Annotated in this window: 47 protein-coding genes; 26 read left to right on the top strand and 21 right to left on the bottom strand. The window is 34.9% G+C overall.

What is annotated here, in order from left to right:
• Nucleotides 1-193 precede the first annotated feature (193 nt).
• The 4 genes from HOG71_03520 to HOG71_03505 all read right to left on the bottom strand — a co-directional run bounded on the left by HOG71_03520 (nucleotide 194) and on the right by HOG71_03505 (nucleotide 5,096).
• On the bottom strand, nucleotides 194-1,426 hold the full coding sequence (locus tag HOG71_03520) for a spore maturation protein (protein ID MBT5989901.1): 1,233 nt from the start codon (nucleotides 1,424-1,426) through the stop codon (nucleotides 194-196).
• 186 nt (nucleotides 1,427-1,612) lie between these two features.
• Nucleotides 1,613-2,248, bottom strand: coding sequence for a DUF3943 domain-containing protein (locus HOG71_03515; GenBank protein MBT5989900.1), 636 nt, complete (start codon nucleotides 2,246-2,248; stop codon nucleotides 1,613-1,615).
• Between the two features lie 121 nt (nucleotides 2,249-2,369).
• Complete coding sequence (locus tag HOG71_03510) at nucleotides 2,370-2,822, bottom strand: hypothetical protein (protein MBT5989899.1); 453 nt, start codon at nucleotides 2,820-2,822, stop codon at nucleotides 2,370-2,372.
• A gap of 120 nt (nucleotides 2,823-2,942) precedes the next feature.
• A complete protein-coding gene (locus tag HOG71_03505; GenBank protein ID MBT5989898.1) occupies nucleotides 2,943-5,096 on the bottom strand; it encodes an aldehyde:ferredoxin oxidoreductase in 2,154 nt (717 codons plus the stop codon).
• A 548-nt stretch (nucleotides 5,097-5,644) separates the two neighbouring features.
• Between HOG71_03505 and HOG71_03500 the strand changes: the two genes are divergently transcribed.
• The 6 genes from HOG71_03500 (at nucleotide 5,645) to HOG71_03475 (ending at nucleotide 11,575) form a co-directional block, all read left to right on the top strand.
• Complete coding sequence (locus HOG71_03500; GenBank protein MBT5989897.1) at nucleotides 5,645-6,832, top strand: hypothetical protein; 1,188 nt, start codon at nucleotides 5,645-5,647, stop codon at nucleotides 6,830-6,832.
• Nucleotides 6,833-6,834: 2 nt separating this feature from the next.
• Nucleotides 6,835-7,332, top strand: a complete 498-nt coding sequence (locus tag HOG71_03495; GenBank protein MBT5989896.1) for an FMN-binding protein — start codon at nucleotides 6,835-6,837, stop codon at nucleotides 7,330-7,332.
• A 33-nt stretch (nucleotides 7,333-7,365) separates the two neighbouring features.
• Nucleotides 7,366-7,947: a sulfur carrier protein ThiS adenylyltransferase ThiF gene (gene thiF, locus HOG71_03490; protein ID MBT5989895.1), complete on the top strand. Its 582-nt coding sequence runs from the start codon at nucleotides 7,366-7,368 to the stop codon at nucleotides 7,945-7,947.
• 1 nt (nucleotide 7,948) lies between these two features.
• The gene (thiS, locus tag HOG71_03485) at nucleotides 7,949-8,152 is read left to right on the top strand and encodes a sulfur carrier protein ThiS (protein ID MBT5989894.1); all 204 of its coding nucleotides are present in this window, start codon (nucleotides 7,949-7,951) and stop codon (nucleotides 8,150-8,152) included.
• Nucleotides 8,153-8,422: 270 nt separating this feature from the next.
• On the top strand, nucleotides 8,423-10,969 hold the full coding sequence (locus HOG71_03480; GenBank protein MBT5989893.1) for a phosphoenolpyruvate carboxylase: 2,547 nt from the start codon (nucleotides 8,423-8,425) through the stop codon (nucleotides 10,967-10,969).
• Nucleotides 10,970-11,131: 162 nt separating this feature from the next.
• On the top strand, nucleotides 11,132-11,575 hold the full coding sequence (locus HOG71_03475; protein MBT5989892.1) for a VOC family protein: 444 nt from the start codon (nucleotides 11,132-11,134) through the stop codon (nucleotides 11,573-11,575).
• A gap of 254 nt (nucleotides 11,576-11,829) precedes the next feature.
• Here HOG71_03475 and HOG71_03470 read toward each other — a convergent pair whose 3' ends face one another.
• The gene (locus HOG71_03470; protein MBT5989891.1) at nucleotides 11,830-12,297 is read right to left on the bottom strand and encodes an ATPase P; all 468 of its coding nucleotides are present in this window, start codon (nucleotides 12,295-12,297) and stop codon (nucleotides 11,830-11,832) included.
• Nucleotides 12,298-12,309: 12 nt separating this feature from the next.
• Nucleotides 12,310-13,893, bottom strand: coding sequence for a glycosyl hydrolase (locus tag HOG71_03465; protein MBT5989890.1), 1,584 nt, complete (start codon nucleotides 13,891-13,893; stop codon nucleotides 12,310-12,312).
• Between the two features lie 155 nt (nucleotides 13,894-14,048).
• Between HOG71_03465 and HOG71_03460 the strand changes: the two genes are divergently transcribed.
• On the top strand, nucleotides 14,049-17,276 hold the full coding sequence (locus HOG71_03460; GenBank protein MBT5989889.1) for a protease: 3,228 nt from the start codon (nucleotides 14,049-14,051) through the stop codon (nucleotides 17,274-17,276).
• Nucleotides 17,277-17,868: 592 nt separating this feature from the next.
• Here HOG71_03460 and HOG71_03455 read toward each other — a convergent pair.
• From HOG71_03455 to HOG71_03430, 6 genes are all read right to left on the bottom strand, one after another.
• Nucleotides 17,869-20,049 carry a T9SS type A sorting domain-containing protein gene (locus tag HOG71_03455; GenBank protein ID MBT5989888.1) on the bottom strand — a complete coding sequence of 727 codons (2,181 nt, stop codon included), beginning with the start codon at nucleotides 20,047-20,049 and terminating at the stop codon, nucleotides 17,869-17,871.
• Between the two features lie 184 nt (nucleotides 20,050-20,233).
• Nucleotides 20,234-21,007 (bottom strand): TIGR02757 family protein, encoded by a 774-nt coding sequence (locus HOG71_03450; GenBank protein MBT5989887.1) that lies wholly within the window; start codon nucleotides 21,005-21,007, stop codon nucleotides 20,234-20,236.
• Between the two features lie 78 nt (nucleotides 21,008-21,085).
• Nucleotides 21,086-22,276, bottom strand: a complete 1,191-nt coding sequence (locus HOG71_03445; GenBank protein ID MBT5989886.1) for a phosphoglycerate kinase — start codon at nucleotides 22,274-22,276, stop codon at nucleotides 21,086-21,088.
• Between the two features lie 81 nt (nucleotides 22,277-22,357).
• Entirely contained in the window at nucleotides 22,358-23,773 is a 1,416-nt protein-coding gene (locus HOG71_03440) for a sugar transferase (GenBank protein MBT5989885.1), read from the bottom strand.
• Complete coding sequence (locus HOG71_03435; protein ID MBT5989884.1) at nucleotides 23,766-24,638, bottom strand: hypothetical protein; 873 nt, start codon at nucleotides 24,636-24,638, stop codon at nucleotides 23,766-23,768. The genes HOG71_03440 and HOG71_03435 overlap by 8 nt, the downstream gene beginning before the upstream one ends.
• Nucleotides 24,635-25,624: a Gfo/Idh/MocA family oxidoreductase gene (locus HOG71_03430; GenBank protein ID MBT5989883.1), complete on the bottom strand. Its 990-nt coding sequence runs from the start codon at nucleotides 25,622-25,624 to the stop codon at nucleotides 24,635-24,637. The genes HOG71_03435 and HOG71_03430 overlap by 4 nt, the downstream gene beginning before the upstream one ends.
• 107 nt (nucleotides 25,625-25,731) lie before the next feature.
• Here HOG71_03430 and HOG71_03425 point away from each other — a divergent pair, with 107 nt between their 5' ends.
• From HOG71_03425 to HOG71_03410, 4 genes are all read left to right on the top strand, one after another.
• Entirely contained in the window at nucleotides 25,732-26,469 is a 738-nt protein-coding gene (locus tag HOG71_03425; protein MBT5989882.1) for a biotin--[acetyl-CoA-carboxylase] ligase, read from the top strand.
• A gap of 77 nt (nucleotides 26,470-26,546) precedes the next feature.
• Nucleotides 26,547-27,812, top strand: coding sequence for an imidazolonepropionase (locus tag HOG71_03420; GenBank protein MBT5989881.1), 1,266 nt, complete (start codon nucleotides 26,547-26,549; stop codon nucleotides 27,810-27,812).
• A 3-nt stretch (nucleotides 27,813-27,815) separates the two neighbouring features.
• Nucleotides 27,816-29,504: a glutamate formimidoyltransferase gene (ftcD, locus tag HOG71_03415; protein MBT5989880.1), complete on the top strand. Its 1,689-nt coding sequence runs from the start codon at nucleotides 27,816-27,818 to the stop codon at nucleotides 29,502-29,504.
• A gap of 93 nt (nucleotides 29,505-29,597) precedes the next feature.
• Entirely contained in the window at nucleotides 29,598-30,071 is a 474-nt protein-coding gene (locus HOG71_03410; protein MBT5989879.1) for a helix-turn-helix domain containing protein, read from the top strand.
• Nucleotides 30,072-30,085: 14 nt separating this feature from the next.
• On the opposite strand, the gene HOG71_03405 is transcribed toward HOG71_03410, so the two are convergent.
• Together HOG71_03405 and HOG71_03400 are read right to left on the bottom strand one after the other, a co-directional pair.
• Entirely contained in the window at nucleotides 30,086-31,129 is a 1,044-nt protein-coding gene (locus HOG71_03405) for a potassium channel protein (protein ID MBT5989878.1), read from the bottom strand.
• A gap of 90 nt (nucleotides 31,130-31,219) precedes the next feature.
• Nucleotides 31,220-31,492: an HU family DNA-binding protein gene (locus HOG71_03400; GenBank protein ID MBT5989877.1), complete on the bottom strand. Its 273-nt coding sequence runs from the start codon at nucleotides 31,490-31,492 to the stop codon at nucleotides 31,220-31,222.
• Nucleotides 31,493-31,725: 233 nt separating this feature from the next.
• Between HOG71_03400 and HOG71_03395 the strand changes: the two genes are divergently transcribed.
• The 5 genes from HOG71_03395 (at nucleotide 31,726) to HOG71_03375 (ending at nucleotide 37,781) form a co-directional block, all read left to right on the top strand.
• A complete protein-coding gene (locus HOG71_03395; protein ID MBT5989876.1) occupies nucleotides 31,726-33,900 on the top strand; it encodes a S46 family peptidase in 2,175 nt (724 codons plus the stop codon).
• A gap of 87 nt (nucleotides 33,901-33,987) precedes the next feature.
• Entirely contained in the window at nucleotides 33,988-35,040 is a 1,053-nt protein-coding gene (gene aroB / locus HOG71_03390) for a 3-dehydroquinate synthase (GenBank protein MBT5989875.1), read from the top strand.
• Nucleotides 35,037-36,272 carry a 3-phosphoshikimate 1-carboxyvinyltransferase gene (gene aroA, locus HOG71_03385; GenBank protein ID MBT5989874.1) on the top strand — a complete coding sequence of 412 codons (1,236 nt, stop codon included), beginning with the start codon at nucleotides 35,037-35,039 and terminating at the stop codon, nucleotides 36,270-36,272. The genes aroB and aroA overlap by 4 nt, the downstream gene beginning before the upstream one ends.
• Nucleotides 36,272-37,360, top strand: a complete 1,089-nt coding sequence (gene aroC / locus HOG71_03380) for a chorismate synthase (protein MBT5989873.1) — start codon at nucleotides 36,272-36,274, stop codon at nucleotides 37,358-37,360. The genes aroA and aroC overlap by 1 nt, the downstream gene beginning before the upstream one ends.
• Before the next feature lie 31 nt (nucleotides 37,361-37,391).
• Complete coding sequence (locus tag HOG71_03375) at nucleotides 37,392-37,781, top strand: DUF2061 domain-containing protein (protein ID MBT5989872.1); 390 nt, start codon at nucleotides 37,392-37,394, stop codon at nucleotides 37,779-37,781.
• A gap of 3 nt (nucleotides 37,782-37,784) precedes the next feature.
• On the opposite strand, the gene HOG71_03370 is transcribed toward HOG71_03375, so the two are convergent.
• Nucleotides 37,785-38,330, bottom strand: a complete 546-nt coding sequence (locus HOG71_03370; protein ID MBT5989871.1) for a hypothetical protein — start codon at nucleotides 38,328-38,330, stop codon at nucleotides 37,785-37,787.
• A gap of 165 nt (nucleotides 38,331-38,495) precedes the next feature.
• On the opposite strand from HOG71_03370, the gene HOG71_03365 reads away from it, so the two are divergent.
• Nucleotides 38,496-39,182 (top strand): DUF4412 domain-containing protein, encoded by a 687-nt coding sequence (locus tag HOG71_03365; GenBank protein MBT5989870.1) that lies wholly within the window; start codon nucleotides 38,496-38,498, stop codon nucleotides 39,180-39,182.
• Between the two features lie 6 nt (nucleotides 39,183-39,188).
• Nucleotides 39,189-40,850, top strand: coding sequence for a S8 family serine peptidase (locus tag HOG71_03360; protein MBT5989869.1), 1,662 nt, complete (start codon nucleotides 39,189-39,191; stop codon nucleotides 40,848-40,850).
• 2 nt (nucleotides 40,851-40,852) lie between these two features.
• Here the strand turns inward: HOG71_03360 and ung are convergent, their stop codons facing one another.
• Both ung and holA read right to left on the bottom strand, forming a co-directional pair.
• Nucleotides 40,853-41,563, bottom strand: coding sequence for a uracil-DNA glycosylase (gene ung / locus HOG71_03355; GenBank protein MBT5989868.1), 711 nt, complete (start codon nucleotides 41,561-41,563; stop codon nucleotides 40,853-40,855).
• 3 nt (nucleotides 41,564-41,566) lie between these two features.
• Nucleotides 41,567-42,574 (bottom strand): DNA polymerase III subunit delta, encoded by a 1,008-nt coding sequence (gene holA, locus HOG71_03350; protein MBT5989867.1) that lies wholly within the window; start codon nucleotides 42,572-42,574, stop codon nucleotides 41,567-41,569.
• A 30-nt stretch (nucleotides 42,575-42,604) separates the two neighbouring features.
• On the opposite strand from holA, the gene HOG71_03345 reads away from it, so the two are divergent.
• Complete coding sequence (locus HOG71_03345; GenBank protein MBT5989866.1) at nucleotides 42,605-43,084, top strand: type I restriction enzyme HsdR N-terminal domain-containing protein; 480 nt, start codon at nucleotides 42,605-42,607, stop codon at nucleotides 43,082-43,084.
• Here HOG71_03345 and HOG71_03340 read toward each other — a convergent pair.
• Nucleotides 43,070-43,483 carry an IPExxxVDY family protein gene (locus tag HOG71_03340; protein ID MBT5989865.1) on the bottom strand — a complete coding sequence of 138 codons (414 nt, stop codon included), beginning with the start codon at nucleotides 43,481-43,483 and terminating at the stop codon, nucleotides 43,070-43,072. The two genes, HOG71_03345 and HOG71_03340, sit on opposite strands and share 15 nt — an antisense overlap.
• A gap of 105 nt (nucleotides 43,484-43,588) precedes the next feature.
• Between HOG71_03340 and HOG71_03335 the strand changes: the two genes are divergently transcribed.
• The 3 genes from HOG71_03335 to rnc all read left to right on the top strand — a co-directional run bounded on the left by HOG71_03335 (nucleotide 43,589) and on the right by rnc (nucleotide 45,822).
• Nucleotides 43,589-43,825 (top strand): acyl carrier protein, encoded by a 237-nt coding sequence (locus HOG71_03335; GenBank protein ID MBT5989864.1) that lies wholly within the window; start codon nucleotides 43,589-43,591, stop codon nucleotides 43,823-43,825.
• A gap of 15 nt (nucleotides 43,826-43,840) precedes the next feature.
• Nucleotides 43,841-45,094 (top strand): beta-ketoacyl-ACP synthase II, encoded by a 1,254-nt coding sequence (gene fabF, locus HOG71_03330; protein ID MBT5989863.1) that lies wholly within the window; start codon nucleotides 43,841-43,843, stop codon nucleotides 45,092-45,094.
• Between the two features lie 80 nt (nucleotides 45,095-45,174).
• Nucleotides 45,175-45,822 (top strand): ribonuclease III, encoded by a 648-nt coding sequence (gene rnc / locus HOG71_03325; protein MBT5989862.1) that lies wholly within the window; start codon nucleotides 45,175-45,177, stop codon nucleotides 45,820-45,822.
• Here the strand turns inward: rnc and HOG71_03320 are convergent.
• Nucleotides 45,812-46,774, bottom strand: coding sequence for an MBL fold metallo-hydrolase (locus HOG71_03320; GenBank protein MBT5989861.1), 963 nt, complete (start codon nucleotides 46,772-46,774; stop codon nucleotides 45,812-45,814). The two genes, rnc and HOG71_03320, sit on opposite strands and share 11 nt — an antisense overlap.
• A 234-nt stretch (nucleotides 46,775-47,008) precedes the next feature.
• Between HOG71_03320 and HOG71_03315 the strand changes: the two genes are divergently transcribed.
• The 3 genes from HOG71_03315 to HOG71_03305 are packed head-to-tail and all read left to right on the top strand — an operon-like array spanning nucleotide 47,009 to nucleotide 48,384.
• The gene (locus HOG71_03315; GenBank protein MBT5989860.1) at nucleotides 47,009-47,260 is read left to right on the top strand and encodes a hypothetical protein; all 252 of its coding nucleotides are present in this window, start codon (nucleotides 47,009-47,011) and stop codon (nucleotides 47,258-47,260) included.
• A 3-nt stretch (nucleotides 47,261-47,263) separates the two neighbouring features.
• On the top strand, nucleotides 47,264-47,875 hold the full coding sequence (locus tag HOG71_03310) for a nicotinamide mononucleotide transporter (protein ID MBT5989859.1): 612 nt from the start codon (nucleotides 47,264-47,266) through the stop codon (nucleotides 47,873-47,875).
• Nucleotides 47,872-48,384: an ATP-binding protein gene (locus tag HOG71_03305; protein MBT5989858.1), complete on the top strand. Its 513-nt coding sequence runs from the start codon at nucleotides 47,872-47,874 to the stop codon at nucleotides 48,382-48,384. Before HOG71_03310 ends, HOG71_03305 begins: the two co-directional genes overlap by 4 nt.
• A gap of 113 nt (nucleotides 48,385-48,497) precedes the next feature.
• Here the strand turns inward: HOG71_03305 and HOG71_03300 are convergent, their stop codons facing one another.
• Nucleotides 48,498-48,911, bottom strand: coding sequence for a DUF1761 domain-containing protein (locus tag HOG71_03300; protein ID MBT5989857.1), 414 nt, complete (start codon nucleotides 48,909-48,911; stop codon nucleotides 48,498-48,500).
• A 282-nt stretch (nucleotides 48,912-49,193) separates the two neighbouring features.
• On the opposite strand from HOG71_03300, the gene HOG71_03295 reads away from it, so the two are divergent.
• The gene (locus HOG71_03295) at nucleotides 49,194-50,285 is read left to right on the top strand and encodes a T9SS type A sorting domain-containing protein (protein MBT5989856.1); all 1,092 of its coding nucleotides are present in this window, start codon (nucleotides 49,194-49,196) and stop codon (nucleotides 50,283-50,285) included.
• Nucleotides 50,286-50,702: 417 nt separating this feature from the next.
• Here the strand turns inward: HOG71_03295 and HOG71_03290 are convergent.
• The coding region (locus HOG71_03290) for a hypothetical protein (protein MBT5989855.1) at nucleotides 50,703-51,396 on the bottom strand (694 nt) is incomplete at its 5' end.

Below are 51,396 nucleotides of genomic sequence, written 5' to 3'. Positions count from 1 at the left end.
TTTTTAAATCGACAAATGGTGCTCAGACTTTCGCAATAAACAGGTCAATTATTGATACAATCATCAAGTCTAGAAACAATGTTCTTGAGGGCTTAAATTGCCTTGCTACATATATCCCTGATTAGTTACGATAAATGTTTAATTATTTACAGGCAATTTTGTTAAATCAAATTTTGTGCAATTAAAAAGAATCTTAGTGAAAGAATAGGTAGGCAATAAAAATAGCTGCTATAATTCCAACAAAATCTGCGAAAAGTGCACAACCTAAGGTATGACGTGTTCGTTTAATATTCACAGCACCATAATAAACCGCCAAAACATAAAATGTTGTTTCAGTCGACCCCTGAAATACCCCTGAAAGTTTTGCTGGAAAAGAATCAGCTCCAAAAGTGCGCATTGTTTCAACCATCATCCCACGTGCTCCACTACCACTTAATGGTTTCATGAATGCTGTTGGCAGTGCATCAACAAAATCAGTATTGATATTAAAAAGAGAGAAAAAATGTTTGAAGCCATCCATGATAAAATCTAAAGCACCAGATGCCCGAAAAACACCGATAGCTACCAACATGGCAACTAAAAAAGGAATGATTTTTATTGCAACACTAAAACCTTCTTTAGCCCCTTCAATAAAATTATCATAGATATTAATTTTATTCCTTATTCCCAATAATATGAAGGTTATGATTATTGAAAATAGTATTAGGTTTCCTGCAACTGTTGATATTTTCCCAACTGCTTCGGGTTGTAATGTGCTAAAATACCAAATTAAAGCTGTAATAATTACTATGGCGCTTCCGAGATAGGTAACAACTACTTTATTGAATAAATTAATTCGCTGAACGACTGAAACGGCAATCAAGCCTGCCATGCTTGAAAAAAAAGTAGCTAATAAAATGGGCAGAAAAACATCAGATGGATTAGCGGCACCATTTGCCGCCCGTAATGCCATAATACTGACTGGTATGATAGTTAATCCAGAAGTATTCAGCACCAGAAATAATATTTGCGCATTTGAAGCGGTGTCTGATGAAGGATTAATTTCCTGAAGCTCTTTCATAGCCTTTAGGCCAAGTGGTGTAGCAGCATTGTCCAAACCAAGCATGTTCGCTGAAATATTCATAATCATCGATCCGATTGAAGGATGATTTTTTGGAATTTCAGGAAATAGTTTTGAAAACAAAGGATTAAATACACGTGCAATACCTTTTACAGCTCCACCTTTTTCTCCAATACGCATAATACCCAGCCATAAAGCCATAATACCAATCAAATAAATGGATATTTTGACACTGGCTTCGGCCATTTCAAAAGTACTATTGACCAAATTTGGAAATACATCCAGATCACCAAGAAAAATTAGCCGGAGGAGCGCAACAACAAATGCAATCAAAAAAAATGCAATCCAAATATAATTTAATACCATTTGTTATGCTTGATAGATTTTAAGCTTGAATCAAATATACATGATTTTTTTTTCGTTTGAAATTACCTGCAGGCAAATGAAAAAAAATCATGTAAAAGCGAAGCGATTCCGACTGAGAATATAAATTTTGTATTTTACTTTGAACAAAATTTATGTTTTTACAGGAGAAATTTAACAAAAGAATACTTATCGAATCATTTTGTTATACCGAAATCGATTTCGTGCTACTTCATAAGGATCAATTATTGTCAAAATAATTTTCTCCGTTACGCTTAGGTATTTTTGACCCAATATCTTCTTTTCAATAAAAAAGATGGCTTCTCCTAATATGGCTCCTGTAAGAGGTGTAATGATTAAATCGTTGGCACTTGGTCGTTGAATAGCACTGGCGATTAGGTATTCATACAAGGTGGAATTAAGGCCGGAAACTAGTAAGCCAGACAATGGTGAACCTCCTCGATTACGCCATGCAAGATAGGTGAGAGAGCCCATATACGGGTGTACTAAATAATTAAAAGACCAATGATCCTCATCCCACTTTGGTGGTAGAGTAAATGTTCGTTCAATACTTTGCCAACTATATTTACTAGACCAATCCTCGGTTTTGTGTGTTCTTAAAACTAAATAGGCATGTCCAGCAATACTTGAAGAAAGCATGACCAAATTGGTGTAAGCAAAACGGGCTAATACAGGCAAACTATCTTGATTAAGCAATCGACATGAATGCCCGAACCTTTTAGAATCAAAATTCCTATCAAAATTTAGATGTGAATGTAATGCTGAATTAAAATCTTGCTTTGAAAAAGCGGAGTAAGCTTGCATTTTTTGAGCATGCAAATCAGTAAAGGAAAAAAGGAATAGACCTAGTAGGATGCAAGAAATACGCATAAAATAAGAAACCGGATACAAATTGCATCCGGTTTAGTTTTGAGGTTAATAAAAACTATTGAACATAAATATTATATGCTTCATTTGTGCTTAAGTCAGATGATAATGTGAGTGATTGTCTATCAATACCATCATCCAAGTCTAATGCACATGTGTTTGGAGGAATATCACCTTCATTATGTGCATACAACAGAACATAGTTGTAACCTGTGTTTTTTAATGAAACACTAATAGCTTTTTCAGAACCTGTTAATGTGTAATAGTCTAATACTGTGTTTCCATTAACAATTAAACTGACGATATCGCCATCAACGTCACCAGAATCCCATGCATAAAAAGTAACATCTTGGGAGCTAACATACACAGTACCTGCAACTGTTACATCGCGACCATCATATGTATCAGGTACATTGGGGTCAACATTCACTGAATAATTCAGATAATTGCCAAAACAAGAACTCAGGGTAAGTGCCATTACCAAAATAGTAATACTAAGTAGGTTTTTCATATACGAATTTTTAATTTTATGCAAGTTAGTAAATAATGTTAAAAAAATGAAAAAACAAAGATTAAGATATTGTTTAAAAAAAAGCCACCTTTTTAGATGGCTTTTAATCTTAGTTTTAAACTATTGATGTGGAGCAACCAGTTCAATAAGCTCTGGGAAATCCATTCCCAACTCTTTAAGATGCTCAATTTTCGGAACACCATTGTTAGTCCATCCTCTACGTTTGTATACGGCATCTAAAAGCTGCTCATATTGACTCTCACGATATTTACGTGTATGATCCATCTTTTCTTGTAAGCTTAAACCTTCTGGATCAATTCCAATAATATCTTTCAGCTGACCATCATAACGATCTTGTCTGCTTAAATATTCTTCTTCAGTAACAGGACCTGCTGCTCTATATGGTTGAGCATCAAATTCCCTGGTACCATAACCTCTTCTTAAGTTGAATACTCTTTGGAAGTTATATACGCGTTCTGATTGACGAATCATTTCTTCTTTATCGAATTCTAATCCTGTAACTGCTTTGTAAATTGTTACGTAATTATCTACGTGCTCTGGAACTTTTGCTGGTTCATCAGTTTCTGCATTTCCTGCAGGCTCAACATCATTCCATGGTAATTTACACAAACCAACCAAGCCGAACCATGTACGGAACATTGGGAAGTAATGTAAAGCTTCTGCTTTATCTGCGAATGTTGGAATTTGGTTATTAACCATATCCATAAAAATTAACCAAGCTTCATCGTGCTGTGGACCTTTGTTTGTTAAAGCATATCCACCTTGCTGTGCTAGAGATTCTTTAGAAACATATTGTGAATACTCAAGTCCTTTATTTTCCATAGCAATGTCAAACAAGAATTTTGGATCGCCCCAACCTTTCTCACCAAACATGAGTTTCATTGCACGAACACCTAAACCTGCAGTTACACCAAATCCTTCACCTTTTGCTAACATATGAAGTAATTCCATAGCTGTATCAGCATTGCCAAAGTTCAATTTGAGTCCACCTGTTCTTTCATCATTTAAGATTCCTTCTTCGTAACATTCCATGACAAAACCTAAGATAGTTCCCCAGGTTATTGTGCAAATACCATATGTGTCGCAATAAAAATTAGCTTCAATGGTAAAATCAGGATTGAAAATACCTGCACATGAACCTAATGATGCTGCTGTTTCGTATTCTGGTCCATCTACAATCACTCTATCACCAGCATATGGACCTGTTCTGAGTAAATAATTATCAACTCCTTTAGCACACGACATATTACAACCAATCCAGCAACCATCAGGAATACCTTGTGTAAAGAACTTCTTATAAACTTCTGAATGAACTTTTTCTGCATCTGGATGACTACCAAACCTAAAGTTATTGGTAGGGAAAAGGTCATAATCATTCATAACATTGGTCAGGTGAGCAGTACCTTTTGTTCTCATTTCGGCCTGATCATCATCAAATTCGCGCATTTCTGCATTGAATTTCTTACCTTTTTCCATGATGGGTTTCAAGTCAACTACATTGTTTAGGTTTCCTTTTACTCCATCAATTTTAGCAACAATAGCCTTGATTTTTTTATCACGGAAAACAGTTCCAATACCACCACGACCAGCTTGCTTTAAACGAACCAACTTTCGTTTTGGATCATAGAAACTGAAATTAAGCATTCCAATTAAGGAATGATCAGCTGCTGTACCGGCAGAAACTACTGCTACATTCTTTTTGTCTTTATCATCATTGGCATACATCTCTGTAAGCTGTTCAGCTAAAACATGACTATCAATTGCTTCAGCAGGAGCTTCTTCAATACGAATTGTTTCAGTTGTTTTGTCAATGACAATGATAATTTCTCTATCTGCTTTGCCTTGAATTTCAACGGCATCAAACCCACAGAATTTTGAGAAAGGGCCGAAAAATCCACCCACATTACTATCCATAACTGAATTAGTTTGTGGTGAAATACTGACAACCAAAGATTTACCAGTTCCACTATATTGTGTTATACCACAAATTGGTCCTCCTGCAATGATGATTTCATTTTCAGGATCATTCCACTTTGTATCTGGTTTTGTGGCATCCCATAGCATTTTTAAACCATATCCTCTACCACCGATGAATTTTTCCTTCATCATTGGGGAAACCTTTTTTTCTTCAATCCGGTTGTCATCCAAATTGATATAGAGAGTTCGGTCATTATATCCCTTATCAATAGGAGCCCATTTATAGCTTACCTCTTTTAAGAGCGTGCGTTGTTTTTTCAATTCAGCTACGTTCATTGTTTACATGTTTTAAAGTCGTTCATCTATTATTCACAAATGTATAAATTTTGTTAAATCATGCTAGACAATTTTGTTTTTTTTGCAATATGTAAGTCATTGCATATCGGTAATTTATAGAAACTCTAGTTTTACTAAGATTAATTTGTTGCTGTTCAGCCAACTTATATAAAATGAATAACGAATAAAAGAACATTTGAATAACGATTTAGGAAGTAGGTTTAGATTATATAACAATTTCAGAACTACTGAAAGTCATTCGCTCTTTCATTGTATCTTATTTTACTTCGTTATTCTATTGTTCATTTGTTCAAATGTTCTATTGTTGAGTCCAGTCCGAAAGGATAATAAATGACCTTCTAATACAAGATAAAATGCTTTCGGGGATGAATACATTATTCAAATAATGAGGTGAACAGTAATTATTAATTACTAGTAAAAACATTCAGGATTAGCAGTACTTAAATTACTTCAATTTTTTCTTGTTTATGAGTTTTGTTTTTATTTAGATTTGCCCTGTATTAAAAAACAGTCTAAATAATATTAAGATGAAAAGAGTAGTAGCCATTTCATTGATTTTGTTTTCAGGGATGCTTTATGCGCAAACAGATGAAGACAAGAATAATGAGTATAAAAACGCAAGTTCAGTAATGTTGGATAAGGAAGATAAACTAACCATAGGAGGATACGGACAGGTGGATTACAATCAGAAATTGTCTGGTGATGAAATGAATAATGGGAAATTGGATGTACATCGTTTAGTCATTTTATTTGGTTATAAGTTCAATGAAAGAACCAGTTTTGTAACAGAACTTGAATTTGAACATGTTTCAGAAGTGTATGTGGAGCAAGCGTTTTTGAATTATAAAATAAATGATTATTTGAATTTCAGATCAGGCTTATTATTAATTCCAATGGGAATAATCAATGAGTATCACGAACCCAATACATTTAATGGAGTGGAAAGACCAAATTTAGATAGCAGAATAGCTCCAACAACATGGAGGGAAATTGGAGCTGGTTTTAGCGGGAAAATACAATCTGCAAATATTAAATATCAAGCTTATGTTGTTAATGGGTTTAATGGATATGATGGAAGTGCAAAATTTTCTGGATCGGGAGGTTTAAGAAGCGGAAGGCAAAAAGCTGCAGAATCCTATATTTCTTCACCAAATTATACATCAAAAGTAGAGTTTTATGGAATTAGAGGATTGAATCTTGGTTTATCAGGCTACTTTGGAAACTCACAATCAACTTTATATCAGGGTGTTGACAAATCAGATGCAAATGAAATTTCAATAGCTGATTCTTCAGTTATCGGATTGTCGATGTTTGGTTTTGATGCACGCTATAAAACAGGTGGTTTTATGGTCAGAGGACAATACTATTTGGGTAATATTTCAAATAGTGTGCAGTACAATGAGTTTACAGGAAGCGATGTTGGAGCGTCCTTACAAGGATATTATATTGAATTAGGTTATGATGTATTACGTCATTTTGATAAATGCAAAACTGAACTGATTCCTTTTGTACGCTATGAAAATTACAATACACAGAACTCAGTTTCAGGCATAACAAGTATTGATTTGTCCAATGATCGTACTGAATATACTTTTGGTTTAGGATGGAAAGTGGCTGATGGTGCCATGATAAAGGCTGATTTGCAGCTTTTTGGGAATGAATCAAATGCTAATTTTACAAAACAATTTAATGCAGGAATCGCTGTAGGATTTTAATAATGAAGATCTCAATAATAGCTATCTTATTCTCCTTATTGTTTTTAACGAATGGGGAAAATATTAAACTAAGCAAATCGTCACTCAAAAAGATTGATAAACTGTTAGCTGAACAATTTGAAGGAGAAGCTATCTCATATCTTTATTTTAAATCTTTTGATTCAACAAAAGACCTGTATTCAATTCTTTCAAATGGAAACAACATAGCCTTTTTGGTTGTATCAAGTGCAAAAGGTCGCTACGACTATTTTGACTATTACATTTTATATGATTTAAATCTGGAAATACAAAAAATCGAGGTATTGGTTTATCGATCTGATCATGGAATGGAAATTTGCAATAAAAGGTGGCTCGTTCAGTATGAGGGAATGAAATCGGGAGAGAAAAGAGAATTCTCTAAAGACATTGACGCTATTAGTGGAGCTACTTTGTCTTCACGATCAATAACTGAAGATATTAATATAATAAATTCACGAATTGCTGAATTAGTTAAACTCTAATCAGGATTTTGTGGGATTTATTAACTTCGTATCATGGATTTTGAAACAGTCAAGTCAAAGCTAAAAAAATATACGATTGGTATTGCAGGTGCAGGAGGACTCGGCTCTAACTGTGCTGTTGCCTTGGCTCGTGTAGGAATTGGCACACTAATTATTTGTGATTTTGATGTGGTGGATGAATCCAATCTCAACCGACAGTATTATTTCAAAAAGCAAATAGGAGAGAAGAAAGTTTTAGCTTTAGCAGAGAATATCAAAGCCATTAATCCGGATGTTGAAGTAGAAGCTCACGATATCAAATTATGTGAAGGTGAAATTAAACGCAAGTTTAAAGACTGTGATGTGATTGTTGAAGCATTTGATAAAGCCTCAGAAAAAGAAATGATTATAGAAGCTGTTCTGACTCATTTTCCTGATAAACCAATAGTTGTTGGTTTAGGGATGGCTGGGTTTGGTGATAGCAATAGCATACAACTGCAAAAGAATAACAACCTATATGTTTGTGGAGATGGGCAGTCAGAAGTCTCAGATGAAAATCCGCCCTTAGCGCCCCGTGTAGGTATGGTAGCCCACATGCAAGCCAATACCGTTTTAGAAATATTATTGACCAAATAGCATGCAAATTACACTGAATAACCGACCAGAAAGTATTGACAAAGATTCGTTGAGTGTAAGAGAACTGCTAGATTATAAGACCTTTACGTTTAAACTATTGGTAATCAAAATCAATGGTGTATTTGTGAAAAAAGAAAAATACGAAACCACAATAATTAGTGATGGCGATGATGTAATGGTGTTGCACTTGATTAGTGGAGGCTAGCCTCATCAGTGTCTCTCAAAGAGGACACTGAGTGAACGATGTATTAGTATCTCAAGGCTGATAATAGAATAGAAATGTAAGACCGAATTGCATTCGGTCAATAAAGAAGTACGAAAATAATCCGATTACCAGCCTGACTTCTGGCAGGCAAATCAGACCTACATTAGAAATTTTAGTTAACACATGTGCTTTTCAAGTTGCATTTGCTAGATTAATTCCACTCAAATAATTACCTTTACGTAAATATCCTGAAATTGAAAAAGAACCAAAATGTATCCATCAAAACGAATCGAACTGTTTGAAAAACTGGTTAATACAAAGTTCAGTATTTACAACAGTTTATTTCTGAACCTGCCTTATAGCAAGGAATATAATATTGGAACATTGATTCCCATGTTGAATAATGTGTGTAAAACTGGTCTTAAAGAAGGGCTGCATCCCAAGGAAATTTTAGGTTCGTTTTTTCAACAACAGCTTAATTTGGATGAAGAAAAAGAACAACTCGATTTTATGTTTCGGGTTATTCAGTATGTTGAAAGACAGGTTGTATTGTACGATAGTGTTGAAGATGCTGCTTTTTCTTCCATACAGGAATTGAGTGATGATTTATCGATCAAAGGATTTTTTCAATTGTTCGACAATGCCAAAATACGGGAGGAAATTGCTGAAAAACTTTCCTCTTTCAGTGCCCGAATCGTCTTTACCGCTCATCCAACGCAGTTCTATCCACCCTCAGTACTTGAAATCATAAGCTCTTTGAAGTTGCTGATAGCCGAAAACAAAATTGATGATATAGACAAAACCTTGCAGCAATTGGGATTGACATCTCTCATCAATTCCAAAAAGCCAACACCTCTTGATGAGGCAAAAAATATCATATATTATCTACGAGATGTGTATTATTTTGCTGTAAGTGATTTATATGCATGCATCAAGGATCATATCAATACTAGTGATTTTGATAATACTGACTTAGTAAAATTAGGCTTCTGGCCGGGAGGGGATAGGGATGGCAATCCATTTGTAACATTCGATATTACCAAGGATGTAGCGGATGAATTGCGCATGAGCTTGATGAAATGTTACGATGACGACATTAAAAGCATACAGAAGAAACTCACTTTCAGGGAGGTTGAAAATATACTTCAGGAACTGAGAGACAAAATTTACCAAACCATCTTTAATTCAGAAAGATACTTGTCCTACGAAGAAATTATTAATCCCCTTTTGGAGGTTCAGGAAATTGTAAGCAATACATATCATAGCCTGTACCTGGAAGACCTGAAGAGATTAATTGACAGGGTTAAAATATTTAGGACCCATTTTGCCAGCCTCGACATAAGACAGGATCATAGCATTCATGAGAAAGTAGTTACAGCAATTTTAAAGCAGAAAGGAATTATTAATGAAAGTATAGATGAACTTGATGAGAAAGAGCTAATCTCCATTTTGCTTCATCAAAATTTCAACATTGATCCAGATAGCTTTGAAGAAGAAATATTTGAGGATACAATCAGGAATATTTCTCAGTTAAAAAATATTCAACATAAAAATGGGGAAGAAGGTTGTAATCGCTACATTATCAGTAATTCCGAAAATATATTCTCCGTACTTTTTGTTTATGCTTTGTTCAGATGGTGTGGTTGGGAAGTACAAAAACTTACATTCGACATTATTCCTCTTTTTGAAACCATGGAGGGCATGAACAGTTCTGAATCGATCATGAAAGAACTTTTTGAACTGCCCGAATACCGTGCTCATGTTTTAAGAAGAAAGGAAAAACAAACCATTATGCTCGGCTTTTCGGATGGAACCAAAGATGGAGGTTATCTAAAAGCAAACTGGTCGATAATTAAAACAAAAGAGACTTTATCGCAAGTATGTGAAGAACATAATATTAAAGCCATTTTCTTTGATGGGCGTGGAGGTCCCCCGGCAAGGGGTGGAGGGAAAACGCATCGTTTTTATGCGGCACAAAGCCAGAAAATTGCTAATCATGAAATTCAACTGACCATACAAGGTCAAACCATAACCAGTAAATACGGAACAAAAGAGCATTTTATTTACAATTGCGAACAATTAATTACTGCAGGTTTATCCAAAAGCTTTTTGGGAAATAAAAATGAAATTGATGACAATGCCAGACAAATTTTAGAAGAGTTGGCAAACATTAGTTTTGAAAAATATAATGCACTCAAAGAACATCCTAAGTTTATCTCTTATCTGGAAAACAAAAGCACTTTAAAATACTACGGAAAAGCTAATATTGGAAGCAGGCCTGGAAAAAGAGGCAATAAGGAAAAGCTTGAGCTTACCGATTTAAGAGCCATTTCTTTTGTTGGATCCTGGAGTCAGTTGAAACAAAATGTGCCTGGATATTTTGGTACAGGTACAGCTATTCAGGCATTGTTAAAAAAAGGCAAGCTTGAAGATTTAAAAAAAATATATGCTGAAGTCCCTGTTTTCAAGGCACTTGTTCAAAATAGCATGATGTCGTTATCGAAATCCAATTTTGATTTAACAGCTTATATGAAAGAAGATGAAGAATACAAGGACTTTTGGGAAATATTAAACAAGGAATATATGCTTTCAAAGGAAATGCTATTGCTTATTTCTGATACAACAACTTTGATGGAAGAAGAACCTATTTCAAGAGAATCCATCAGGATAAGAGAAAGCATCGTATTGCCTTTGTTAGTTATCCAACAATATGCTCTGCAAAAACTAAGTGAGAATGCAGGATATAAAGATCTTTATGAGAAAATCATTATCAGGTCTTTGTATGGAAATATCAATGCCAGCAGGAACTCTGTATAAATTAATGTAGGACCGAATTTTATTCGGTCAAAAATGGAGTAATATGATTAGTCCGATTGCAAATCGGACCTACATCAGGATTCTGATACTCAAATTTATGATATTGCTGGTACTCCTTTTGATTAATGGCAACAGGAATTTTATAGAATAAAAGAAAATATTATGACAACAGTAAATGTTTACCTGACCTTTAATGGGAATTGCGAAACAGCTTTTAATTTTTACAAATCGATATTTGGAGGTGAATTCCCCTATGTTGGCCGTTACAAAGATATGCCTGCTCAGGACGGTCAAAAGCCAATGCGACCTGAAGATGGGGATAGAATCATGCATATTTCATTGCCTGTCAGTCAGGAGACTGTGATTATGGGAAGTGATGTTGGTGGAGAATGGGCTTCATCATATAAGCAAGGAAATAATTTCTCTATATCAATAAATACTGATTCTAAAAAGGAAACGGAGAGATTGTTCAATGGGCTTTCTGCAAACGGACAAGTGACAATGCCTTTAGAAAAAACCTTTTGGGGCGATTATTTTGGAATGTTCATCGATCAGTTTGGTGTCAATTGGATGATTTCCTTCAATGAAAATCCGAAAGAGAAGTAATTGATATAGGACCGAATTTTATTCGGTCAAAAAAGATGTAAAATCAATAGTCCGATTTTAAATCTGACCTACAACAGTATAATTGTTTTGACAGAATTAATTAACGCCTGAACTTTGTATTCCTTTTTGGAGTTACTGAGTGAACTGGAATTCTGATTATATTTATGTAGGACCGAATTGCTTGCTAGAAATCAGACTGGCATTCGGTCACAAAAGGAGTAATAAATTCAGTCCGATTTTAAATCGGACCTACATTAGGAGCGTAAGGTTGAAACCAAGCGCATAGGTTTCATCAATAATTCAATTGCATTTTCAATACCCTGAACAACTAAATCCGCTGAATTGATTGCAGCAACTGCACCACCTTCTTTTTCGATTACAGCAATTCCCAATGCTGCTTCCTGGAGCATAAGAGAATCATTTCGTCCATTCCCGATACATATCGTTTCATCACTGCCCAGTTGTTTCACAAATTGCATTTTTGTGTAATCCTGATTGTTTTCTGCAATAATCCTTAATGTTACATGTAAATTAATGCATTGTTCTCTGACCATTTTATAGGTGTCGGCTGTCAATACATATACATTCAATTTGGTAGCAAGAATGTTAACACTCTCAATGATGTTTGTATTTAATAATCCATCATTTCCTAGAGTTCCATTGAAATCCAATACTAAGTTTTTTATCTCTAATTTTTTGAAACCGGGAATATGTATTTCCATTACATTAATTGTTTAATTTGTAAATAGGATTTTACGGCTGGTCAGCTTTTTATCAACGAGTAACTGATAGAAATAAATGCCTTCTTTTAATTCATGTTTCTCGGCATCTAAATGGTTGATATATTTTCCTGGAGGAAGTTGTTCGTCTATCATTAATTCAACTTGACGCCCAAAAATATCAATAACATTAAGTTTTACATAAGACGATTTTTTTAATTTGAAAGATAAATACGAGCTGCTGTTGAATGGATTTGGTGATGGATTTTCAACAACAAAATCCTGATTTTTTATCTCAGGTAAAGCTGTAAAAGAGGTGTCGATTATAGCAGTATATACACTGAGTTTCGTATCATCTAGTCGGGTCCAAATAGGTCGCACAACCCCATCATGTGCTGAAATATTGGTGTAATCACCAAAAAATACGGTTGGAAATGGTCTGAAAGGAGAGTCACTAATCAAATGGTTCTCAAATGTTTCTCCTGCATTTTTTGAAAGAGCTAAATACACATCGGTATATTCATCATCATGATTACGTCTGTCATAAAAAACAAAGTAAAGAAACCCACTGGTCTGATCAATAGTCATCCATGTGAAAAATTGCTGTTTTACTGCATTGTCATTATTTACTAATGTAGGTTGTGTCCAGGTATTGCCTCCATCAGTTGATTTAACAAGCCAGATATCTGTATTGTCAAGCCCGTTTCTTTGATCACTCCAATTGATATAAATTGTCCCATGATTATTCCCTCCAGAAGTATCGCAAGCTATGACAGGTAATCCATTGGCTCGGTATATTCCGGGAATTACATAGTTCCAGCCGCCAGGTACATCAGAAACTTTGATGTCATGTTCCAACCATTTCTTTCCAGAATCAACAGAACGATCGAACATCAATCCCAATGGACCCGTCCAACAAACATATACTTCTCCATTGGGTCCAACTGCAGGAACCGCTCCTTCCACAGCATCGTCATCATCAAAGCAATATCCTCCGGTTTCGTCAATTCGAATGGCTTGTGACCAATTTTGACCTCCATCAGATGTCATGGAAAACATAATGTGCGTACTATCTCCGGGTTTGGGTGTTGTAATACCTCCATATACATCAAACTGTGTCCATGTCATGTAAATATTATTAGTAGTTCGGTCGACAACAGCCCATTCTTTGTCTTGTACTTTTGTACCATTCAAACCTGTGAATGTTCCATTCGACCAATTTCGCCCCTGATCTGTACTTTTCTGACATACAATTCGATCTATCCAATTACCACTATCCGGATTCGATAAGTGAAAATAATAATAATCCTGATTGTTATCAATTATGAGCACTGGATCACCCCAAACGCCATATGTTGATTGTAGTTTTTGCTCAGTCCATTTTACTCCACCATCGTAACTATAAAAACTATAGTTTAAATTTGCGCCAGCAACCATTTCATCTGTTTTAAATGGATTAATCATAATGGAGGGTTCCTCAATGCTGGGTGAGTTACTAATCAGAATATTGATGTGTTGACAAAAAAGGCTTGATGAAAACCCATTTATTAAGAAGATAAAAACAATAGGGATGATATATGTTGTTCTTTTTTTTGACATCTTGTCTAGTATTTAGGCAATTCAAATCTTTGTGATCAGGCCTGAACATGCAGAATGCTTTGATTTTCAGCTGGCATGAAGTTAGTGCAAATTCAAGGGTTCAGAAAAATAAATGTTATAAATTTATCTCCTTTAATAAACTTTAAAAAAAAGATATGAATAAAGTATCAGTACTTTTATTTTTGATTGTAGTATCCATAACGTCTGCAATTGCACAAGAAGAAGCCAGATTAATGCGTTTTCCTAGCATTCATGGCAATCAGGTTGTTTTCTCCTATGCAGGTGATCTGTTTAGCGCAAATACACAAGATGGCCAAGCCAAAAAGCTAACAAATCATGTAGGTTATGAAATGTTTGCACATTTTTCTCCAGATGGAAAGAATATAGCATTTACAGGAGAATATGATGGAAACAGAGAGGTTTATGTGATTTCTGCTAAGGGTGGAGTTCCAAAACGATTGACCTATACAGCTACTTTAGGTCGTGATGATATTTCGGATCGCATGGGGCCTAATAATATTGTGATGGCTTGGAAAGATAATGTGACAATTGTCTTTCGTTCGAGAATGAAGAGCTACAATGCGTTTGTGGGTCAGTTATTTGAAGTCAATATTAATCAGGGTTTACAGAAGCAATTAGAACTACCTCGTGGTGGTTTTTGCTCTTTTTCGCCTAATGGTGAAAAAATGGCTTATAACCGGGTTTTTCGTGAGTTTAGAACCTGGAAATACTACGAAGGTGGAATGGCTGACGATGTGTGGATTTATGATTTTAAAAGCAAAAGCACTGAAAATATAACCAATAATAAAGCACAGGATATTTTTCCCATGTGGTATAAAAACAAAGTTTATTATTTGTCGGATCGAAATAGAACCATGAACTTATTTGTTTATGATATGACCGATAAAACTACTAAACAAATAACAGAATTTACCAATTATGATGTCAAGTTTCCATCATTGGGAGATAAGGCTATTGTTTTTGAGAATGGTGGATTTATATACACTTATGATTTGCAAAGTTTAAAGCTAAACAAGTTGAAAATTATCATTCACGATGATTTGATCTATAGCCGGGATGAGATTGTAGATGCTTCTAAATTTATGAGAGGTATTGAAATGTCGCCTGATGCAAAACGTCTGGTTGCAACAGCCAGGGGCGATGTGTTTAGTATTCCAGCAGAAAAAGGGATTACTTTAAATCTTACTAAAAGTTCTGGAGCACATGATCGCAATGCAATATGGTCACCCGATGGAAAATACATAGCCTATATCAGTGATGTTAGTGGTGAAAATGAAATTTATATACTTGCTCAGGATGGAAGTCAAGATCCGGTAGCCTTAACCAAAGGAGGAGGTAGCTATAAATACCATATTTCCTGGTCGCCAGATAGTAAAAAAATTCTTTGGGCAGATAAGGAATTGCAATTACAATATGTAGATATTGATTCGAAAAAAATAAAAGTGGTTGATAAAGCCCAAGCATGGGAGTTCTCAAACTATAATTGGTCACCAGACAGCAAGTGGATAGCATACAGTAGATCTGAAGTAAGTAGTATGAGTAATATTTACATCTACAGTTTAGACGATGATAAAAAACAAGTGGTGACCGATGGTTGGTATAATTCAGGTTCTGCTAAATTTAGCAATGATGGTAAATATCTGTTTTTCACATCAGCACGCGATTTTAATCCAACTTATAGCTGGACTGAATGGAATCATGCCTATGTGGATATGAGCAAAATGTATTTTGTTACTTTATCCAAAGAAACGCCTTCACCTTTTGAACCCACCAACGATCAAGTTACAATGAAAGAGGATACTGATAAAAAGTCAGAATCAGAAGAGAAAGAGGATGTCATGAAGGTTGACTTGGAAGATATTCAGCAGAGAATTTTGGCCATACCAACTGATGCAGGTAATTATTATGGAATCAATTGTATTGATGGTGTTGTTTATTATGTGAAAAGAAAACAAGGTTCAAAGGCATCCCTCAATATGTATGATTTGGAAAAGCAAAAAGAAACAGAACTTGGTGAGTATAATTCATATGATGTTTCTGTTGATGGCAAAAAAATGCTAATTCGCAAGGGCAGGGATTATTATATAATTGCTTTAGCAAAATCCAAAATCAACCTCAGTGAAGGTAAAGTTAACTTGGCTGATATGAAGGTTCGAGTTAATAAAGAAGAAGAATGGATGCAAATTTATAATGAAGCCTGGAGGCAGATGAGGGATTTCTTTTACGACCCGAATATGCATGGTACGAATTGGGCAGCATTAAAAAGCAAATATGGAAGCTTGGTTCCTTTTGTCAAGCATAGAGATGATTTGAATTACCTGATCGGTGAATTGATTGGTGAGCTTAGTGTGGGACATGCTTATGTGAGTGGAGGCGATAAACCCAAAGCAGAACGCATTCAAATGGGACTGTTAGGAGCGGAATTGGCCAACCATTCTTCAGGCTATTATCAAATTAACAAAATCCTGAAAGGTCAGAATTGGGATAAGTCAATGCGTTCTCCATTAACTGAATTAGGCTTAAATATTCAAGAAGGTGATTTTATTTTAGCAGTAAACGGAGAGTCTACCAAATTAATGCAGAATATTTTTGCCTCATTGATCGGAAGTGCAAACAAGCAAGTTGAATTGACTGTCAATTCAAAAGCTGAGCTAGCAGGAAGCAGAAAAGTAATCGTTATACCTATTTCAGATGAGAGTAAATTGTACTATTATAATTGGGTTCAGGAAAATATTGAAAAGGTAAATAAGGCAACCAATGGCAAGGTTGGTTACATTCATATTCCTGATATGGGTGTTGCTGGTTTGAATGAATTTGTAAAATATTTCTATCCTCAACTATCAAAAAAAGCACTTATTATTGATGACAGAGGAAATGGTGGGGGAAATGTATCACCCATGATTATTGAGCGATTGCGAAGAGAAATGGCTCGTGCAAACATGGCTAGAAATACCACCAAGACTGCCACACCAAAGCAAATGCTGCATGGACCTAAAGTGTGTCTGATTAATGAATATTCTGCTTCTGATGGCGACCTTTTTCCTTATCAGTTCAGGAAATATGAATTAGGTAAATTAATTGGTAAAAGAAGTTGGGGAGGTGTTGTTGGCATCAGAGGATCTTTGCCATTTATTGATGGAGCAAGTTTGAATAAACCTGAGTTTTCAACCTATGATGAAAATGGTTGGATCATTGAAGGTTATGGTGTTGATCCTGATATTTATGTCGATAATGATCCTGCAAAAGAATATGCTGGAATTGATGAACAACTCAATAAAGCCATCGAAGTTATATTGGAAGAATTGAAAAACAATCCACAGGAAATTCCTGATATTCCAAAGTTTCCGCTAAAGAATAAATAAAAGCATAAGATTAAAGTTTGAATAGCAGTGGGTTTAAACTCACTGCTATTTTTTTTGTTCCCCTCTTGAGAGGGGTTAGGGGTGTGTTGTCTAGACCACTCGTTTAAGTTTGCAACTTAAACGTTTAAATATGGAACAATCTCTCGTTTAAGTTTGAAGCAAAAACCTTTCATTCACAACAAAAGCAATAATTATACTTGTAGATAATAGGATTAAGTCACAGACTTAATCCAGAGAAGGCTAGGTATCAAGTCGCAGAGCTACCTCTCGTTTAAGTTTGCAACTTAAACGCCACTACATTGGTTTAAGTTATGGCTAAAACCATTCATTCACAACAAAAGCAATAATTATACTTGTAGATAATAGGATTAAGTCACAGACTTAATCCAGAGAAGGCTAGGTATTAAGTCGCAGAGCTACCTCTCGTTTAAGTTTGCAACTTAAACGCCTTTTGTGTAAGTGATTTGTAAATTTTCTTGGAATATTATTTCAGTATGAATTAAATCACAGACTGAATACAGAGTTGTCACATAAAACCAAAAAAGGCCATCCCTATAACTAGGGACAGCCTTTCTAAGAATAATTAAATATATTATTTAACAAGTACTCTTCCAGTGTAAGCACCATCTCCATCTACTTCATTCACCTGAATAAAATAGATTCCACTTGCTTTTTCATTCAAATTAATTCGATGCAGCATGCTGCTTGATTTTGAACTATAAACTGTTTCACCTAATGGGTTGATTACAGTTATTTGAACTTCTTTTCTACTATTGTTTTCCAAAACAAATTGACCACTATTTGGATTAGGGAATGTTCTGAATTTGCTAGTAAAATCAATATCATTTACAGATACTGGATCATGATGAATAAGGTCAGTCATGTATCTTGGGAATATTTGATAACCTTCATCATAAGGAGCAGCAAAGTCATATTGTCCAATTAATCCTACTAAATGGAATGTATCCAAACGTACGGGTGTTCCATGGATATCACAATCTGTAACTATTCTCATGATAAACGTATCAATACCGTTTGTAACTTCAACATTTACAGCATAGTCAGTAGGCTTTGGCCATTGGTTAGTATCAGCTACCCAAACCATTTCGAATTTCACTAATTCTGCTTCATACATTTCTTTCACTTCTGTAACAACAGTTGGTGTATTTAATGTTTGAGCAGAATCGAGAACCATAATAGCTTCAGGAATAATTTCTGTTAAACCATTATAGAAGCCAATTTCACCGGCAACACCAATTCGATCACCTTCACGGAAGGTATAACCTAAATCGCCACTGTTAAGATATAACCAGATACCATTAAGTCCATCGTGTAATACAAATTGTAAACCTGGCTTGTAAGCACGATAATTTACTCCATGAACAACTCCTTGTAAAATACATTTTACACCTAATGAATCAGGACTACCATCTGCATCAACAGACGTAACTTGACCAATTGTGTACATTGGAGGAGGAATTATTACCATGATATCAGATAAATATCTTGGGAAGATTTGATAACCTTCATCATAGGGTGAATTATAATCATACTGTCCACCAATACCAATAACATTAAATGGCATTGTTGGGAATGGAGTGCCATCAATATCTGTATCGCTATCAATTCTCATGACAAATGTATCGATACCATTTGTAATTTCAACATTGGCACTGCTACCTGCTAAAGGCCATTGAGAAGTGTCAGTCAACATCACCTTCTCAAGCATGATTAATTCAGATTCTGTAGTTTCTCCTAACATGCTAACCAGCATAGGAGGAGGAAACATTTTGTTTGAATCAAGTACCACTATTGAATCCACTTTGATTTCAGTTAATCCTCTGTAGAAATCAATTGCTCCAAGTACGGCAATTTTATCACCTTCTTTAACTACATAATCATTAACATCAACAAAATTGAAAACATTGATTCCATCTCCATCAGCAATGGTGAAAGATAAACCAGCGTTTCCATCGAAATCAGGACCAATTACAATTCCTTCAACCCAACATTTTACGCCAAGTGAATCAGGCGAAAAAATGCTATCATTGGTTGTTACCTGACCAATGTAGTATTTTGGGAAAGTGGTTGGAGGAGGTGCACCAAAAGTATGCATTCCAACATCTGTCCATGTATCCTTCGCTTCAACAATCCATTCTGAGTCTGTTGTGTTTGTACCTGCAGATGCAGTCCAATCAGTATTTGGTCCCATAACAGTACGTTTCCGAATCAATGTGTGATCTTTAGTTGCTGCAGCAACTCCGGCTACGTCCCATCCTGAACCAGGATCAATTCCATCATAAAGACCAAAAAGATCAATTACTTGAAGATAGAAATCAACACCATAATAAGTATAGGTGTCAGTTTCGGTTGTTCCGGCACCAACAATTTTGCATAAACCACGAACATCATCACCGTTGAAACCAACTATATAGCCAGAATCATTGTATGCTACTGATACATCAGAGTTTGCAACAATTACTGAATCAGCACTGCTATTACCAATTACATACACATCTTTATCTGCCAACATGGTTGAAGCTGCAAAAGTAAAAAGTCCATTCCAGGCATTGCCATTGTAGTTAATCAAGATAGCATAATCGGATAAATCGACACTTGCGCCTGTTCCATTAAAGAGCTCAATGTATTTATGATTACTTGAGCCTTCTGCATATTCCGAAAAGAATAAATCGGAGGCGGTTTGTGCATAAACACCTACTGAAAAGACTAAACCAATCAATAAGCTAAAAAATTGTAAAAATCCCTTTTTCATCATGTCATATTTTAGTTTGAAAAATTTTCTCCGTACAAATTTATCATTTATTGATAAATATCAATGATAGTTTTTATATACATTTATTTGTTAACAACCTTTTATTGAATTAGTACTTTAAGATACAGATAAACAGTGTCTTGGGAAATAAAGAAAGTTTATGTTAACAAAATAATAAGAGCACTCAGAACTTTTCAAACACCCCTAATCCAAATAAAGCATAATCATACTTCACAGGATCCTCTGAATCAAGAGAATTAAGCACTTTGCTTAATTCTTCAACAGTTTTCCAGTCGTTTTGTTTTCTTTGAATAAGCTTAAGTTTTCTGCCAGTATTGCCTGTATGGATATCTAGCGGACAAAGAAGATCAGCTGGTGATAAGCTCTTCCAAATGCCAAAATCAACTCCTTTATTGTCATGCCTAACCATCCAGCGAAGAAGCATATTCAATCGTTTACATGCCGAATTTGATAGGGGATTGGATACATGCTTTTGTGTTCTCTTGAGATGTTCTCCTTGAAAAAAATGAGTTCTGAAATTGATGATTGCAGATTTTATTATTTCATTAGAATTGGAGCTTTTATCTACCTCAAATGCTTTTTCAAGAGTTCCAAATTTTTTGTAGATATGATGCAATGACTGAATGAAGAAAACACAATCATCACCATTAAAAGTACGGTGTTTGAATTGCTGAAAAGGAATTAAGTCTTTTTCTTGATAATTGAGTATAAACTGATGTGGACTGTAGTCCATCCACTCCATCAGTAATTTAGCGTTACGAATAATAACAGAACGTTGTCCCCAGGCAAGCGTAGCAGCAAAAAAAGCAGCTATTTCAATATCCTCTTTTTTGCTGAATAAATGGGGAACAGAAATTGGATCTGTTTCAATAAAGGATGTGTTGTTGTATTGTTCAACTTTTTCGTCAAGGAAAACTTTGAGTTCAAGTGATGTAATTGGTAGAATGCTCATGTTATTACCACTAAGACACCAAGCCACAAAGGACTATCCGTGTCTTTGTGTCTTGGTGGTTGTTTAATCCAGTATAGCCTTTATTCCTGGTAATTCCTTTCCTTCCAGATATTCAAGCATAGCACCTCCTCCAGTCGATATATAGCTCACCTGATCGTGTAGCTCAAATTTATTAATTGCTGCCACTGAATCGCCACCACCAATTAAGGAGAATGCACCATTTTTTGTAGCTTCGGCAACGGCTTCAGCAATGGCTTTTGTTCCTTGCTGAAAATTACTGAATTCAAAAACCCCCATTGGGCCATTCCAGAGAATTGTTTTTGAGTTTTGGATGACATTTGTATACGTTTCAATGGCCGTTTTTCCAATATCGAGTCCCATCCATCCTGTATGAATTTTATCGCTATTGCATATTCTTCTTTTGGCTTCATTTGAGAATGAATCTGCAATATGCGAATCGATAGGTAAATAAATCTTAACTTCTTTCAAAGCTGCTTTGTTGAGAAGTTTTGAAGCCAATTCAATACGATCTTCCTCAACCAATGAATCGCCTGTTTTTCCTCCCATTGCTCGGAAAAATGTATAGGCCATTCCACCACCAATAATCAGGTTGTCAACTTTTTCAAGTAGTTGTTCAATAATCAATACTTTGTCAGAAACTTTGGCTCCACCTATAATAGCTGTAAGCGGTTTAACCGATTCTTTTAAAACTTTATTAATGTTTTCAATTTCACTTTTCATTAAGTAGCCAAAACACTTATTGTCAGGGAAATAATTTGCAACTATGGTCGTAGATGCATGAGCTCTATGTGCTGTACCGAAAGCATCATTTACATAAATTTCGCCCATTTCAGCCAGTTTTTTCGCAAAGCTCTCATCACCTTTTTCCTCTTCTTTGTAGTAACGAAGATTTTCAAGCAACAACACTTCTCCTGCTAGCAAATTAGTGCTTAATTCGTTTGTCGTTTCACCTATGCAGTCATCAGCAAATTTTACATTGGTATTCAGCGCTTTGGATAAATGATCAACAATATGCTTTAATGAATATCTTTCAACTTTTTCTCCTTTAGGGCGCCCCATATGTGACATTAAAATCAGGCTGCCACCATCAGCAAGAATTTTATTCAGTGTTGGCAAGGAGGCTTTGATGCGGCTATCATCTGTTATTTCAAACGCATCGTTTAAGGGAACATTATAATCAACTCGAACAAGAGCTTTTTTATTTTTAAAATTGAAGTTGTCGACTGTTTTCATGTGCTGAATTTTAGAATGCAAATTTTAATTTTTAAAAGGAGAAGACAAAAGATTTTAGCAAAATAACAACATCAGGGTTTGTTATTTACCAGTACCCTTTATAATGATGAGAATGGTGTAGAAAACAATCTTAAAGTCCATGCTTAACGACATGTTTTCCATGTAGAGAATGTCGAATTTCATGCGCTCAAGCATTTGCTCAACATTTTCAGCATAGCCGTATTTGATTTGCCCCCAGGAAGTAATGCCGGGTCTTATTTTTAATAAGTATCTATATTGAGGAGCATGCTCCATAATTTTGTCAATGAAAAATTGTCGTTCTGGCCGGGGACCAATAATAGACATTTCGCCTTTTAGCACATTGTAAAACTGTGGAACTTCATCCAATCTATATTTCCGCAGATAATGACCAACTTTGGTCACTCTTGGATCGTTCGTATGTGAAAGTTCCGGACCATTTTTCTCTGCATTCTTAATCATGGTTCTGAATTTCACAATCTGGAAAGGCTTCATGTTTTTACCAATTCGTTCCTGTAAAAAGAAAATAGAACCTTTACTGTCCAGTTTGATGAAAATTGCAATGGTAATTAATGCAGGAGAGAACAAAATTAATACGAGAGCAGAAAAAACGATATCAATCAAGCGCTTGAAATGCTTTTGCCATTGAGGCATGATTTCAGGAGAAATATCCATTAATGCAGTACCAAAAATGTAATTCATTTTCACACTGCCACTAATTAAATCATAATTATCAGGAATGATTTTGATGTTAACTTGCTCTTCTTTCAGCAAAGAAATCACTTTGTGCAATTGCTCATGTTCGGATGATTGTATAGCAAGAATAACGATCTCGATATTATGTTCCTGAATGATTTTTCTGATATCCGTGTAATTTCCAAAATGTGTTAGGAAATTATTCAGTGAAGGTTCTGGCGAATCAATTACATTCACATAACCTTTGAAATTATATCCTTGAGAATAACGTTCATTTTCTAATTCCTGAAATAGTTTAAGTGCATTGTCGTTACTTCCAACAATCAGGGTATTGAAAGAGATAATCCTTTTTCGAATTTTATTTTTTATCATTGTCAGAATAACCATTCGCGATGTGGTGACAATGAAATATTGCAGTATAAAAAGTGAGGAGAAAGTTGTGCGATAAACTTTGTAATTTCTAACTTCATCATCCAAAAGCAAAACAAAGAAAATTAACAATGTGCCAAAAAAGATGATGATAAAACCGCTTACAATTTCCTTTAATCTTGATTTTCTGTAAATATTTTTATAAGAGCCATTTAACCAATAAATGAATAGCCAAAAAGCTGGAATGATGATTAATGCAAGATAAAAATTCTCATCAAATCGGATAGGTACTTTATAGCCATATTTTGCTGGCTCAATAAACATTTTCCTGAATATGAAGAAAAGGGTCCAGGCAATTCCTGTCCCTAATAAATCAGATAATAAATATTGTATGGTGAATTTACGTCTATTCAAGCCACAATAATTTTAAATTGTCAAGATAAATTTTAGCGGTATCGGTGCTTGCATTATAGGAACCAACAAATAATTTGAACACATCATGCAAATCTTCAAAAGCGATTTCTGTTCCATAATTTACATACACTTTTTTCCATTCTTTGCTTGGATTTAAATACAAAACAGGATGCTGTTTTGAGCTGGTTGAACTCAAAGCAAAATAACCAACGGTAAATTCAATATCTGATTTATAGTTCATTTCAAGGAATACTGCTTTTCCTCTGGGTACGACAAAAATATTTTCACTGATCATTTCCAATTTGTCACCGTTTTTTTCTAATACGGCTTCAAAACTATAATTTCCTTCAAAAACATGTTGATCTTCAGATGTTCTTGCTAAGGATACATTGCTGGTTGCACTTGGATCAAAATCCAGATTAGCACTTTCAAAATCTTCGTTTAAGGCCAAATACATATTTGATTTTTTATATCTGACTTTTGGATTAATCGTATCGATATTCAATTCCTGAAAGTTGTAATTATCGATGATTAATGGTTCATAAAAAGGGTAGGAGGTTCGTGTATTTGAAATTCCATTTTCAATAACACCAGCTTGTATGATTAATTTATGTTCTCCTTTACTCAAAACCGGAAAAGTAGTGGGAAGTTCAAATACCCCAACCACTTCATTGTCTAAAACTACCCATGCATCTGTAATTCGATGATTTACTGTGCCAAAGCTATCGTAGCTACCACTTAGCGTAAACGTATCAATATGTATATAGGCGGGTATTTCTTCAGAGGGATTAATCAGGTCACAGGAATGTAAAAAGCCAATGAAAAAAGGGATGCTTAGTATGATTAAAAAATTTTGAAACCTCATTTTATTCGATTCATGCCTTCCTCAATTTTTTCTAAAATCTGGTGGGCTAATTTTAAAGAACGGAATCCATCGGTAATTGTTACTTCTGGTTCTGTATTATTTTTAATCGACTTTGCAAAAAGCGACAACTCATGTCTGATTGCATTTATTTCTGGCACTTTCAGCGAGCTAAAACTGATTTCTTTTTTCGGTTTTCCATTTCCAGGGTCAACAATAATAGAAAATGGATTTTCTTGTTCTCCTTCTAATTCACGGATGTTGTAAACGTCAACTTTTTTATCCAGAAAGTTAATGGTGATGTATGCATTTTTTTGGAAAACACGCATCTTCCTTTCATTTTTCAAAGATGCTCTACTTGTTGTCACATTGGCAACATAGCCATTTTCAAATTCAATTCGCGCATTGGCTATGTCTGGTGTGTCAGATATTATTGGAACTCCACTAGCCGATATTTGAAATACTTCGGAGGGAATTAAGTTTAGGATTAAATCCAGATCATGAATCATCAAATCCAGCACAACAGAAACATCTGTTCCCCTTGGGTTATATTGAGCAATCCTTGAACTTTCAATAAACATAGGCTTTAAATTGAGTTCCTTGGCGGCCAGAAAAGCTGGATTAAATCGCTCCACATGACCTACCTGAGCCTTAATGCCTTTTTCAGTAACTTGCTTTACCAGTTCATTAGCTTGCTCCAGTGTATAAGTCAGTGGCTTTTCAATAAAAATATGTTTGTTTTTTTGAATAGCTTGAATTGCACATTCATAGTGAGAAATTGTAGGTGTAACAATGTCAACAACATCTACTTCATCTATCAGTGAATCAATATCTGGAAAGCTTTTGATGTTAAATTCATCGCTGGCAGATTGAGCTTTTTCAGTATCAGGATCATAGAATCCGATTAACTGAAATTCAGGAATTTCCTTGATTTGCTTGATATGTATTTTACCTAAATGTCCTGCTCCCAGAACGCCTATTTTTAACATCCTACAATTTTTGACTTGAAATGGATTTGTATTGGAGTGCAAATATGGTATATTTTCATGATTTATGGGGATTATTTTCGATTTTTGAACAATCTAATGAATAGCAAATGCAATTGAAATTGATTGAAATAGATGAATTGAATTCCACGAATGATTATGCAAGAGAATTAATTGAAAATTCTGGGGCAGAAAATGGGATGATTATCAGTGCAGCTTTCCAAAGTCATGGGAAAGGACAATCAAAAGCTGTTTGGGAGAGTGAGAAAGGGAAGAATATATTAATGTCGATTATTCTGAAGCCTGAGTTTTTAATGGCTGAAAAGTATTTTTTTATTAGCATGATAGCTAGTTTAGGAATTGCAGATTGTTTGCATACTGCATTTGGAATAGAAAATGTCAAAATCAAATGGCCAAATGATATATACATTAATGCCCGGAAAGTGGCCGGAATTTTAATTCAAAATGACTTGAATCAGCATGGAATAAGTTCAAGTATTATTGGAATAGGATTAAATGTTAACCAAATGTCATTTTCCAATAGCCTTCCTAATCCGATATCAATGCAGCATGTATTGAAAAAAGAGATTGATCTTACCTTTGTTAGAGAAAAATTGGTCGAATTTATTCTTCATAAGTATCATTTATTGATTGAAGGAAGATTTGAAGAGATTAAAGCAAACTATGAAAGTCAACTCTATAAATATAATTTAAGTGCTGAGTTTTCAAGTCAACAAAAGTGTTTTGATGGAATCATTCGAGGAGTTGATGAATATGGTAAATTAGTAGTGGAAACCCATGCTGAGTTGAAGTCATTTGATATGAAAGAAATAGCCTATATTTTATAATTCATTTAAATATTATTCCAATGATATAGGTTTGTTTCTATTTTTGACTTTTAATTCAAGCTGACAGAAAAACAATTATGAGCATATTATTCACAAATATCAAAGGATTGGTTCAATATAGCATGAACCCAATGTCTTTTAAGGCTGGAAAAGAAATGCTCAACCTGCCTGTACTTGAGAATTCTTATTTATTAGTTGAAAATGGGAAAATAGCGGCCTTTGGAGAAATGCAGCATTTAAGCAAAAGCATTATAGCTGACGAAACCAAGGATTTATCAGGTTGTTTTGTATTGCCAGCTTATGTCGATTCTCATACACATTTGGTTTTTCCTGAAAGTCGGGAGCAAGAATTTGAATTAAAACTAAAAGGAGCCAGTTATGAAGAAATAGCTGCTGCTGGAGGTGGGATTTTGAATTCAGCTCAAAAGCTAGCCACTCTATCCGAAGAAGAACTTATAGAGTCAGCAGTAACCCGATTGAATGAAATTATCAATCTGGGAACTGCTGCTGTGGAAATTAAAAGCGGCTATGGCTTATCTGTAGGTGGAGAATTGAAAATGCTTCGCGTTATCAAAAAACTTAAAGAAATTAGCCCAATCCCAATAAAGGCAACATTTCTTGGCGCACATGCAGTTCCTAAAGAATATAAAAGCAATAAAAAAGCATACATAAGTTTGATTATTGATGAGATGCTTCCTGTAATAGAAAAAGAAAAATTAGCAGATTATATCGATATTTTTATTGAAGAAGGTTTTTATGACCTGGAAGATGCAACACAAATATTAACGGCAGCAAAGACAAGAGGTCTGAAACCCCGACTTCATGTTGATCAGATGAATGAATTAGGTGGACTTGATTTAGCCATAAAATTTGGAAGTATTTCGGTGGATCATTTGGAAAACACCAGTGAAAAAGGGATTAAATCCTTACTGAACAGTAATACCATCCCTACATTATTGCCATCTTGTTCATTTTATTTAAACATGAAATTTCCTCCGGCCAGAAAAATGATTGATGCAGGATTAGGCGTTTCCATTGCTTCTGATTATAATCCGGGAAGTTCTCCATCAGGTAACTTGAATTTTTCCATGTCGCTAGCTTGCATCAAAATGAAAATGATGCCTGAAGAAGCACTGAATGCAATTACCATTAACGCAGCTCATGCATTGGAAATTGAAAATGAAATGGGAAGTATTGAGCTTGGCAAAAAAGCCAATCTGATCATTACAAAACAAATTCCTTCGATTAAGTTTATGCCCTATAATTTTGGTAATCATGTGATTGAAAGTATGATTATTGAAGGAAAATATTTTAACGGAATTGAAATAACAAATAAACAATAGATAATGAAGAAACTGATTGAATGCGTACCAAATTTTAGTGAGGGAAGAGACCTCAGCATCATCAAGCAAATTACAGATGAAATTGAAAAAATCGATGGTGTTAATTTGCTGGATGTTGATCCTGGCCATGCTACTAATCGCACAGTTGTAACATTTGTTGGTGAACCTGAGGCCGTTTTAGAAGCTGCATTTAATGCAGTTAAAAAAGCATCTGAGTTAATAGATATGAGTAAGCATAAGGGAGCTCATCCTCGATTTGGTGCAACAGATGTTTGCCCATTGGTTCCTGTTTCAAATATTAGTATGGAAGAAACGGTGCAATATGCTCATAAACTGGCCAAACGCATTGGAGAAGAATTGAAGTACGGTATTTATTGTTATGAGAATGCAGCTCAAAAACCTGATAGAAGAAATCTGGCAAATTGCAGAGCTGGTGAGTATGAAGGTTTGGCTGATAAGCTGAGCAAAGCTGAATGGAAGCCTGACTTTGGTCCTGCAGAGTTTAATCCAAAAACAGGTGTAACTGCAGTTGGTGCACGCGATTTTTTAATAGCAATTAACTACAATTTGAATACGACTTCAACCCGAAGAGCAAATGCAATTGCTTTTGATGTAAGAGAAAAAGGACGGGCAAAAACTGATGATGGGACTCCAAATGGTAAAAAAATCATAGACGATCAGGGGAATGTTGTCTGGGAAGCCGGAACATTAAAAGGAACCAAAGCAATTGGTTGGTTTATAGATGAATATGGAGTTGCCCAGGTTTCCATGAATATTACAAATATTAATGAAACACCTATCCACATCGCTTTTGATGAAGTTTCCGACAAGGCTCAATTAAGAGGAATGCGTGTAACGGGTGCTGAATTAGTTGGCCTAGTACCCTTGCATACTTTGCTTTCAGCAGGAAAACATTATCTAAAAAAACAAGAGCGCTCAACAGGCGTTTCAGATAGTGAATTGATTAAAATCGCAGTGAAATCGATGGGTTTGGATGATTTGTATGAATTCAAGGCTGAAGAAAAAATAATTGAATATTTAATTGAAGACCGCACTACCAAAAAACTGGTAGATATGAATTTGAAAGAATTTGCTGAAGAAACAGCCAGTGAATCACCTGCTCCTGGAGGAGGATCTGTTTCAGCTTATGTTGGCGCAATGGGAGTTGCTCTTGGAACCATGGTGTCTAATTTGTCTGCTCACAAACGAGGCTGGGACGATCGCTGGGAAGAGTTTTCAATTTGGGCAGATAAAGGTCAGGAATTCATGAAAAAGTTGGTTGCATTCGTAGATGAGGATACACAAGCCTTTAATAAAATTATGGATGCTTTTAAATTGCCAAATGGGAATGATGCTGAAAAAGCCATTCGAAAACAAGCTATTCAGATAGCAACCAAATATGCTATTGAAGTACCTTTTACAGTAATGGAAACTGCATTTTCGTCCATGCAAGTGATATTGGCAATGGCTAAATCTGGAAATCCTAATTCAGCATCAGATGCTGGAGTGGGAGCATTGTGTGCCTGTATGGCAGTGAAAGGAGCTTATTTGAATGTTAAAATAAACTCTGCTGATTTAGATGACAAGGATTATGTTAAGGAAATACTAGAAAAAGGATCCGAAATTATTGAAAAATCAGAGTTGCTTGAAAAAGAAATATTATCAATAGTTGAACATAATATTTTGCATTAATCCTCAGAGAATTAATAAATTAATGCATTTTTCTATTTTATTTAATTATATTATTTATTATATTTGTATGTACAATTATTGAAATGTAGTGTCATGAGAAGAAAAAAATTTATTACACGCTACACAATTGAGGAAATGGAGAAATTACTTCATAGCAAGGAGGAGTTCCGAGTTGCTATGCGATTAATGACCTGTATCCTTGTAGCGAAAGGTTTTTCGGTGACCGAACTTCAAAAGATTTTTTATTATAAATCAGCTGCCAGATATTTTTTCTGGGCCAGAAGATTCAATGAGGAAGGAATAGAGGGATTACGTGATCGAGAAGGTAGAGGAAGAAGGGCCAAATTAACAGAGAGTGATTACAAGCAACTTAAAACTATTTTACTAACCCAAACGCCTGAAGATTTTGGTTTCGATTCTAAAATCTGGAATGGACAAATTATCACTGATTTAATTAAAAAAGAATTTGGAGTAGATTATCGTAAGGCCAACATTTATATCATGTTGAAGAAAAAACTGAAGTTGCATAATCGAAAGGCTCTGGGTTTTGTGCGTATTGACGATTAAGGTATTCAAGCTATTTATTCACTGAAAGTTTTTTTCATTTTAAGAACTTGCTCTTTGGTTCCCAAAACAATTATTATTGAATTTTCATTAATGATTGTTTCTGGTGCGGGATTGATTTGAAATGCTCCATCGTGCGGATCTCTTAATGCAATTACATTTACACCCGACAATTTGCGAAAGTTAATTTCTGCAATCGATTTACCAACATATTCTTTTTTAATATTGCTGCATTCCAATTCTTCTGTGCATACTCCGGAGTCAATATCATCAGTTAATACATGATAAAATTCAATGAGGTCTGGTCTGTTTACTAAATTGGCCATATAATGCCCTCCAATCGTTTCTGGCATAACCACATGATCTGCACCAGCTGTTTGAAGTTTTTCTTCTGAACTAGCCATAGCAGCCCTGCTGATAATAGTTAGCTTATTATTTAGTTTTCTGGCCGACAATACAACAAAAACATTATCTGCATCAATGGGTAGTGTACTGATTATGGCCTTTGCATTAACGATATTAGATCTTAAAAGTATTTCGTCTTCAGATGCATTGCCTTGTACATAAGGGAAACCATATTCCTGAATTAATTCGATAATTTCAGGATTATTTTCAATGATGATGAAGGGTACATTGCCTCGCGATAACTCTTCAATGCATTTTCTTCCATTTCGTCCGTAACCAACAACAATTACATGATTACTTAGTTTTAGTATTTGTTTTTCCATTCTAAACATTTTAAGCCTTTTTTTATATTCCCCATCAATTACATAAGATGTGATTGTTGTTACTGCATACGTAAATACAGATATGTAAATGATGATGAGAATAATCGTGAAGACCTTACCCTCACTGCTAAGTTCTTTTACTTCCCCAAAACCAACAGTAGAAAGTGTTATAATTGCCATATAAAATGCATCAAGAAAAGTCAGGTCTTCGATAAGCATATAACCAAATACACCAAGAAAAATAGCTAATAAAATGACCAATATAGCCAGATGGATTCTGTAAAAAGAGAGGCTTCTGCTTCTTAATGATGTTTGTGTATTACCGTACAACATTTAATTTGAAATATACGAATGTAATGATTTGACAAATGGGCAAAAAAAACCCCGCTATTGGAGCAGGGTTCATTTTGTTGTGTCGTTAAGTTACATGATTTTAGTTGAAAGGTCTTTGCCTGGTCTGAATTTAACAACTGTTTTCTTTGGTATTTTAATTTCTGCTCCGGTTTGAGGATTTCTTCCTTTCCTTGCTGCTCTTTCCGATGTAGCAAAGGTTCCAAATCCTACTAAAGTAATTTTATCCCCTTTTTTTAAAGCATCTGCTGTAGCTCCTATAAAAGAGTTTAAAGCATTTTGTGCTTGTGTTTTTGTAATTTCAGCGTCAGCTGCAATTTTGTTAATTAAATCTCCTTTGTTCATAATAAAAATTTTTGTGTTAAAAAAAAACCTGAATTCCTTAATACTCCTCAAATATAAAGAAAATATGAACTCGCAGTTTGTTTTTTTTTCAGAAATTTTAACTAATAGAAGTCTGTAACCTTAATTAGGCCTGCATCTTCGATGGAATAAGATTTAATTAATAACAATTAAATCTTATTTTTTGTTGCGCAATGAAAATAAAATCAAAAATTTGCAAATTAAAGCAAACTGTTATGATGAATAATAAACGAAAAAACACCTTCACCCAAAAGGGAATCAAAATATATCTATTAACTAGCTTGATTTTCATCTTTTTAGCTGGCAAATTATATGCTGATGGCGGGATGTATCCTATTAATCAGCTTAACAAGTTGAATTTAAAGGCTGCTGGATTAAAAATTGATATCGATAAAATCTACAATCCTGATAGCATTAGCTTATTGCAAGCTGTTGTTAATTTAGGAGGTTGTACAGGCTCTTTTGTGTCTGAAGATGGATTGATACTGACAAATCATCATTGTGTGTTCAGTTCATTAAAATCTTTATCTACAGCGGATAATAATTTAATGGAAAAAGGTTTTTTGGCAATGGACAAACAACAGGAATTGCAAATGAAGGGAATGACTGTTAAAATAATGATGAGCTATGAAGATGTTAGCGAGCAAGTATTGGAGGGTATTTCGAGTGAAATGGATCCTGTTCAAAGAAGAAGTGCTATTTCTGCTAATATGAAAAAGGTTTTAGATGCGGATCAAAGTCTGCATACTGATTTATCTGTGCAGCTTTCAGAAATGATAACAGGGAAATCCTACATGATTATTCGATATCAATTTTTGAAAGATATTCGGATAGTGTATGCTCCTCAAAGAGAAATAGGTGAATTTGGAGGAGAAACAGACAATTGGATGTGGCCTAGGCACAGTGGGGATTTTGCTTTTGCAAGAGCCTATGTGTCGCCTGATGGTCAACCAGCAGAATACAATGCTGAAAATGTACCATTCAAACCATCCATTCACTTGACAGTTAGTGCAGATGGTGTTCAGGAAAATGATTTTATTTTCATTTTAGGGTATCCTGGAAGGACTTTCAGAAATCGTCCGGCTGATTTTCTGGAGTATATGCATGATTATCATATGCCATTTATTGCCGAGTTTTTTGAGTATAGGATTGATCAAATGGAGCAGCTGACTCATGCGAATCCAAGCATGAAAGTGAAGTATGATCCATTTATTAAAGGATTAGCAAATACTTCGAAAAATTATCGAGGGAAATTAAGTACGATGAAAAGAATTCATTTGCTGGATAAAAAAAGAGCCGAAGAACGAATGATACTGGCTTTATTAAAAGATGATGGACAAAAGGCAGCTGAATATCAAAGTCTCTTATCGCAAATTGATGAATTGTATCAAAAAATATTTGAGCATACCGAAGAATATATGTTTTATGGGCAAATGCTAAGTGCATCGATGAATATGCGTATTGCCAGAACTTTGGTTTCCTATGCTGAAAGAGCCATGACATTTGATAAGAAATCAGCTGCTTTTGAGGAATACAAATTAAAAGTCAAGGAAGATATTATGCAGTCACTTGCGTCCTACGATCCTATAATGGACAGCTTAAATCTGACCAAATTGCTGCTGATGAATAATGAATTCAAATTTCCGATTGAGGAATTTTATAAGATATTTGACAAAGAACAATATGCACAGGATGTAATTGCCTATTTAAGAAAATCGTATCAGGATTTTATATATTCTGAAGCCTATATCGACAAGATGTTGGCAAAATCGAGTAAAATAGTAAAAAGCAAGGATCCATTTGTTCAATTGTATCTTCATTTAAATGAAGGTTTAAAGCTAGTAGCTCAAAATATGAATATATGGAACAGTTCAGTAGATGCATTGTTACCCCGTTATTTAGAACTTAAAATGGAAGCAAATGGTGAAGCTTTTCTTCCCGATGCTAACTCTACTTTCCGATTAACCTATGGCTATATTAAAGGATATTATCCAAGAGATGGGATTTATCAATCTCCTTTTACATCATTAGCCGGAATCAAACAAAAAATCTCGATGGGTGGTGAATACATTGCTAATGACAAATTAATAGCTGAAATCGACAATCTGTATGTAGAAAACAATCAGGAAAAAATAAATAAAGTGATTGTTAATATGCTATATAATGCGGATACAACAGGAGGTAATTCAGGAAGCCCCGTTTTGAATGCTTATGGAGAAATTGTTGGATTAAATTTCGATCGTGCTTATGAAGCAACAGTTAATGATTTTGCCTGGAATGATTCCTATAGCAGATCCATTGGTGTCGACATCAGGTATATTCTATTCGTTACCAAAGAAGTAGGCAAAGCAAACCATCTTTTGAAAGAGCTAGGTGTTGGGTCAATTTAAGATCTTTTGTTAATTTTACCTTTGTTTTAATCTGTCTCCAAAGAGAAAAAGCAACTTGTAGTGCATCGTTCATGCTAAAACTTAATTTTGAATAAAGGAAACATCATTTTTGACACATCCCTGCAATTTTTCTCAAAATGGTTAATCCAAAATGAGTACAAGCATATATTTCTGTTAATTGATGAAAATACAAGAAAACATTGTTTGCCTGTATTAGTATCAGATGTCAAAATATTAAGCGATGCTCAAATAATTGAAATCCCAACAGGCGAAGAGTCTAAAAATCTGGTAAATTGTGAGCACATCTGGTCTGAATTATTGCACAATAATGCAAATAGAGATGCACTAATCATTAATTTAGGAGGAGGATTGCTTACTGATATTGGCGGTTTTGCTGCTTCAGTTTATAAAAGAGGGATTCCATTTGTTAATATTCCGACTAGCTTAATAGGAATGATTGATGCTTCGGTTGGTGGCAAAACGGGTATTAATTTTAAATCGCTGAAAAACCAAATAGGATTATTTTCGGATCCTGATTTGGTCGTAATTTGTCATCGATTTTTAGCAAGCTTAGCACAAAACCATTTGCTTTCAGGTTTTGGAGAAATGTTGAAATATGGTTTGATACTGGATAGGAAATTATGGAATGAGTTGAAAACTATTGATATCCAATCGGATTTGTTTACTCAAACTGAATTAATAAATCGATGCCTGGAAATTAAGCAATCTGTTGTTGAGCTTGATTATTATGAAAAAAATTACCGCAAAGTATTGAATTTTGGTCACACAGTTGGTCATGCTTTAGAAAGCTTTTTTATAGGCAAATCAGAAAGTGAGTTGTCTCATGGCCAAGCAGTGGCACATGGATTAGTTATAGAAAGTATTATTGCAAATCAGTGTGGTTTATTATCAGATTCAGATACGCAAGAGATTGAAATAGTTGTTTTTAGGCATTTTCAGAAGCTTAGTTTATTACCTGAGTATTTTGACAAACTTTACGAGATTATGTCATTTGATAAGAAAAATCAAAATGCAGTTGTAAATTTCACACTTTTGAAATCGATAGGAGAGGCTCAAATAGATAATATTGTATCAAAGAAAGGGATTATTAAAGCCTTAGAGGAATACATGAAATTATGAGAAAAATTTGTTTACAAAGTAATACGGGGCATCTGGAAGGAGTTTTGTCCTTGCCAAGCTCAAAGAGTGTTAGTAATCGGGTATTGCTTATCAGGGAATTGAGCGGACGCTACATTCATATTGATAATTTATCAGAAGCTGGCGATACCTTGCTTATGCAACAATTGCTGGAATTTCCGGAAAAAATTTTAAATACAGGTAATACCGGTACGGTCATGCGGTTTTTAACTGCTTATTTTGCTATCAAAGAAGGAGAATGGGAATTGATAGGTAGTGAGCGAATGAAAAGTAGACCCATTAGGAATCTGGTAGATGTGTTGCTAAGCTTAGGTGCTGATATCACCTATATGGGTAATGAAGGTTATCCACCGCTGAAAATTGTTGGGCAAGACATTCAAGGTGGAGAGTGTGTTATCAATGCAGAGGTCAGTAGCCAATTTATTTCGGCTTTGCTACTGATTGCTCCAATGCTAAAAAATGGGCTTGAAATAAGCTTACAGGGTTCGGCAGTTTCTTTTCCATATGTATCGATGACACTGCGTATCATGAAATATTTTGGTGTGAAAGCCAATGTAAAGAGAAATATGATTACGGTTGATCATCAAAAATATAAATCCAAGCGATTTCATGTCGAAACAGATTGGTCTGCTGCATCCTATATTTTTGCCATGGTAAGTTTATCAAAAACGTCAAAGGTTGAAATCATGGGTTTGGAGAAAAAAAGTCTTCAGGGAGATAGTGTGGTGAGTACCCTAATGCAGAAATTTGGTGTAAAAACAAGGTTTAAAAAAGATAGGATACTGCTAACAAAGAAACCATTTAAACTGAAGAATTTTGAGTATAATTTTGTTCAAAATCCTGATTTGATTCCAACCTTTGCTGTGCTGTGTACTATCCATAAAATTCCATTTCATTTTAGAGGCATTAATGCTTTGCGACTGAAGGAGAGTGATCGGGTAGAAGCATTATCTGTTGAATTAGAAAAATTGGGTTTGAAGCTTAAGACTACTGAAAATGAAATGATTGGTACTGATTTCTTTGAAGCAGAATATGATTATAAAACATTCAATACCTATGGAGATCATCGGATTGCCATGAGTTTTGCCATTGCTGCTTCTACAAACTCAAATCTTGTAATTGAAGATCCTGATGTAGTAGAAAAATCTTACCCCGGATTTTGGAGTGATTTAGAAAGCATTGGATTAAAATTTGGATACTTAGCTGAGCAATAATGGGCGGAAATTCATTTGGGACACTATTCAAAATCACCACATTTGGTGAATCACATGGCAAAGGCATAGGCGTTGTTATTGATGGTTGTCCTGCAAATATGAATTTAAATCTGGATCAAATACAAGAGGAGCTTAATAAAAGAAAACCCGGACAATCTGCCATTACCACTGCCCGAAAGGAGCAGGATACATTTGACATATTATCAGGTCTATTTGAAGGGAAAACTACAGGAGCTCCCTTAACTATTTTTATTAAAAACCAAGATTCGAGATCCGAAGATTATAATATGCTAAAGGATGTTTACAGGCCTTCTCATGCAGATTACACCTATGAGCTAAAGTATGGATGGAGGGATCACAGAGGAGGAGGACGATCTTCGGCTAGAGAAACTGCAGCTAGAGTTGCTGCTGGAGCAGTAGCAAAACAAATTCTTGAAAAAGAAGGAATTGAAGTAATTGCATTCACTAAACAGATTGGCCATATTTCTTTGCAAGAGAATATTGAAAAACTTGACTTTTCAATCAGAAATAGGAATGAAGTAAAGTGCCCTGATTTAGAGATTGCAGAGCAAATGAGCTCATTGATTAAGAAATGTAAGTCTGAAGGTGATAGTATTGGTGGGGTTGTTTCCTGTGTTGTGAAAAAATGTCCTGTTGGATTGGGTGAGCCTGTATTTGATAGATTAGAAGCTGATCTCGCAAAAGCTATGCTTAGCATTAATGCTAGTAAAGGATTTGAAATTGGTTCAGGCTTCCAAGCTGCTGCTATGAGAGGTTCTGATCATAATGATAACTTTCGATTGAACAAAAATAAAGAAATTGAAATAGCAGACAATCATGCAGGCGGTATACTTGGAGGAATTAGTAGCGGTGCAGAAATCTATTTTAATGTAGCCTTTAAGCCAACCTCTACAATTAAATCAAATAGTTCATTCATTAGTAAAAACAATGAAGAAGTTATTTTGGAAAATCTAACAGGAAGACATGATCCCTGTATTGTTCCCAGAGCTGTGGCTGTAGTCGAAGCAATGACCTCCCTTGTTCTGGTTGATCATTTGTTTAGGAGTAAAATAACTAAGCTTTCATAACTATTAATTTGAGTACTTTTGTAGGCTATTTATGAGCAATAATAAAATCCGAACATATCAGGAATCTCACTGGAGAAGTATTGTAAAAGCAGTAACCTGGCGTGTTGTTGCTACGCTAACTACTTTCTTTATAACCTATTATGTTTTCATGGCAAGAACAAAAGCAGATCTACTCGAAGGGATAGAACATGATCTTTTGGAATTGGCTAGAAAACAAGCACGCCAAAATGCATTTGAAGATGCTGTGTCTTTTGCCGGAATAGTTGCGGTTTTTGAATTGGTCATAAAACTTGTGCTCTACTATTTCCATGAAAGAATCTGGCAATCAGTTAATGTAGGTTGGATTCGTAAACACAACCGAAGAAGGAAAATTAATAAAATAAGACGAGACAGAATTCGTAATCTTATTACAAGAAATTAGTTTCTATTTCTGAATACATCTGACACTATACCCATTTTGGAATAAGTTTCCATATACAGCTATATTGTATCCATTTTTATGAATGGCCATTGTAAATGCATCTTCAACATTGGCTTGAGTAGTACTCCAAAAACTGGTGTTTTCTCCTTGTCCGAAATAAAACTCATCGTCACCCGTATAATCGCCTGCGAATTTAGCGTTGAAACCACTTTTTCCACCTTCAACTAATTTAGCACCAGCTACATCCTTGCCTCCATTGTGGCTTAGGAGTTCTAGAAAATCATCTTTTGAAGGAATTTTCCAACCAGCAGGACATGCATTTAAAGCTGTTTTCCAGGTATACAAACGTCCAAAAGAATCACAATTAATAGCTTCATCATCAAAACAATAACTGCCACTTGTTTTATAATTAAGATTTTCAGCCATCCATACTTGACTTCCAATTTTAACTGTAGCATATATTTTCCCATCACGCTTATCTTTAATACTTTGTGCCTGAATGGAAAAAGTGAAAAGAATGAGAGAGCTTAACACTAAAAAATTTCTCATGATTTTTTGATTTAGTTAGTCCTCAAATATACAAATTGCATGCTAAAATTTCTTACGTAAATTATTATATCCAAATAATTGCTTTGAATGGCATATTTATTGACCAAATAGCAGATAATCACAGACCTAAATACTTACTTTTGTAAATGAATTAATCATAATAATATGAAAAACGTATTTGTTTTAATCATGCTTGCTTTTCTTGCGATGGGACAAACTTGTTCTCAAAAGGATTTTGAAGGAAGCCTTACATATGAGCTAGATTTAGAAGGTGATTTTATGGGTTTAATGGAAGCTTATATGCCTGATTCGTATGTGTTTAGTTTTAAAGAAGGCAAAACACTTCTGCGGATAAATGGTGGGTTATTGGAATCAATCATGGGAAAAATATTAATTGAAAGTGAGAAATCCTATATAATAAATGATGCTGAAAAATCAGTTTACGAATTATCAGGAACAGATAATCCTGAGGAAATTGATGCAGATCAGCAAGGAGCAATAATTACGGAACTTAATGAAACAGAGACCATTCTTGGCTTTGAATGTAAAAAATATGAAATGCTTTTTAACAAGGGCGGTAATGAGTATATTCAATATGTGTGGGCAACAAAAGAAATAAGCAATCGACTAAATGGCCTAAACGAATCGGGTGTTCCAGGTAAATTCAATTTCATGGGTTTGGATGCTTTTCCTCTAAAAATTCAAAGTAAAATAAGTGAAGGTGGTATTTCATTCAGCTTGCTTTTAACTGCTGTTAAAATTGAAAAAGCAAAACTTGATGCAAAAGATTTTGTTATTCCTGATGATTATGATGTTAAAGCTCTAAACGATATGCTCAATTTCCCCAAATAAAAATATATGCAAAGATTTGTACTTGCTTTTTTTGTTATTGTTATTTTCAATAGCATTTCCCCATACATAGTCAGTGGGCAAATTAATTCACACAAAACATTTCTGATTAAGTTTACTGATAAAAATAATTCCCCATACAGTTTGGCCGAGCCCTTGGATTATCTTTCGCAAAGAGCATTGAATAGAAGAATTCGGATGCAAATTGACATAAATGAACAGGATATTCCAGTAAATCCAAGCTACTTGGATAGTTTAAAATCAGCAGGAGCTATAGTTCATTTTACATCAAAATGGCTAAATACAGCTACGGTAAGTGTCGATACGGAATTAGTTATTAAAACCATTCTCAAGTTTCCTTTTGTTAAAAAAACTGAAAGAATATATCGTTCACTGGATGTTAATCTGGAATCAACAATTTCAACTTCTGCATTGAATGCATGGGAAACTGATCCGGTTTATGGGCAATCCTATAATCAAATAAAAATGCTGAATGGTCATTTATTGCATGAAAAAGGATATAATGGAGATGGAGTTGTCATCGCAATTATTGATGCAGGTTTTAATCGAATTGATTCTTTGGATGCATTTAGTTATCTATTTGCAAATAACCGAATTCTAGCAACACATGATTTTGTTGATGGCGATGATCAGGTTTTTTCTCACCACTCTCATGGAATGTATGTATTGTCAACCATAGCCGGCAAGATTTGGGGAAAGTTAATCGGTACTGCTCCCGAAGCCAGCTTTATTTTATTAAGGTCTGAAAATGCAGATAGTGAATATATTATTGAAGAGGATGCCTGGATTGCTGCTGCTGAATTTGCCGACAGTGCGGGTGCTGATGTGATTAACTCATCCTTGGGTTATTCCGTTTTTAATGATTCCAATATGAATCACAGCTATGCCGATTATGATGGCAATACGATTCGAGTAAGCATAGGAGCTGATGTTGCTGCCAGTAAAGGATTAATAGTTGTCAATAGTGCTGGAAATGAAGGCAATGATCCCTGGTTGCATATAACTGCCCCTGGTGATGCCGACAGTATACTAACGATAGGAGCTGTAGATGAAACTGGGCAATATGCTCCATTCAGTTCTATAGGACCTTCTTCCGATGGAGATGTAAAACCCAACGTTGTAGCACAAGGGATGAATGCAGTTGTTGCAACAAATAAAGATGGAATAGTTGGTTTGATTAATGGAACTTCCTTGTCATCACCGATTATTGCAGGTATGGTAGCTTGTTTGGTTCAAGCTTTTCCTGACAAAACCAATATGGAAATAATAAGGGCTATCGAAAAAAGTGCTCATCTTTATCCCAAGCCTGATGTTTATTATGGTTATGGAATCCCGGATTTTGATCTTGCATTTACCTATTTGAAAATGACTGAGGATGAATTGTCGGCTTCTATCGAATTGCTGGAACTTTATCCCAATCCGTTTCAAAACGGACTTGTTTTGAGTTTATATTCTAAAGAAGCAAATGAGCTGGTGATTAGCATTAATAGTGTGACAGGCCAAAATTATTATCAAGAAAATCTAATGGTTCAAGCGCAAAGTCTGGAGAAGTTTTACATTCATTTAAGCCAAAAAATGCTTCCTGGTCTGTATGTGCTTTCCGTGGCAAATGGTGATGAAATCCTTCAGAAAAAAATTGTCAGAATGTGATTTTAGCCTAGCCGCCAGTCAACTGGTTCTCGACCAATACTTTTTAAAATCTCATTTGATTTTGCAAAATGTTTACATCCAAAAAATCCATTGTGGGCAGAAAAAGGGGATGGGTGTGCTGCTTTTAAAATATAATGCTTGCTGGAATCGATAATTTCGGATTTTCCTTCAGCAAATTTTCCCCACAGTAAAAAAACAACACCTTCCAGTTTAGCTGAAATAGTTTTAATAATTGAATCTGTAAATAATTGCCAACCTATTTTTTGATGTGAAGCTGCCTGACTTGCCCTAACCGTTAGTATGGAATTCAAAAGTAGAATACCTTGGTTTGCCCAATTCGATAAATCTCCATGCGGTGGAATATTCAAGCCTGTATTACTTTTTATTTCCTTAAAAATGTTGACCAAGCTAGGTGGTGCCGGAATTCCTTTTTTAACTGAAAAACACAAACCATGAGCTTGGCCTGCTCCATGATAAGGATCCTGTCCTATAATGACAACTTTTATTTTTTTGAGTGGCGTTAAATTCAATGCATTGAAAATTTCAGCAGAAGGTGGATAGACTGTTCTTCCTGATTCTTCCTCCTCAATTAGGAAATCAAGAATTTGATTAAAATATTCAGATTCAATCTCATACCTTAACAAGTTATACCATTCCGGATCCAAAACAAGTTTGAAGTTTTTTTGATTGTTGTATGAGAATAGATCAGACATTAGCTAGGCCATTAATATTTTAAAAAGCATTTCTTTTGTGAGTTCTCCCTGATCGGTTCCACGATCGTTTATCCCTTTTGATTTCAAATCATATTCCTGAATAATTGCCAGTACTTTTCCAATTGTACCCTTATAATTCTTCAAAACAGGGTAATAAGATTTCATTTGCCAATCACTTATTCCCAACTCATTGGCGGTTTCTTTTTGTGATTTTCCATTGTTTTCCAATACAAAACTCCGGCTAAAGAAATTGAATAATGCACCAGTTGTCATGTAAATAGGATTGCTTTTAATATTAGCCTGATAATAGCGACATATTTTTGCCACTTTATTTGAATTCTTGCTTCCCAATGCATTCTGAAGTTCAAAAATATTATAATCCTTACTGATACCGATATGATATTCAATGTCGTCTAAATCAATAACTCCTGTTTCATTTTTAATTTTAATAAGTTTTTCCAGTTCATTGGCAATTTTACTTAGATCACTACCTAGATATTCGATCAGTAAGGCAGAAGCTTTGTTGGTAATTTTAAGCTTTTTGGGTGCCAAATAGTTGTCAATCCATGGGGCGATTTTGTTTTCGTATACCCTGCTTGCTTCCATGAAGCAACATGAACTACTTTCCTTAAGTGCTTTATAAACTGCAGTTCGCTTATCGAGCTTCATTCTTTTACAGCAAAAAACGACTATGCTTTTATCGTTCGGATTTTGGAAGTATTTTGTAAACTCATCAAATTTTTTGAAATCCTGAGCCTCCTTTAGAATAATTACATTGTAATCCGACATCATTGGAAAACGCAATGCACTTTCAATGATATTTCCCGGACTACTTTCTTTTCCGTAGAAAATAGAAAGATTGAAAGATTTTTCGGACTCATCTAATACATTTTCAGCAATATAGTCGCTAATTGTATCGGTGAAAAAGGATTCCTCTCCGGTAAGAAAATAAACGGAATGATACTGTTTTGCCGCTAGATCTCTTTGTATTTGTTCAAAATTCTTTATCATTACTGCAAAATAAATGGCATTTTTAAGCCAATGAAGTTAGGATTAATGCTTGATTTAACTCTGCCCAAATATGATTATTTAATTCAAAAAAGAGAAGGAAAACTATATATTTTCGATCTGGTTAGAAAGAAATATATTTTTCTTACCCCTGAAGAATGGGTTCGGCAACATTTTGTGAATTATTTGATCACTGAAAAATCAGTACCACAGAAACTAATCAGTCTTGAAAGGGGATTGAATTACAATCGTTTAGCAAAAAGAAGTGATATTGTTGTTTATGGTCAAAAAGGGCAAGCTCTGCTGTTAATTGAATGCAAAGCAAGTACTATTGAATTGAATGAGCAAGTCATATTTCAGGTAGCCACCTATAATGTCAAATTAAGAGCCCCATTTATTGGAATAACAAATGGTTTGAAGCATTTTTATTGGAAACATGCTGAAGGAGTAAAGAATTTAAGCCTTCAAGAATTGCCTGATTTTCAAGAAATGAATAAATCAGCAGAAAAGTAGTTTTGCCAATTTTTCTCTCTCTTTTTCGTCAGAAATATGAAAACATCCAAGTACAACAGCTAATGAATTAATTTTTCTTTCAAACTCAGTTAAATCAAATTCGAAGGCCTTTTTCTTTAAAACAAGCCAGTAGTTGATGTTTTTAAGCTTGTCAAGTATATTCACTCCATTTTGTTTGTTGGCAATGAGAAAATATTCAAAATCGAAATCAATATACTCATAAAAGGGTACCTCAATTATGCTCTGCTGAAAAGAAAAATTTAGCAGATCATTACTTTTAGTTAGCTCAATTCCAGCGATTTTGTTAATAAAATACACCAATCGATAATCCTTCTCAAAACTGACAATGCCATACAAAAGAAGGTTCTCAGAATTAGTAGCTATTGATGATTTTTTCAAAATAGTGTCAGGTTTTAAATTGTATTATTACTTTTGTGGCGAATTCCTTACATCCAGAAAGGATGAAAATTAAGGATTTTTTAGCAACCAATTAAATCTTTTAATATGTCTGAAATTGAAGCTAAAGTTAAAGCGATAATCGTTGAGAAGTTAGGTGTTGATGAAAGTGAAGTAACTCCTGAAGCTAGTTTCACAAATGATCTGGGTGCAGATTCATTGGATACAGTTGAATTAATAATGGAATTTGAAAAAGAGTTCAATGTATCTATTCCAGATGAGCAAGCTGAGAAGATCGGGACTGTTGGACAGGCCATTTCGTATTTAGAAGCTGATTTAAAATAAACTCCTTTTCTGATTATGGATCATAAAAGAGTTGTTGTAACTGGTATTGGCCTGGTAACTCCACTGGGCCATACCATTGACGAAGTATGGGGAAATGCAGTAAAAGGTGTTAGCGCAGCTGGACCGATTACCAAATTTGACCCTGAAAAGTTTAAGACAAAATTTGCCTGCGAGGTAAAGGATTTTAAACCAGAGGACTATATTGATCGTAAAGAAGCCCGAAGAATGGACTTGTTTACACAATATGCTCTTGTAGCTGCTAATAAGGCCATTGCACTCAGTGGTCTTGATTTGGAGAAACTTGATTTGGATCGTTGTGGTGTTATTTGGGCATCTGGCATAGGAGGTATTAAAACCTTTCAGGAAGAAATTCTTTCTTTTGCTGGTGGTGATGGAACTCCACGTTTTAACCCGTTTTTTATTCCTAAAATGATAGCAGATATTGCTGCTGGATTAATTTCTATGCGTTTTGGGTTTAGAGGAGTCAATTTTGCTACTGTTTCTGCTTGTGCTTCTTCTTCCAATGCTATTGGTGCTGCTTTCGAGCATATCAGAAGTGGTCGTGAAGATATAGTAATCACAGGTGGCTCAGAAGCTTGTATTGTAGAAGCATCTGTTGGTGGTTTCAATGCGATGAAGGCAATGTCGGAACGTAATGACGATCCAAAAACTGCTTCACGTCCTTTTGATGTTACCAGAGATGGTTTTGTTATGGGTGAAGGTGGTGCAGGTTTGGTTCTGGAAGAATATGAGCATGCTATAGCAAGAGGTGCTACCATTTATGGAGAAATTATCGGTGCTGGATATTCTGCTGATGCGCATCATTTAACGGCCCCACATCCTGATGGGAATGGAGCCTATATGGTGATGAAAAAAGCTATTGCTGACGCAGGAATAGAGCCTGAGATGATTGATTATATCAATGTCCATGGAACAGCAACTCCATTAGGTGATATTAGCGAAACAAAAGCAGTTCAAAGACTTTTTGGGGAACATGCTTATAAGTTGAATATTAGTTCAACAAAATCGATGCATGGTCATTTACTTGGTGCAGCCGGTGCAATGGAAGCTGTTATGGCACTTTTAGCTATTCAGCATAGTGTTGTGCCTCCAACAATAAATCACAAAGAAGCTGATCCTAACATTGATCCTAAACTCAATTTGACATTGAACAAAGCGCAAGAAAGAAATATCGATTACGCTTTGAGCAATACTTTTGGATTTGGTGGGCATAATGTTTCCCTGATATTTAAAAAGTATATATCATAATCAGGTTCTCCCTTAATAATCTTTTTTCACGTAAGTCATTTGACGAAGAATATTCTAAATTAATTTGGAATACGCTAAAAGTGCGTCCTGAAAATCCTCAAGTCTATAAGGATGCATTTACACATCGATCTGTTGCGAATGGAAACCAGGAAGACAATGAAAAACTTGAATTTCTGGGAGATGCTGTCATAAACTTTCTGGTAGCTGACTATCTTATTCAAAAACTTCCTGAATACAACGAAGGTGATTTAACCCGATTAAAATCTGATATTGTAAAACGCGATAACTTAAATCATCTCGCTTTGGAATTAAGTCTGGATTCTCTTCTGAAATTTAATAAATCAAGTATCAAAATAAAGGAAGGCGAAAGCAGAGATATGTTCGGTAATGCGCTCGAAGCATTGGTTGGAGCAATTTATCTCGATAAAGGTTTTGCTTTTACCAAAAAATATGTCAATAATCATATTCTGAAAAAATGGGTTGATTTAGATGAATTAATATCCAACGATACCAATTATAAGGGAATGTTATATGAATATTCTCAAAAGGAAGATGTTAATATAAAATATACTTTTGAGGAATCAGGAAAGAAAAATACACCAATCTATAAATCTACTGTTTTTATAGGAGATCAAATCTTGGGATCAGGTTTGGGAACCAAAAAGAAAATAGCAGAACAATTGGCTTCCAAAGAAGCATGTAACAAGTTAAAACTACTTAGTTCTTAATTTCAACAGTCATGTAATCTGCACAAGCAAAAATTTGTAAATCAGAATCAGCAGATTTAGCCTTTATTCCTTCCATCATAATTTGATCAACATCTGTATCTTCAGACGTTGGGTCGTGATGGGTTAATCCCAGACGCTTAACAGCACATTTTTCAGCCAGCCTAACAGCATAATCAGGTGTTCCATGGCCATAGCCTACTGTATGTTTAATGTATTTCTCTCTACTGTATTGCGCATCCATGATCAGTAAATCGGCCCCTTGTACATGTTTTTTTAAGTGCCCTGAAAATCCATCCTCGTTTTCATTATCAGTAAGGAAAACAAATACTTTTCCTGTTTTTTTATCTTCAAAACGGAAAGAAATGGTTTTATCAGGATGCTTAGCTCTGTGCATTTTAACTACCAAAAACTCATTCAGCGGATATAATTCGTTTTCAATTTCAATAGTGTCGTCATTGATCTCGATTGTTTCATATACATCTAAATCAATTAATTGTATTGCTTTGGGATGAATTAAAATAACTTGAGCCTGAGGGGTATCAATATTGATGTATTCGAATTTACTTCTGACCTCTCTGACATCGATCGGAAAATAAGGCGGACGCATCATGTCTTCCATCATCTCCTTTGGACCAATGTTGTTCTCACTGGGGCCCATTAACTTCATCTTAATGCTTTTAAAGTAGGTAATGGGGCTTAAAAATAAACCCAGTGTATGATCGTTATGCCAATGTGTAAATAATATGGTGGTTTGCGTTAACTTGCCTTCGGTTTCATTTAACAAATCGTTTCCCATAGGAATAAATCCACTTCCAGCGTCAATAACCAATGCGTGATTATTTGGAATTTGATCAGCAATAATCCGTAAACAAGTAGTATTGCCACCGTATTTAACAGATTTTGGATTAAATACAGGAACAGAGCCTCTGGTGCCGTATAATTGTATTTTCATATGCAGGATTGAAAGATAGCTTTTACCAAATTATTAATAACCAAATTATTTTTTGCTAGTCAAAGATAATAATATTAAATAAATAAAATAAGTGATTAGCCTGCATCCTTGTTTAAGACAAATAATATGATGAAGTAAAAATGAATTAATACCTATTTTTGTCTGCCCTGCATTTATTTGGTTAAGTCCAATCAATGTAGCAATTTTGAAATATTAAAGCAAATAGAGTCGAATATGAGAACTTCAGTAGATATTAGTTATTATCCCCTTAAGGAAGAATTTGTAAAACCTATTCGTGCATTTATTGATAGGTTAAATACCTACGAAAAGCTAGTTGTAAATACGAATGGAATGAGTACCCAGGTATTTGGGCAGTATAGAGATGTGATGGAAGCTATTACCAATGAAATTGAAAAAGCATTTGAATTGCCACATTCTGTTTTTATACTGAAAGTGATTAATGCTGATCTTCAGAAATTGGATTAATCAATGATGATTGATTTTATTAAACTGTTTTTCGACTGGGTAATTAATAATTATCTTGAGTTTATTGCTGTTGTTACAGGTATTATTGGTGTATGGTTAACAGCTAAACAAATTATTTGGTGCTGGCCGGTTTCCATTATAAGCGTTGTTTTGTCAGCCTACTTATTTTATGATACTAAGCTTTACCAAGATGGATTGTTACAAGTCTTTTATTTTGCCATGGCTATATATGGATGGTACAATTGGCGCTATGGTGGAAAGAATAAAACGAAGCTTAAAGTAAATAGAATCAGTAGTCGAAATGCTCTAGTTCTAATCTTGGTAGGCTTTTCGAGTATTTATATTTTCGGTTATTTATTCAATCGATATACGGATGCAGCACTTCCTTATTGGGATGCAACAACCACAGTTTGGGGAATCATTGCTACATTTATGATGGCCAAAAAGATGATTGAAAATTGGGCTATCTGGATATTAATTGATCTCCTCAATACAGGGATTTATTTTTATAAAGAACTATATGGCTTTGTTTTCCTGTATTTTGTTTTCACCATTTTAGCTGTTTTCGGATTGATCCAGTGGATGAAAGAGTATCGAAAATTGGAGATTGCATGATAAGAGTTGCCATTACAGGACCTGAATCAACAGGAAAATCTAGCCTTGCAAAAGTATTGGCAGAACACTATAATACTCTTTGGGTGCCAGAATATTCACGTGAATACATTGACAATCTGGATCGAGATTACACATATGAAGATGTAGAGAAAATTGCTGTGTCTCAAATTCAAAAAGAAAAAGAACTTCTACCTTCTGCTAAAACTATCCTTTTTGCTGATACCGAACTGCTTGTTATAAAAATATGGTTGGAGCATAAGTTTAACAAAACTCCGTATTGGCTTGATTATGAAATTGATAGGCAGAAATATGATCTCTATTTATTATGCGATATAGATATTCCCTGGGAATATGATCCACAGAGAGAACATCCTGAATTGCGACAGTATTTTTTTGATTTGTATCAACAAAAACTGAAAAACAGAGGATTCAAGTATATCATTGTTTCAGGAGATGAGGAAATGCGATTTCAAACATCAACAAATGAAATTAGTAAATTACTGAGATAATAAATCAAATATCAGTGTCCTCACAGAGAAACAAGATGTGATAGCAAAACTGAACCTGCTAGTTGCATTCAGTGGTAGTGCGACTTAAAGTCTGCCTACCACTGAAAAAAGACCTAATGCCATCCACCTAAAATAACTCCTGCTATACCTAAACAAATTATTTGATACATAGCATCAATTAGCCAAAGTTTGAATGATTTCAGTTGATATAAATAGTTTATTCCAATTGATGCTCCAATAAATAGAAGACCAACTACAAGGCCATGATATAATCCAGAAAGCCATTCAACACCATCACCTTCGTGTCCCTGAATTAAAATTGCTAAGCCAAAAGCCATCACTACCATCAATAAAAAACTGGAACCCATCGTAACAGCCATGTTAGCACCTTTTGCTTTTTCATCAGTCATACCTGATTCTTTTTGCCAGACTTTGCCAAATAAAAGGGTATACCATAGAGAACCTAATGCAAACATGGCAATTCCAGAAACCAGAACAGCTAAATAGTTAATACTTGAAAAATCCATATTGTTATTTTTTGGTTTAATTTATATTCGAATTTAATCAAATCAAAAAGAATATTCAAATAATTGTATATGATTCAATTTTCATATCCTATCATCCCAATGTGGCAGCACAGAAACTTTTGAGTAAAGATAACGCTTGCTGAAGGTGAAACTTAATTTCGAACAATAGAACATTTGATTAACGAATTTTGAATTATTGTAAATATGCACCCTACAACTCATAACTCAAAACCTAGAAAGGATTCATCTTTATTCCGTAGTTTTGATTTCCAATTTACAGACATGATAAAACACCACTTACGTATCATCCTATTTGTTTTTGTAGCCCTCATTTTGTCATCATGGGGAAGGACAGGGCATACCATTATCTCTAACAATTCAACGAAGTCTTTTAATTCAGAAATGAAGCAGTTTTTGAGCTGGGGCACTGAATTAGCGAATCATGCTTCGGATGCTGACAGCCGAAAATATCAGGATCCTGACGAATCGCCAAGGCATTATATTGATATTGATAATTACCCAGAATTTGTGAGTAGTGGTCGAATTCCTCAGAGCTTGGATTTAGTCATTACTATTCATGGGGAAGCGTTTGTATATGATCAGGGAATTTTACCATGGGCAACATTAAAAACGTATGATTCATTGAAAGCCTGTTTTGAGCGAAGTGATTGGGATAAGGCTATTTTGTTTGCATCCGATTTGGGACATTATGTAGCTGATGGACATATGCCCATGCATATTACTGCCAACTACAATGGCCAATTCACTGGGAATTATGGCATACATTCACGTTATGAGTCGAGCATGATAGGGGATTATAAGAACGAAATTGATTATGCCGGGCAGCCAATACAGTTTGTTTCTGACACCAGACAATATGTTTTTGATTATTTGTATCAAAATTATAAATATGTTGACTCTATATTAATTGCAGATGATGCCGCATCATTAGCAGCTGGGAATACTTCTTCCACAATGTATTATTCTACTTTATGGGATGAAACAAAACTGTTTACAATTGATTTGTTTGCCAAAGCTTCTCATGCATTAGCTGAATTGATTTACTCAGCTTGGTATGAGGCGGGCACGCCAAGTATTAATACGGACGTTTTTGAATTTAAAATTATTAAACCAATTAGCTTATTTCCAAATCCAGCAAATGAATTTACGGCTATCTATTTCTCAAAAGCTATTCAATTCAATCAGCCAATTCGAATTTATAACATCCAAGGTGAACTGGTTAAGCAGTTGGAAGTCAGTCATCTAATAGCCAAGAATGGGAGCTTGCGAATTGATTTAACAAAACTGAAATCAGGAGTGTATTTTGTTTTGGTGAATGAGGAGGCTGTTAAGTTGATTGTTGTGAGGCCATAATTTTATTCTCTAGTTAATGGTTAAAACCCTGCAATTCATTGTAGCTAATTAGTTTCTATAAATATCTAGAATAGAAATCATAAATTCCAATGATCAAATCACTCCGCAGGAGTCCTGCGGACAAATAAATCACAAAATATAATAACCAAACTTCAAAATCGTACTAGATATTCAATACTGTTTGGTTATTGAAATTTTTAACATTGGTTATTTTTTGAAATTTGTTGATTGTTTTTTGGTGTTTGCAAATGAATTTCATTCATAATCCAAACATATGAATTTTAAATCCGTAGTGGTTTAGTTAAATTCAATGCCTCATGGTTTCGTCATTGCGAGCAGAACGAAGCAATCGCCTGAATTGAAACCTTCTCTCTTGGGAGATCGCTTCAGTCGTCCCTTCTTCGCGATGACGACAAATTAGATTATTCCTTCCCACCAATTCAAAACCCTAATAGCCCTCATTGTATTCCATCGGCTGGCTTTGCCAAGAGTTTCCATCGTAAAATGCATTTTTCCACTATGTAGCTTTTCCTGATTCCAGAAGCCTTCGGAACTTTTCTTTGTTCGAATCAAATCAATAGCCTCCTCAAGTCTTGTATCTTTTGAAATTCTTTTTTCCTGTGCATAGTCTAAAAAGCGCATAAAATCGAATTGCCATTGTGGAGGGAAAATCATTTTAGTCATTTTGTAATCAACTATTTGACCTGTTCGATGTGACTTGTATAGCTGATGTTGTAGTAAAAAATCCAGACTTTTCGCTAAGGCTTCTTCAATAGCTTCAGATTTTACTTTTTGATTCTTCTGAAATTCCCAAAGTCCTTCCATGGCCGACATGGTCGTATGAAAGGATGAATGAGTTGCTCCTTTGTGGGCTCTGCAGTTCCAGCCTCCATCAGGCATTTGTTCTTTTATTAAAAACTGAGACATTTTTGCGACTCTATCATCATCAATGTTGAAATGCCCCATAATGGAAAGGAACATGCCTGAAACACAAGTTTCACTGCGTTTCCAGCTTTGCCACAAATTGATGCCATAATCAAGATAGAAGCCTTTGTCCAGAATCAGGTAAATTGCCTTCCTGATTTGGTCTGAGAGTGGTGCTCTTAAATTT

The sequence above is a fragment of the Bacteroidota bacterium genome (genome assembly GCA_018698135.1).
Lineage (GTDB): Bacteria > Bacteroidota > Bacteroidia > CAILMK01 > JAAYUY01 > JABINZ01.
This window is presented reverse-complemented; position numbering and strand designations above follow the sequence as displayed.

Coding starts and splice junctions, on each gene's coding strand:
- HOG71_03520 (MBT5989901.1), bottom strand. CDS start 1,426: ATGGTATTAAATTATATTTGGATTGCATTTTTTTTGATTGCATTTGTT.
- HOG71_03515 (MBT5989900.1), bottom strand. CDS start 2,248: ATGCAAGCTTACTCCGCTTTTTCAAAGCAAGATTTTAATTCAGCATTA.
- HOG71_03510 (MBT5989899.1), bottom strand. CDS start 2,822: ATGAAAAACCTACTTAGTATTACTATTTTGGTAATGGCACTTACCCTG.
- HOG71_03505 (MBT5989898.1), bottom strand. CDS start 5,096: ATGAACGTAGCTGAATTGAAAAAACAACGCACGCTCTTAAAAGAGGTA.
- HOG71_03500 (MBT5989897.1), top strand. CDS start 5,645: ATGAAAAGAGTAGTAGCCATTTCATTGATTTTGTTTTCAGGGATGCTT.
- HOG71_03495 (MBT5989896.1), top strand. CDS start 6,835: ATGAAGATCTCAATAATAGCTATCTTATTCTCCTTATTGTTTTTAACG.
- thiF (MBT5989895.1), top strand. CDS start 7,366: ATGGATTTTGAAACAGTCAAGTCAAAGCTAAAAAAATATACGATTGGT.
- thiS (MBT5989894.1), top strand. CDS start 7,949: ATGCAAATTACACTGAATAACCGACCAGAAAGTATTGACAAAGATTCG.
- HOG71_03480 (MBT5989893.1), top strand. CDS start 8,423: ATGTATCCATCAAAACGAATCGAACTGTTTGAAAAACTGGTTAATACA.
- HOG71_03475 (MBT5989892.1), top strand. CDS start 11,132: ATGACAACAGTAAATGTTTACCTGACCTTTAATGGGAATTGCGAAACA.
- HOG71_03470 (MBT5989891.1), bottom strand. CDS start 12,297: ATGGAAATACATATTCCCGGTTTCAAAAAATTAGAGATAAAAAACTTA.
- HOG71_03465 (MBT5989890.1), bottom strand. CDS start 13,893: ATGTCAAAAAAAAGAACAACATATATCATCCCTATTGTTTTTATCTTC.
- HOG71_03460 (MBT5989889.1), top strand. CDS start 14,049: ATGAATAAAGTATCAGTACTTTTATTTTTGATTGTAGTATCCATAACG.
- HOG71_03455 (MBT5989888.1), bottom strand. CDS start 20,049: ATGAAAAAGGGATTTTTACAATTTTTTAGCTTATTGATTGGTTTAGTC.
- HOG71_03445 (MBT5989886.1), bottom strand. CDS start 22,276: ATGAAAACAGTCGACAACTTCAATTTTAAAAATAAAAAAGCTCTTGTT.
- HOG71_03435 (MBT5989884.1), bottom strand. CDS start 24,638: ATGAGGTTTCAAAATTTTTTAATCATACTAAGCATCCCTTTTTTCATT.
- HOG71_03430 (MBT5989883.1), bottom strand. CDS start 25,624: ATGTTAAAAATAGGCGTTCTGGGAGCAGGACATTTAGGTAAAATACAT.
- HOG71_03425 (MBT5989882.1), top strand. CDS start 25,732: ATGCAATTGAAATTGATTGAAATAGATGAATTGAATTCCACGAATGAT.
- HOG71_03420 (MBT5989881.1), top strand. CDS start 26,547: ATGAGCATATTATTCACAAATATCAAAGGATTGGTTCAATATAGCATG.
- ftcD (MBT5989880.1), top strand. CDS start 27,816: ATGAAGAAACTGATTGAATGCGTACCAAATTTTAGTGAGGGAAGAGAC.
- HOG71_03410 (MBT5989879.1), top strand. CDS start 29,598: ATGAGAAGAAAAAAATTTATTACACGCTACACAATTGAGGAAATGGAG.
- HOG71_03405 (MBT5989878.1), bottom strand. CDS start 31,129: ATGTTGTACGGTAATACACAAACATCATTAAGAAGCAGAAGCCTCTCT.
- HOG71_03400 (MBT5989877.1), bottom strand. CDS start 31,492: ATGAACAAAGGAGATTTAATTAACAAAATTGCAGCTGACGCTGAAATT.
- HOG71_03395 (MBT5989876.1), top strand. CDS start 31,726: ATGATGAATAATAAACGAAAAAACACCTTCACCCAAAAGGGAATCAAA.
- aroA (MBT5989874.1), top strand. CDS start 35,037: ATGAGAAAAATTTGTTTACAAAGTAATACGGGGCATCTGGAAGGAGTT.
- aroC (MBT5989873.1), top strand. CDS start 36,272: ATGGGCGGAAATTCATTTGGGACACTATTCAAAATCACCACATTTGGT.
- HOG71_03375 (MBT5989872.1), top strand. CDS start 37,392: ATGAGCAATAATAAAATCCGAACATATCAGGAATCTCACTGGAGAAGT.
- HOG71_03370 (MBT5989871.1), bottom strand. CDS start 38,330: ATGAGAAATTTTTTAGTGTTAAGCTCTCTCATTCTTTTCACTTTTTCC.
- HOG71_03365 (MBT5989870.1), top strand. CDS start 38,496: ATGAAAAACGTATTTGTTTTAATCATGCTTGCTTTTCTTGCGATGGGA.
- HOG71_03360 (MBT5989869.1), top strand. CDS start 39,189: ATGCAAAGATTTGTACTTGCTTTTTTTGTTATTGTTATTTTCAATAGC.
- ung (MBT5989868.1), bottom strand. CDS start 41,563: ATGTCTGATCTATTCTCATACAACAATCAAAAAAACTTCAAACTTGTT.
- holA (MBT5989867.1), bottom strand. CDS start 42,574: ATGATAAAGAATTTTGAACAAATACAAAGAGATCTAGCGGCAAAACAG.
- HOG71_03345 (MBT5989866.1), top strand. CDS start 42,605: ATGAAGTTAGGATTAATGCTTGATTTAACTCTGCCCAAATATGATTAT.
- HOG71_03335 (MBT5989864.1), top strand. CDS start 43,589: ATGTCTGAAATTGAAGCTAAAGTTAAAGCGATAATCGTTGAGAAGTTA.
- fabF (MBT5989863.1), top strand. CDS start 43,841: ATGGATCATAAAAGAGTTGTTGTAACTGGTATTGGCCTGGTAACTCCA.
- HOG71_03320 (MBT5989861.1), bottom strand. CDS start 46,774: ATGAAAATACAATTATACGGCACCAGAGGCTCTGTTCCTGTATTTAAT.
- HOG71_03315 (MBT5989860.1), top strand. CDS start 47,009: ATGAGAACTTCAGTAGATATTAGTTATTATCCCCTTAAGGAAGAATTT.
- HOG71_03310 (MBT5989859.1), top strand. CDS start 47,264: ATGATGATTGATTTTATTAAACTGTTTTTCGACTGGGTAATTAATAAT.
- HOG71_03305 (MBT5989858.1), top strand. CDS start 47,872: ATGATAAGAGTTGCCATTACAGGACCTGAATCAACAGGAAAATCTAGC.
- HOG71_03300 (MBT5989857.1), bottom strand. CDS start 48,911: ATGGATTTTTCAAGTATTAACTATTTAGCTGTTCTGGTTTCTGGAATT.
- HOG71_03295 (MBT5989856.1), top strand. CDS start 49,194: ATGATAAAACACCACTTACGTATCATCCTATTTGTTTTTGTAGCCCTC.